The sequence below is a fragment of the Mesorhizobium sp. Cs1299R1N3 genome (genome assembly GCF_037179625.1).
Lineage (GTDB): Bacteria > Pseudomonadota > Alphaproteobacteria > Rhizobiales > Rhizobiaceae > Mesorhizobium > Mesorhizobium salmacidum.
The window spans coordinates 54107-108619 of sequence record NZ_JAPYKQ010000009.1; the positions used below are offsets into that span (position 1 = coordinate 54107).

Genomic DNA, 54513 nt, shown 5'->3' on the forward strand with positions numbered 1-54513 from the left:
CCAGGAACAGGATGTTGAGAAAGGCGCTCGCAGCCAGCGAGGCGACAGCGTAGCCGAACAGGATGACGGCGAAGCGCACGATATAGGCGACGAGACGGTTCATCGGGGATCACGGCCCGTGAGATGACCGGACTTGTGTCCAGCCAGAAGCCAGTAGACCCAGCCGGCGGCAATGCCGGCCGCGGCCAGAAAACCGAGGAAGCCCGGATTGAAAACGAAGCCGCCGGCGGAGCCTGGGACAAAAACACCGAAGACGATCGATGTGACCGCGCCCGTGACGGCAAAATAGAACCAACCTCGCAACGCCAGCCGTTCGGCGACGAAGATCGCCGGGCCGACGATCAACAGAGCGCAGATCGCCACGGTCAACACGGCGAGCGGGAAGGAGGCCAGCCAGTCGAATGTGAAAATGATCGACCAGTTGCCGTCCTCGATCCCGGCCAGGAGAACGATCAGCAGCACCGGCACCAGGATGGAGGTGAGCACAGCGGCGACGTAGCCGACTGTTATGATGGCGAAGCGCTTCGAGCGGGCGAGGAGGCGGGTCATGGTACGCTATTCGGAGATCGGAAGAAGTCGATTGGCGGCCGATCGGTAGACAATCCCGCATAGGCTGCCGGCAATGACCAGGGCAACCAACGTTTCGAGGCCAAGCGGATTTTGTATCAACGGATAGATGTGCATTTCGGCAAACATAAAGGCCCCGACCAGAGCGCCGCCTGCGATGAAACGTGTCCATCCTCGCTGCCGGGTCACTTCGGATAGCACGATAAGCGGTGCGGCGGGTAGTACACCGTAAATGGCTGCCACCCACGCGCCAAAGATCAACACCATTGCTCGATCCCATAGATCGAAAAAAACCATGCCACTGCGCCAGAAGAATAAAAGATCTTCGGTCAAAATGTACATGATGGACATCGCCAACGAGGCCGCTACATAGCCAAGAGTGGCGGCCGTCAGTCGCCGAAAAAAGCTCACACCTCGCCGTGCCCCGCGATCATCATGGCTTCGAGCGCCAGCCGGTCGACCTTGCGCATGCGTTCCGATTCCGACTTCAGCTGGCCGCAGGCGGCCAGGATGTCGCGGCCGCGCGGCGTGCGGATCGGCGAGGCGTAGCCGGCATTGTTGATGTAGTCGGCGAACTTCTCGATCGTCTCCCAGTCCGAGCACTGGTAGTTGGTGCCAGGCCATGGGTTGAACGGGATCAGGTTGATCTTGGCCGGAATGCCCTTGAGCAGCTTGATCAGGCCCTTGGCGTCCTCGATGGAATCATTGACGTCCTTCAGCATCACATATTCGAAGGTGATACGCCTGGCGTTGGAGAGGCCGGGGTAGGCGCGGCAGGCGGCGATCAGCTCCTTGAGCGGATACTTCTTGTTGATCGGCACCAGCAAGTCGCGCAGATCGTCATTGGTGGCATGCAGCGAGATCGCCAGCATGACGCCGATCTCCTCGCCGGTGCGGAAAATCTCGGGAACGACGCCGGAGGTCGACAGCGTGATGCGGCGCTTCGACAGGGAAAGACCGTCGCCATCGGAGGCGATCAGCAGCGCCTTCTTGACCGCCTCGAAATTATAGAGCGGCTCGCCCATGCCCATCATGACGACGTTGGACACTTTCCGGCCCTCGGCGGGCACGATGGCGCCATCCGGCGTGTCGCGGTCAGGGAAGTCGCCGAGCCGGTCGCGGGCGGTGAGCAACTGGGCGAGGATTTCCTCAGCCGTCAAATTGCGCACCAGCTTCTGCGTGCCGGTGTGGCAGAACGAGCAGGTCAGCGTGCAGCCGACCTGCGAGGAGATGCAGAGCGTGCCGCGGCCTTCCTCGGGGATATAGACGGTTTCGATCTCGACCGGCCGGCCGGCGCCGCGCGGCGGAAAGCGGAACAGCCACTTTCGTGTGCCGTCGGCGGAAATCTGCTCCTCTACAATCTCGGGCCGGGCGACGGTGAAATGCCTGTCGAGTTCGGCGCGCAGGTCCTTGGAGATGTTGAACATGCCGGCGAAGTCGGAAACGCCGCGTACATACATCCAGTGCCAGAGCTGCTGGGCGCGCATCTTTGCCTGACGCTCAGGCACGATGCCCGCAGCGACGAGGGCCTCGGCGAGCTCGGCCCGTGTCAGGCCAATCAGCGACGGTTTTTCGGCCGGCATGGCGCGGGTACGCAAGGCGTCACGGGCACCTTCGGCGGTGAGGTCGAGTGAAAGGGTCATGGTTGCACTGATATAAGCGGTTTACGGCCGATTTCATCCATCGTGCCTGATCTCAAGCGGGGCGCATAGCACAGCTTGGCGGCAGAGTCATGCCGCGGGCGATCGGGCAGCCTGTCCCGCCGCCTGGCCGTGGTGCTCCCCCGGTGCGCGATCGATCACATATTCGTGTCAGCGTAACGGCCGGCGCGCCATCCGCGAACCCTGAACGGGGCAACTGTGCCCCTGCACAATGGGAGTATGCGGAATGAAATCGATCAAGCTCGCCGTCATTGCCGGCCTCGCCGCTCTTTGCGCCTCGCAGGCGTTCGCCGAGGACACGATGGGCACCATGACCATGATGAAAGGTGGGCAAGTGACGGCGATCATGCCGGACGGGCACATGGGCACCATGATGCCGGACGCAAAGATGGGCGCCGATATGATGAAGATGGCCAAGCCGATCAAGCACTGCATGATGATAATGACCGACGCCAAGGGCAAAGCCTATATGATCGACACATCGACCAAGAAGGCCCAGGCCGAATGTGAAAAAATGGCCATGTGACGATCTCGCAACGATTGCCCGCCGGCGTGGAGGCCGGCGGGTCGCGCAGCTTTCACTTCGATTGAAGGAGGCGCTCTCTGGATCATGCTCGCGAGCGGACGCCCAACACCGCCGATCGTCAGACTCTTGCTTGATCGGTGTCATGCCTGTGTTAGGGCTGGGTTTTCCCCGCGAGGACAGACATGGCCGGTCAATCACGAAGACATCCCATGCTGCGGCGTTCGCGCGCCATGTGGGCCTCGCGCCGCGTCTGGCAGCCGCGCCTTGTGTTCTGGGCCGGTGCGATCTCGATCGGCCTGATCAGCGTGTTGTTTGCCGTGCTGGCCGACAAGGCACAGGCGCTGTTTCATGTGGTGATCGGCAATGATGGCGGCTGGCGCTTCTATCTGCCGCTGGCGATCACCCCGCTCGGCTTTGTCCTGTGCGCGTGGCTGGCGCACGCCTTCTTTCCGGGCTCGCAAGGCAGCGGCATTCCGCAGGCGATCGCCGCCCGGCATCTGCGCGACGACGACGACCGCAGCCATATCCTGTCGCTCCGGCTGGTGGCGGGCAAGATTGCCCTCACTCTTGTCGGCCTGTTCTGCGGCGCTTCCATCGGCCGCGAGGGGCCGACCGTGCAGGTCGGCGCGTCGCTGATGCTGCAGGCGGCGCGCTGGGGCGGCATGGCGCAGGCGCGCGGCCTGATCCTGGCGGGATCGGCCGCCGGCATCGCCGCCGCCTTCAACACGCCGCTTGCCGGCATCGTCTTTGCCATCGAGGAAATGGGCCGCACCTATGAGGCGCGCACCAACGGGCTGGTGCTGACGGCGGTCATCCTGGCCGGCCTCGCCTCGCTCGGCGTGCTCGGCAACTACACCTATTTCGGCGTGTCCAAGGAGACGATCTCGTTTGCCGTCGACTGGCCGCTGGTGATCGCCTGCGGCGTCATCGGCGGCGGCTTTGGCGCCTTGTTCTCGTTGCTGGCGTTGAAGGCGACGCGGCGTATCCGGCGCTGGAACGCACTGCAGCCGCTATGGCGCGCGCTGCTGGTGGCGGCGGTCTGCGGGCTGGCGGTAGCGGTGATCGGCATCGCGTCGGGCGGGCTGACCTTCGGCACCGGCTACGCGCAGGCGCGCAGCGCGGTCGAAGGCACGCCGCTGCCCTGGTTCTTCTTCGCCGAGAAATTCGCGGCCGGGCTGCTGTCGATGATTTCAGGGATACCCGGGGGAATCTTCGCACCCTCGCTGGCGGTGGGAGCGGGCATCGGCAGTTCGCTCGGCCTGGTGTTCGGCAGCGGCGCCGGCGTCGCGGCGCTGCTCGGCATGGCCGGCTATTTCGCCGGCGTGGTGCAGGCGCCAATGACGGCCTTCGTCATTATCCTCGAAATGACCGGCAATCACGACAATGTCATCGGCCTGATGCTGGCCTCGATGCTGGGTTACGGCACGGCACGCCTGATCTCGCACGAGCCGCTCTATCACGCCCTGTCGCGGGTGTTCATCGCCGAAGCGATCCGGCGGCGGCGGGCGGAAGCCGCACCGGAATCAGGCCACGGCTGAAAAAGCAAAAGGCCGGGGTTGCGGCCCGGCCTTTGGTTCAAAAACGAAGATAGCCTATTTGCACTTGGCGATCGAGGACAGCGCCGCCGAGATGCCCTTCAGCGAAAAGACATAATTCGTGGGATTGCCGCGGCCCGACTTCGCCGACACCTTCATGTCGGTGCCGGTCTTCATCGCCGCGATCAGCACCGGTTCCTCGGCGGCGTTCTCGACCCAGGCCGATTTTCCGCGCGTGAACATCGAGAAGCTCTTCTTGTCGATGGTGACGGTGGCCTTGGAGCCTTCCTGGAAATTGTAGCCGGCGATGAACTGCGGCTCATAGGATACCTGTTGGCCGGGCCGCTGGCTGACGAAGAAGAACATGTCGCCATGGTCGAGTGTCGGCGGCTGCTTGTCGGTCGGCACGGTCAGCAGGTAGCAGACCTTGCCGCCCGACGCCTGGTAACTGTACGTGCCCCAGGCATTGTGCTGGCCGATCTTGGTCGCCTGCTGCGCCAGCGCCGGCGCTGCCGAGGCCGCCAGGACCAGGCTCGAAACTAGTGCAATCAATCCGCGCATCGTTTTTCCCGTATTCCAAATGGTGCGGAGGCGGGGCCGCGTGGCGTCCTGCCGTCGCTTCATTTTGATTTAATCTGGGTTACCAAACGGTGAAGTTCCCAAGAGAAAAGGACCTTCACCCCAGGAAACCGCCGCCATTTCCGCGCCGCCGCCTTGTCAGCGGCCGGCACGGCGTCCCTTTGGCGACTTGGAGGCCACGAAAACGGCAAGAGTTTGACTTTTGACCCGCCGCTGAACGCTCCTGTCCAGGGGCCGAGTCGACGGGGCGGGATTTGGGCGACGGGACTTTAGCTCTTGTCGGCGATGGCGTCCTTGGCGGCCTGCCGGTGCGCCGGCGTGATATGGGCGCTGACGGCGGTGATCGCGGCGGTCAGCACGGCGATGTCGTCGGTGAAGCCGAGGCCGAAGATGAAGTCGGGGATGAGGTCGACCGGCAGGACGAAATAGCCGAGCGCGGCCACCAATATACCCTTGGCGCGCAGCGGCGTTTTCTTGTCCATGGCGCAGTAATAGGCGGCGACGACGTCTTCCATGAACGGAATCTGGCGCGCGGCCTTCTTGGCCGTGCGCCAGAACTTTTCGCGCACTTCGCCCTCGCCGCCCAGTCTGTCGCCAAAGCCGAAGAAGTCAAAACCGGATTCTTGCGCCATCAATCTCTCCTACCGGCTCCCATGCCCATACTGGCGCATGCCCGCGGATCAAAATGTGGTGAAAGCCGAACCCGGCTGCAAGATGCGGGCGCCGATTTGGGGGCCGCGCCCGCCCGTGAGCATGGCCAGTCCGCGTTCAGCCGCCGAAATAGCTGTTCATCTTCCTGGCGAGTTCGATATCGAGCGCCGTGACGCCGCCGGCGTCATGCGTGTTCAACGTCACGTCGACGGTCTTGTAGACATTCGACCAGTCGGGATGATGGTCCATCTTCTCGGCGGCCAGCGCGACACGGGTCATGAAGGCGAAGGCTTCGGAGAAATTCTTGAAGGTGAAGGTGCGGGCGATCGAGGCGCCGTCCTTTGCCAGCGTCCAGCCGTCAAGCGCCGTCAGTGCTGCTTCGGCGGCTTCCCTGCCCAGTTTCTCTCTCGTCATGTCCGCCTCCCGTGCTATTGCGCTGGAGTCGCCAGCATAGCGCCGGATCCATGATAGCGAAGCCCATAAATTCCATTCTTTTCGTCTGCCTCGGCAACATCTGTCGATCGCCGCTGGCGGAAGGCGTCCTTCGCGCCGTGCTTTCGGAGCGCGGATATGGCGGGGATATCGTGCTCGATTCGGCCGCGACCGGCGGCTGGGAGGTCGGCTCCGCTCCCGATCCGCGCTCGATTGCCGTCGCGTCGCGCCACGGCATCGACATCTCGCGGCAGCGTGCGCGCAAGATCGTGCCGGAGGATTTTCACCGCTTCGACCTGATCTTCGGCATGGACCGGCCCAACGTCCGCGACCTGAAGGCGCTGGCGCCGGCGGCAGTGCACGATCGCATCCACCTGTTCCTGGACTTCGCCGAGGGAAGGCCGCGCGATGTGCCGGATCCCTATTATGAGGACCGGGAAGCGTTCGCTTCGGTCTATCGCATGATCCGCGAGGCGTCGGAGGCGCTGGCGACACGGCTTGCGGCGCGCGTATCGACGCCGGACAGCGGCCAGGCTTCCTCGACGATATAGGGGCCGCCGCCGACCGAATCACGCGACGACATCAGGACGAAGCGGCCGATGCGGAACGGCAGCGTCGAGAAATTGCCGCGCGCCGACAGATATTGGGCGACGTCGAGCGGGCTCGAATTGCGCAGGCGCGCCAGCGTCACATGCGGCATGAACTTGCGCGGATCGGCGGGAATGCCGAGCCGTTGGCAGATGCGCTCGATCTCGGCCTGAAGGGCGGCCAGATCGGGCGAGGGGGAAGCGCCCGCCCATACCGCATGCGGCTTCTTCTGGCCGAAAGCGCCGACACCCGACAGTGCCAGCGAGAAGGACGGGCGCTGCACGCGGTCGAGCGCATTGGCGATCTCGTCGGCGACATGGCCTTCGACATCGCCGATGAAGCGCAGCGTCAGATGGTAATTTTCGACGTCGATCCAGCGGGCCCCGGGCAGGCCGCCCCGGAGCAGGGATAGCGAAAGGGCGGCATCACGCGGAATTTCGAGGGCGGTGAAAAGACGCGGCATGAAGAGCCTCCCTTCCTCGAATCGAACTGTCATCCCTAGCGAATCATCGATAATCAAATGGAGCAAGTGGTTTGTTGGTCGCAGGCCTTCGCTAAACGTTTCCCCAACGGAAAGCGGCTTTATCGGACATCATGAATCTCCCGGCACCGCCGCGATGGCCTTCTCCACCGTCGGCAGGATGCGCTCGACCATCTGATCGACCCCTCTGGCGTTCGGATGCAGGCCGTCTCCGAGTTGCAAACTGGACTGGCCGGCGACGCCGTCGAGAAAGAACGGATACAGCGTAACGCCGTATTTCGCGGCGAGTTCCGGAAAGACGGCGTCGAAGGCGCTCTGGTAGTCGGCGCCGAGATTGGGCGCGGCGCGCATGCCGGCCAGGAGCACGGCTATCTTGCGCCCTTTGAGCTTGCCCAGCATCGCGTCAAGGTTCTTCCGGGTGATGTCGGGTGAAACGCCGCGCAGCATGTCGTTGGCGCCGAGTTCGAGGATGACGAGCTGCGTCCCGTCCGGCACCGACCAGTCGAGCCGCGCCAGGCCGCCGCTGGAGGTATCGCCGGAGACGCCGGCGTCGGCGACGGCGACGTCATGGCCCCTGGCGCGAAGGGCGGCCTGCAATTTGTCGGTAAAGCCCTCGCCCGGCCCAAGGCCGAACCCCGCCATCAGGCTGTCACCGAAGCCGACGATCTTGAATGGCTCGGCGCGCACCGACGAAATGGCGCCGCAAATGGCGAGGAAAACGATCAGGCCTGCGGCAAAGCGGCGTTTGAAAGACATGCGGCAGGCCCCATATGACAGAGAATTCTTCCGGCGATGGCTTCCGACAGGCAGAGCCTCCCCTTCCATATAGGACGCTTTCATTTTGACAGAAGCCGTCATCGCGCTGAAAGACGTATCCCTGACACTCGGCGAAGGGGCCTCGTCCGTCCATGTGCTGAAGGGCGTCAGCCTCGAAGTGGCGCGCGGCGAGGCGACGGGCATCGTTGGTCCGTCGGGGTCCGGCAAGTCGACATTGCTGATGGTGCTGGCGGGGCTGGAACGCGTCGATTCGGGTACGGTCCGAATCGCCGGCGAGCTGCTCAACGGCAAAACCGAGGATCAGATCGCTTCGTTTCGTGGTCGAAACATCGGCATCGTGTTCCAGTCCTTCCACCTCATCCCCAACATGACCGCGCTCGAAAATGTCGCGGTGCCGCTGGAACTGGCCGGCCACGCCGACCCGTTTTCGGTGGCGGAGCGGGAACTGGCGGCCGTGGGCCTCAGTGACCGCGTCACCCACTATCCCGGTGAACTCTCGGGTGGCGAGCAGCAGCGCGTGGCGATCGCCCGGGCGCTGGCACCGTCGCCGCGCATCCTGATCGCCGACGAGCCGACCGGCAATCTCGACCAGGCGACGGGGCGGCAGGTCGCCGATCTTCTGTTCGCGAAGGCCGCCGAGCGCGGCATGACGCTGGTGCTGGTCACCCATGATCCGGCGCTCGCGGCGCGCTGCTCGCGCCAGGTGTCGATGCGCTCCGGGCGGATCGAAGCGCCGGCGCCGGTCAAGGTCACCGCCTGATGCCGCTGGCGCGGACCTTGAAGCTTGCCATCCGCTTCTCTGTGCGCGAGATGCGTGGCGGCCTGTCCGGCTTCCTTATCTTCCTCGCCTGCATCGCGCTCGGCGTGGCGGCGATCGGCGGCGTCAATTCGGTGGCCCGCTCCATTACCGCCGGTGTCGCCGATCAGGGCCAGACGCTGCTCGGCGGCGACCTTCGCTTCCAGATCAACCAGCGCGACGCCAACCAGGCTGAGCTTGGCTTTCTCGACGGGCTGGGCGTCGTTTCGCATACCGCAGGCATGCGATCGATGGCGCGCCTGGCCGACGGCTCCGACCAGGCGCTGGTCGAGGCCAAGGCGGTCGACGAGGCCTATCCGCTCTATGGCGCGCTGGAAACCGAACCGGCGCTGACGAAGCAGGAACTGTTCGGCGGGCAGTTCGGCGTTTTCGGCGCCGCTGCACCCGACCTTTTGTTCGAACGGCTGCATCTCAAGATCGGCGACCGGCTGAAACTCGGCACCGCCATCTTCGAACTGCGCGCCAGGCTGGTGAGCGAGCCCGACGCGGTTTCCGACGGGTTCGGCTTCGCGCCAAGGCTGATGATCTCGACCGAGGGCCTGGCGGCCACCGGGCTGATCCAGCCGGGCAGCCTGGTCGAGAACGCCTACAAGGTCCGGCTGCCCGCCGGTGCCGACGAGGCGCGGCTCAAGGCCATCCAGGACCAGGCGACCAAGGATTTCCCGGAGGCCGGCTGGTCGATCCGCACGCGCAGCAACGCAGCACCGGCGCTTTCTTCCAACATCGAACGCTTCTCGCAATTCCTGACGCTGGTCGGGCTCACCGCGCTGGTGGTCGGCGGCGTCGGCGTCGCCAATGCGGTGCGGGCCTATCTCGACGGCAAGCGCGGCGTCATCGCCACCTTCAAGAGCCTGGGGGCGTCCGGCGGCTTCGTCTTTGCCGTCTACCTCGTGCAGATCCTGATCATCGCCCTGCTCGGCATCGGCGCCGGCCTGGTGCTGGGCGCGCTGATGCCGTTTGTCGCAAGTGCCGCCCTACAGTCCGTCATTCCGGTGCCGGCGCAAGGCGGCTTCTATCCCGGCGCGCTCGCCATGGCGGCGCTGTTCGGCCTGCTGGTGACGCTCGCCTTCGCGCTGCTGCCGCTCGGCCGCGCCCGTGACGTGCCGGCGACCGCGCTGTTCCGGGAGATGGGGCTGGAAGGCCGCGGCCTGCCGCGCCCCGTCTATGTCGTTTGCGCGCTCGGCATCGCGCTGTTCCTGGCGGCGCTGGCGATCCTGTTTTCGGGCGACCAGCGCATCGCCTCGATCTTCGTCGGCGCCACGATTTTTGCTTTCCTGGTGCTGCGTCTCGTTGGCGGACTGGTGCAATGGGCAGCCAGGAAAAGCCCGCGCGTGCGCTTTGTCGCGCTCAGGCTCGCCGTCGCCAACATCCACCGGCCCGGCGCGCTGACGCCATCGGTGGTGCTGTCGCTGGGGCTTGGACTGACTCTCCTGGTGACGCTGGCGCTGATTGACGGGAATCTACGGCGCCAGATCTCCGGCAACCTGTCGGAGCGGGCGCCGAACTTCTTCTTCGTCGACATCCAGGGCAGCGAAGTCGATGCCTTCTCATCGCTGATCGCAAAGGAGGCGCCGCAGGGAACGCTGGCCAAGGTGCCGATGCTGCGCGGCCGGGTGATGGCGCTCAACGGCGTCGATGTCGACAAGGTCAAGGTGCCGGCCGAAGGCGCCTGGGTGCTGAAGGGAGATCGCGGCCTGACCTATGATGTCAGGCAGCCGGAAAACGCGACGCTGACCGAGGGCAAATGGTGGCCGGACAATTATGCCGGCGAGCCGCTGGTTTCGTTTTCCGACAAGGAGGGCAAGGAAATCGGGCTGAAGCTCGGCGACACCGTCACCGTCAATGTGCTCGGCCGCAACGTTACGGCGCGGATCGCCAATTTCCGCCAGGTCGAATGGGAGACGATGGGCATCAATTTCGTCATGGTGTTCTCGCCCAACACATTCGCGGGCGCCCCGCATGGCTGGATCGCGACGCTCACCGAAAAGAGTGCTTCGAGCGCCGAAGACGCGCGCGTCCTCAATGCCGTCACCCGCGCTTTCCCGGCGGTGACGACGGTCCGGGTCAAGGACGCGCTCGACATCGTCAACCGGTTGGTCGGCCAGCTCGGCACGGCGATCCGGGCGGCGGCCGGCGTGGCGCTGATCGCCTCGGTCCTGGTGCTTGCCGGCGCGCTTGCCGCCGGCAATCGGGCGCGCATCCACGACGCGGTGGTGCTGAAGACGCTGGGCGCGACGCGCACCACGCTGATAACGGCCTTCTCGCTGGAATACATGCTGATCGGGCTCGCCACCGCGATCTTCGCGCTCGCCGCAGGCAGCGCCGCAGCCTGGTTCGTCGTCGCGCGCATCATGACCTTGCCGTCGCATTTCATGCCGGAAGTCGCGGTCGCCACGATTGCCTTTTCGCTGGTGATCACGGTCGGCATCGGCCTTGCCGGCACCTGGCGGGTGCTTGGCCACAAAGCGGCGCCGGTGCTGCGAAACCTCTGATTCGCCGCCCTGCGCCGCCTGTCCGGGTTAAATCTTTGTAAGAATGCCGTCTAAAACGGCCGGCGAGGCGGCATTTTGGCCTGTCACGAACCGTTACAACAGGTTACGGTCTTGTTCTCGACGCGAATAACCATCATATTTCGGCGCAGGCATGCTGGAGCCCCGCCAGCGGCGCCTGGGTCCGCAAGAGGCCCGACACCGGACGGGGCAGAAGCAACAGAGGATTTCCAATGGCTGATCCCATTCGCAATTATCAGACGTCGGCGGTGCCCGGCGTCCGCGCCGACATCGACCAGGGTCTGCGCGCGTACATGATCAAGGTCTACAATCTGATGGGGCTTGGCTTGCTCATCACTGGCCTTGCCGCCATCGGCACCATCATGCTGGCCACCACCGCCGACCCGGCCTCGGCCGTCGCGACGCTGCCGAGCGGCGAGATGCTGACCTCGTTCGGCTATGCCATCTTCGGTTCGCCGCTGCGCTGGGTTGTCATGCTGGCGCCGCTGGCCGCCGTGTTCTTCCTGTCGTTCAGGATTCAGGCGATGAGCGTCGCCGCCGCGCAGACGACCTTCTGGGTCTATGCCGGCCTGGTCGGCCTGTCGCTGTCGTCGATCTTCCTGGTCTACACCACGGCAAGCATCTCGCAGACCTTTTTCGCCACCGCCGCCGCTTTCGGCGCGCTGTCGCTGTTCGGCTACACCACCAAGCGCGACCTGTCGGCGATGGGCTCGTTCCTGATCATGGGCGTGTTCGGCATCATCATCGCGTCGGTGATCAACATCTTCCTGCAGTCGTCGGCGCTGACCTTCGCCGTCTCGGCGATCGGCGTTCTGGTGTTCGCCGGCCTCACCGCTTACGACACGCAGAAGATCAAGGAGATGTATTTCGAGGGCGACGCATCCGATGTCGCCGGCCGCAAGGCCATCATGGGCGCGCTGTCGCTCTACCTCGACTTCATCAACCTGTTCATGTTCCTGCTCCAGTTTATGGGCGACCGCCGCTAAGCGGTATTGGACCATCAACTCCTGGAAGGGCGGCCCAATGGCCGCCCTTTTCTTTTGTGCGGGCCTCTGCTGTTGTCGACGGCACATAAGAGGGTTGCATAGAGAATGAACAATATCGTGATCAGGCCGGCAACCCCGGTCGACCTCGACATCATCACCGGAATCTATGCCAACGCGGTCACCAACGGTACGGCGAGCTATGAACTGGAGCCGCCCAGCCGAGCCGAGATGGGCGCGCGATTCGCCACGCTCGCTGCCGGCGGCTTTCCCTATCTGGTGGCCGAGAAGGACGACGCCGTGCTCGGCTATGCCTATGCCGGCCCCTTCCGGCCGCGCCCGGCCTATCGCTTCATCGTCGAGGATTCGGTCTATGTCGCGCCCGATGCCAAGGGCCAGGGCGTCGGCCTCAAGCTGATGCAAAGCCTGGTCGCGGCGGTGCAGGCGGCAGGCTTTCGCCAGATCGTCGCGGTGATCGGCGATGGCCACGCCGACAGCGCCTCGGTCAGGCTGCACGAGAAGCTCGGCTTTCGCCATTCCGGCCGCCTCGAAGGCTCCGGCTACAAGCACGGGCGCTGGCTGGACACGGTGTTCATGCAGCTATCGCTGAACGGCGGGGCGTCGGTCCCACCCGATCCGGATTCGTTGCCGGAGCGGAAATTCCGGAAGGGGGAATTGAAGAATTGAGGAACTGGGGAATTGAGGAATTGAGGAATTGAAGAACTGAAGAATGAAAGAAAAATGGCGCTTACGTCAGACGCCGAGTGTCTTATTCCTCAATTCCTCAATTCCTCAATTCCTCAATTCCTCAATTCCTCAATTCCTCAATTCCTCAATTCCTCAATTCCTCAATTCCTCAATTCCTCAATTCCTCAATTCCTCAATTCCTCAATTCCTCAATTCCCCAATTCCTCAATTCCCGGTTCAAACCTGAACCAGCTTCAGCTTGCTGTCGAAGACGCCAAGCACGCGGCCTAGCTCCTGGCCGCGTTTGAGGATGCGCCCGCCCGCCGCGATGACGGCGAAGGCGCCCTGCTTGCGCGCCAGTTTCGGATCCTTGACGATCTGGAACAGCGGCACTTCGCTGGCGCGACGAAAAACGGAAAAGACAGCGCGGTCGGTGAGATGATCGATGGCGTAGTCGCGCCATTCATTGGCGGCGACCATGCGTCCGTAGAGCCTCAGGATCTGGTCCAGTTCACGCCGGTCGAAGCGGACCGGCTGGTCGAGGCGTTCACGTCGCGCCTCGTGTAGCGGGATCAATATTGCGGATGCGTCTCCATCCCCCATCCCGCCGCCGTCATCAGTCATGCCTCGATCCTTCAAAATGAATCTTTGCCAACCAAAGTTGGCCCCTTCGCAAGCCAATTGCAAGAGCCGGCGAAGCGAAGCCGGCGGCTAGCCGTTTCCGTCGCGTCCAGTCACGTTTGTGAAACGCGTGTTGGAATTGGTGATGCTTCGCCACATTTCTGCCTTTTTTTATCCGCGCTCATGCCCCAATGTCCGACGAATTTACCGGCGTTGCCTGAGACGGTTCGGTCCGGCACCGGCTCGTAAACCCCAAGCCCCCCGCCCACGGGTCTGCGTCGGATCGAACCAACCTCGGCCTTTTCCATGGAAAAGCGCCAGGTGCGACGATCCCAAAACCTAAATGACCGACGTCAGAAGCAAGCTGACGTCGGTTTTTTCGTTTTTGCACCTTTTTTACGCAACTAAGGCGACCCATGGAACTCGGGCGTAGAGCCAGAGGCGGCCATATCGACTCAATTCCGCCGACGTGCTTGCCATTTGCCACCTCACTTAATAGGGTGTTAAGTGAAACGGAGACGGCAATGCCACGCGCATCGGACTCCACGGCAAAACAGGTGAATGGTGGGACGGTCGCGCCAGAGGCCGGCGGCGTCGGCCCTCGCATCAAGGCATTGCGCACGGCGCGGCGCGTCTCGCTGCGCCAGCTCGCCGACATGACCGGCACGACCGCGAGCTTCATCAGCCAGCTCGAGCGCAATCTGTGCGGCGCCAACACCGGCACGCTGCTCAAGATCGCCGCCGCTCTCGACCTCGGCATCAACGATCTGTTCGAGGACAATGCCCGCCCCCTGCACAAGGTGCTGCGGCGCGAGGAGCGGCCGGTCGTTCCGGTCGGCGTGCAAGGCCGCAAGATGCTCCTGTCGCGGCGGCCGATCCACCAGTTCGAGGTCTATGCCGGACATTTCGAGGTCGGCGGGTCGACCGGGGACGAGACCTATGTCCATAGCGGCGAACACGAAATGTTCATGGTGCTCAAGGGGACGGTGGAGCTGACGCTTGCCGACGAGCGCCATGTGATGCGCGAAGGCGACAGCGTCGAATACGCAACGTCGGTGCCGCATCGCACGGTCAATGTCGGCGACACGCCTGCGGAGGTGCTGTGGATCATCGCGCCGCCAACCGCCGGCGCGCTCGAACTCGATCAATACAGGCCCGGAAACCGCTCGCATCCGGGTGAATGAAAACAAATGCGAGTTCTGCAATGGGAGAGTTGATCATGAGACTGAGATTTGGACATGCGGCGTGCGTCGCCGTGCTTATGGCTGCTACCGCCGCGCTCGCACAATCCAAGCCGGTGGCGGGAGAGGTGGCTGAAGGCTCGCTGAAGGGCAAGACGCTGACCTTCGTATCCTATGGCGGAATCTACCAGGACGGCCAGGTGGCCGCGCTCAAGGAGTTCGTCGACAAATCCGGCGTCAAGCTGCTCAATGACGGCCCGACGGAGATCGCCAAACTGCAGGCGCAGGTCGAGTCCGGCAATGTTACCTGGGACGTCGTCGATACCGACGACTTGCCGCCCTATGTCTATTGCGGCAAGCTGTTCCAGAAGCTCGATCTGACGAAGCTCGACGTCTCGAAAATCCCGGAAGGTCAAGTCGGCGAATGCTCGGTGCCGGCGATGAACTACGGTGTCGTGCTGATGTACAACAAGGAAAAGTACGGGGATAATCCGCCCAAGAGCTGGGCCGACTTCTTCGATACCCAAAAATTCCCCGGCGTGCGTGGGATCGACGGCTCCGGCAGCCCGACCGGCGGCCTGCTGGAACAGGCGTTCAAGGTCGCCGGCGGCGACCCGAAGGCGATGACGGTGGCCGACATCGACAAGGCCATCGATGTGGTCCGCAAGCTCGGCCCCGACACCATTTTCTGGAAGACGGGCGCCGAATCGCAGCAGCTCGCCGAATCCGGCGAGGCCGACATGCTGATGATGTGGACGGGCCGCGCCATGACCGCGGTCAAGAACGGTGCCAAATATGCACCCGCCTGGCAGGACTGGCTGGTGGTGATGGACCAGATGACAATCCCGGTCGGCGTCAAGGATACGGATGCATCCTACGCGTTGCTCAATGCCTATCTCGGCAAGCATGCCCAGGAAATATTGGCGGAGAAGACCTCCTACACGCCGATCAACAACGACGCGCAGCCCAAGGTCGACGCTTCCGTGTCCGCCTACCTGACCAACACGCCTGAACGCCAGAAGCAGGGCTACAAACAGAATTTCAAGTTCTGGGTGCCGAACTTCGCGGTGGCGCAGGAGAAGTGGTCGGCGCTGATGGCCGGCAACTGACCGGCTGACGGGAACACAGACCGTGAGCGCGTCCAAGCCAACCATTCCTGCTGCCGAAAGGCGCTGGGCATGGCGGCCGTACGCGCTCGCGCTGCCGGCGCTGGTCCTGCTCCTGGCGGTGATCGGCTATCCGCTGCTCACCATCATCCTGCGCAGCCTGTCGGAGCCGGAGTGGGGCCTGCAGAACTATATCTGGTTCTTCAGCATGCCCATCAATCTCACCGTGCTCCAGCGGACCTTCGTCATTTCGACGTGGGTCACGCTGGTGTGCGTGGTCTCGGCCTATCCCTACGCCTATCTGATGACCGCGGTCGGGCCACGCGTTCGGCTGGCGCTGATGCTGTGTGTGCTGATCCCGTTTTGGGTGAGCGGCGTGGTGCGCACTTTATCCTGGGTGATCCTGCTCCAGGATTCGGGCGTCATCAACTCGATCCTGCGGTCGCTCGGGCTCGGCGGCGTCAGGCTGATCCGTACCCAGACGGGCGTGGTCATCGGCATGGCGCAGGTTCTTCTGCCCTTCATGATCCTGCCGCTCTATTCGGTCATGAAAGGCATCGATCTCAGGCTGATGCGCGCGGCGCAAAGTCTTGGCGCCCGACCGTCCCGCGCCTTCTTCACCATCTACCTGCCGCTGTCGCTGCCGGGCGTCTATGCCGGGGCGATCATCGTCTTCATCCTGGCGCTCGGCTTCTACATCACACCGGCTCTGCTCGGCGGTCCACGCTCGACCATGCTGTCCACCCTGGTGCAGACGCAGGTGCTCAGTCTGCTGCAATGGGGCAGGGGCGGCGCGATGGGCGTGGTGCTGCTGGTCACGACCTTCGTGCTGCTGGCGCTTGCCGCGCCGGTGATGCGATCCCGGTACCGGGAAGCGGAGCGACGCTGATGGAGATGAAGCCGCTCACGCGCGTCGTCCTGGGTCTTGTCTGCCTGCTGGTGGCCATATGGCTGGTGGCGCCGACGCTGGTCGTGGTGCCGATGTCGTTCAACGAGAACAAGTCGCTGGCGTTTCCGCCGCAGGGCTTCTCCTGGCAGTGGTACCAGAATTTTGTCACCAACCCGGATTGGTCGAACAGTTTCCTGAATTCGCTGAAGGTCGCCTCGATCGTCGCGGTGCTGGCAACGGTGCTCGGCACGCTTGCCGCCTTCGGCCTCGACCGCATGAAAGCGCGGCCGGCAAACCTGCTGCGCATGCTGATGTTGACACCGATGGTCGTGCCCGGCGTGGTGCTGGCCATCGGCATCTACGCGGTCTACCTCGATACGCGGCTCGTCGGCACGCTGCTCGGCTTCGTGCTCGCCCACACCATCCTTGCGCTGCCCTTCGTGCTGATTGCCGTCTCGGCCAATCTCGAAGTGTTCGACAGGCGCCTCGAGACAGCCGCGGCGAGCTTGGGCGCGAACGCGCTCACCACGTTCCGCACGGTGACGCTGCCGTTGATTGCGCCCGGCGTGCTGTCAGGGCTGCTGTTCGCCTTCGCCACCTCCTTCGACGAGATTGTCGTGTCGCTGTTCATCACCAATCCCTATCTCAGGACATTGCCGGTGCAGATCTTCGCTTCCATCACGCGCGACGCCGACCCCACGGTAGCGGCGGTCGGCACGATCCTGTTGTTTGCCACCACGATCCTGATCGGCAGCGGCATGCTTCTTCTTGGCCGTGAGCGGAAAGGACGCCAATGAATCCGGGGCAAGAGAGCAGGGGGAACCCGGGGCAAGAGAGCAGGGGCGCGGCGATCGATCTCAAGTCGATCAGCAAGGCGTATGGCAGCTTCAAGGCGCTGGACGGCGTATCGCTGCACATCAAGGCCGGCGAGTTCATGACGCTGCTCGGGCCGAGCGGCTCCGGCAAGACGACGACGCTCAATGTCGTTGCCGGTTTCACCGAGGCCAGTTCGGGCGCGCTGGAAGTGGGCGGCAAGAGCGTGGTCGGCGTGCCGGCGCACAGGCGCAACATCGGCGTGGTGTTCCAGCATTACGCGCTGTTCCCGCACATGACTGTGAGCTGCAACGTAGCCTATCCGCTCGCGCTGCGCGGTGTGGCCGGAGCCGAGCGCGAACGCCGCGTGCGCCAAGCGCTCGACATGGTCAAGATGGCGGATTTCGGTCACCGCTTTCCCAGCGAACTTTCGGGCGGCCAGCAGCAGCGCGTGGCGCTGGCGCGCGCCATCGTTTTCGATCCGCCGCTGCTGTTGATGGACGAGCCGCTCGGCGCGCTCGACAAGAAGCTGCGCGAATGGCTGCAGCTCGAAATCAAGCGCATCCACCGCGAACTCGGCACCACTTTCGTCTATGTGACGCACGACCAGGAAGAGGCCCTGGTTCTGTCGGACCGAATAGCCGTGTTCAACCGGGGCCGCATCGAACAGATCGGCACCGGGCGCGAGCTGTATGACGAGCCGGCGACGCTGTTCGTCGGCAAGTTCATCGGCGATTCCACCGTGCTGCGCGGGGCCGCCGCCACCTCCGGCGGGGAGACGGCGATCGACATTGCGGGCCAGAAGGTCGCGACAGCCAAGCGTCTCGCCAATGGCGGCAGGCCGGTCATGCTGCTGCGGCCCGAAAAGCTGGCGCTTGCCCGCCGTGGTGCCGGCGGCGATGGCCGCAACCGGCTCACGGGGCGCATAGGCGAAGCGATCTATCTCGGCTCCGGCTCCAAATACGAGGTCGATCTGGCCGACGGCTCCAAAGCCATCGTGCGCTCGACCCTGGAAGCAGACAGTTTTGCCATCGGAGACGAGGTCGACGTGCTGTTCGCCGGCGCCGACGTCAAGCTGCTCGCCGACGACGACAAGGCCGACCTGACGCTTACCTGAATTTCGGAACGGATTTCAAAAAATGCAAGCCAAGCATAATGGCGACGTGTCGTTCTGGTATGCCGATATCGGCGGCGTTCCCGCTTATCGGCCGCCCTTGCCCGGTGACATCGAGGCCGATGTCTGCGTCGTCGGCGCCGGCTACACCGGCCTGTGGACCGCCTATTATCTGAAGAAGGCGCAGCCTACGCTGCGCATCGCCATCGTCGAAAAGGAGTTCTCCGGCTTCGGCGCCTCGGGCCGCAATGGCGGCTGGCTGTCGGGCGGTTTCAGCTGGTCGCGCGAGAAATACGCAAAAACATCGTCGCGCGGCGCCGTGATCGACATGCAGCGCGCCATGTTCGGTACGGTGGATGAGGTGATCGCGGTGACGGAAGCCGAGGGCATCGATGCCGATATCCGCCGGGTCGACAACTTCACCGTCGCCACCAACGCCGCGCAATTGCAGCGCGCCAAGGCAGAATACGAGGAGCTGCTGGGCTGGGGAATGCCGCCGGAGCGGCTGGCCTTCCTCGACGCGCGGGAGGCGCGCCAGCGCATCGCCATTGACAAGGTACTGGGCGCCTTCGTTGTGCGCAACGTCGCGCGTGTACAGCCGGCCAAGCTGGTCCAGGGCTTGGCGGCCGCGGTCGCGCGGCTCGGCGTGCCGATCTACGAGCAGACGCAGGTGCTGGCGATCGAGAAGGGCAAGGTCACCACCACCAGAGGCATCGTGCGGGCGCAAAAGATCATCCGCGCCACCGAAGGCTTCACGGCTGGCATTCCCGGCTACGAGCGTCTCTGGCTGCCGCTGAACAGCGCCATCGTGGTGACCGAGAAGCTGCCGCAAGAACTCTGGGACGCGATCGGCTGGAACGGTTACGAGGTGCTGGGCGATGCCGCGCACACCTATTGCTACGCTCAGCGCACGCGCGAAGGCCGCATCGCCATGGGTGGTCGCGGTGTGCCATACCGCTTCGGCTCGCGCACCGATGTGCGCGGCCGGACCCAGCAGGCAACCATCGACCAGTTGCACGAGGTGCTGACCAGGCTGTTGCCGCAGACCAAAGGCGTGCGCCTCGACCATGCCTGGTGCGGCACGCTCGGTGTGCCGCGCGACTGGTGCACGACTTCGGGTTTCGACCGTGAGAGCGGCATCGGCTGGGCCGGCGGCTATGTCGGGCTCGGCGTGTCGAGTTCCAACCTGTCGGGCCGCACCTTGCGCGACCTGGTGCTCGGCCACGACACCGAACTGACCCGGCTGCCCTGGGTCAACCGCACGGTCAAGAAATGGGAACCGGAACCGCTGCGCTGGCTCGGCGTGCACACCATGTACCAGCTCTATCGCATCGCCGACCGGCGTGAAGCAAACGGCTTGGGCCGTACCTCACGCCTTGCGGCCTTTGCCGATCGCCTGACCGGACACTGAAACCATTCGAAGACGATGTGTAACGGTTTGCGTCTGGAATTGCGCCGAACCCGTGACGTTACAGGTTTCGATCGATGGAGGTCTCAGATCCGGGCTTGTGGATGAAAGCCGCACCCAGGATGGGACCCGGGAGGCCATCCTTGCCGACCGATTGCAAAAGCACGGCGCAGCCGCCCTTCTTGGTGATCTCGCTCAGCGGCAATTCGTAGCGCTGCGCCTTGCCGTGCCACATGCCGGCGGTCTGGATCCCGGTGACCGCGTTCCAATAGGTCATCTTGCGGCCGGAGTTCTCGCCCTGGCCGATCTTGACCGTCTGCGGTGCGTCGAAATAGACGATGACGACATGGGCGTCGTTCGGGCCGGTGCCGGCATCGCCGGTGTCGATGATCACACGGTCGCCGGCGCGGCTGACCTTGATGGGCACACGCATGCCTTCGCCGGCACGGGCCATGCGGGCAAGCGCGCCGTCGACCTCGGCGCGATTGGCGCCGTTGACATGCATGCGGCCGTTCAGGACGGCCTGCGGCGTATAGACGGAACGGCTGCTGAAATAGCGCATATAGTCATATTGCCGCTCGGTGTTTTCCTTGTGGCTCAGCGTGTCCTTCCAGCCGAGATAATCCCAGTAGTCGACGTGATAAGCGAGCGTGACAAGGTCTTGCCTGGTGGCGAGTTCGGCGAAGAACGCGTCCGCCGGAGGGCAGGAACTGCAGCCCTGGCTGGTGAACAGTTCGACCACGCCAAGCGGCCGGTCGGGCTGGGATTTTTCGGCCTGGACCGTTTCGGGCTCGCTGCCTTGGCCAGCACCGGCAAAAACCGAGAAGGCCAGCGCGAAGGCTGCCAGCCACAATGATCGTCGCGAGGCCATGACCATTCCAATTCCCGCCGGTGATGCCGGCTTTGTTCTGCTTTGCCGAAATATGTGGCAGAACGGGAAGTCAACGGGAAGTCACGTTGCGGTGAAATTTTATCGCTGCAATCGTGAGGTAAGGCCGCAATAGGAGAAGCCACTGCATTTCACGGTGTGGTTCGATCCGGCGGCGGCATCATCCCCATGTGGCAGGTTCTCCTCACCCCCGCCGATCTCTATTGCGAACGCACCGGGCCTGGACTTTGGTCCGGGCCGGTCAATGCTTTGACGAAGCGTGCCTTCATCGCTGCAGGACTGTAGGGGAGTAGGGGAGTAGGGGAGTAGGTTACCCGTTTCGGGCTTAGTATCCTTATTCCTACTCCCTTACTCCCTGCTTTCTACGCTGCCAGATCGCGCAGCACGTATTGCAGGATGCCGCCGTTCTTGAAGTAGTCGAGCTCATCAAGCGTATCGATGCGGCAGATGATCGGCACGTTCTTCACCGTGCCGTCGCCATAGGTGATCTTGGCGACCATCGTCTGGCGCGGCTTGATGGCGCTCAATCCGTCGATCTCGACCATCTCGTCGCCCTTGAGGTTGAGCGAAGCCCACGAGGTGCCGTCCTCGAAGACGAAGGGGATGACGCCCATGCCGACCAGGTTCGAGCGATGGATGCGTTCGAAGGACTGGGCGATGACGGCGCGGACACCCAAGAGGTTGGTGCCCTTGGCCGCCCAGTCGCGCGACGAGCCGTTGCCGTATTCGACGCCGGCGAAGATGACCAGCGGCACGCCTTCCTTCTTGTATTCCATCGCCGCATCGTAGATCGATTCCTCTTCCTTCGTGGGATAGTGGATGGTGTAGCCGCCCTCGCGGCCGTTCTCGCCCAGCATGTGGTTGCGGATGCGGATGTTGGCGAAGGTGCCGCGCATCATCACCTCATGGTTGCCGCGCCGGGTGCCGTACTGGTTGAAGTCGGCGACGCCGACGCCATGGTCGGTGAGGTATTTGCCGGCCGGCGAGGCAGCCTTGATCGAACCCGCCGGAGAGATGTGGTCGGTGGTGATCTTGTCGCCGAAGAGGCCGAGCACGCGGGCGCCCTTGATGTCGCCGATCTTGCCGAAACCTGATGTCATGCCGGCGAAGTAGGGCGGGTTCTGCACATAGGTCGAATCGTTGTCCCAGGCATAGGTCTGGCCTTCCGGCGCCTTGACGTTCTGCCAGTACTCGTCGCCCTTGAAAACGTCGGCATATTTGCGGGCGAACAGCTCGCGGGTGACGTTCTTCTCGATGAACTCCTGGATCTCGGCCGAGCTCGGCCAGATGTCCTTGAGATAGACCGGATTGCCGTTCCTGTCGTCGCCGAGCGGCTCCGTGGTCAGGTCCTTGGTCACTGTGCCGGCCAGCGCGTGCGCCACGACCAGAGGCGGCGACGCCAGGTAATTCGCCTGCACGTCGGGCGAGACGCGGCCCTCGAAGTTGCGGTTGCCGGAGAGTACCGCGGCAGCGATCAAACCTTTGTCGTTGATGGTCTTGGAGATCGGCGCCGGCAGCGGGCCGGAATTGCCGATGCAGGTGGTGCAGCCGAAGCCGACCAGGTTGAAGCCGATCTGGTCGAGCTCCTTCTGCAGACCCGACTTTTCCAGATATTCCGCCACCACCTGGCTGCCAGGTGCCAACGAGGTTTTTACCCACGGCTTCTGCTTCAGGCCGAGGCGGTTGGCGTTGCGGGCAAGCAAGCCGGCGCCGATCAGCACTGACGGGTTCGAGGTGTTGGTGCAAGAGGTGATGGCGGCGATGACAACGTCGCCATGGCCAAGGTCATGGTCGGTGCCTTCGACGGCGTAGCGCTTGGAGATTTCGGCTGATTTCTTGTACTCGGTCTCCATCGCCTTGGCGAAGCCGGCCGGAATGCCTTCGAGCGCGACGCGGCCTTCCGGACGCTTGGGGCCAGCCATCGACGGCACGACGCTGTCGAGTTCCAGTTCGAGCAGATCGGTGAAGACCGGGTCGGCGGAGCCGGCCTCGCGCCACATGCCCTGCGCCTTGGAATAGGCCTCGACCAGGGCGATGCGGTCCTCGCTGCGGCCGGACATTGTGAGATAGCGGATGGTTTCCGAATCGACCGGGAAGAAACCGCAGGTGGCGCCATATTCGGGCGCCATGTTGCCGATGGTGGCGCGGTCGGCAAGCGTCATGTTGGACAGACCTGGGCCGAAGAACTCGACGAACTTGCCGACGACGCCCTTCTTGCGCAGCATCTGGGTGACGGTGAGCACGAGGTCGGTGGCGGTTACGCCCTCCTTGAGCTTGCCGGTGAGGCGGAAGCCGATGACTTCGGGCAGCAGCATGGAAACCGGCTGGCCGAGCATGGCCGCCTCGGCCTCGATGCCGCCGACGCCCCAGCCGAGCACGCCAAGGCCGTTGATCATGGTTGTGTGCGAATCGGTGCCGACGCAGGTATCGGGATAGGCTGTCGTTTCGCCGTCCTCGGTGTTGGTCCACACGACTTGGCCGAGATATTCGAGGTTGACCTGATGGCAGATGCCGGTGCCGGGCGGCACGACGCGGAAGTTGCGGAACGCCTGCTGGCCCCATTTCAGGAACTTATAGCGCTCTTCGTTGCGCTCATATTCGAGCTCGACATTGCGGGCGAAAGCCATCGGCGTGCCGAACTCGTCGACGATGACGGAATGGTCGATGACGAGGTCGACCGGCACCAGCGGGTTGATCTTCTGCGGATCACCGCCGAGCGAGGCCATGGCGTCGCGCATGGCGGCAAGATCGACCACGGCCGGAACGCCGGTGAAATCCTGCATCAGCACGCGGGCCGGGCGATAGGCGATCTCGACGCCGGCGGTGCCCTTGTCGGTCAGCCAGCCGGCCACCGCCTGGATGCTCTCCTTGGTGACGGAGCGACCATCCTCGTTGCGCAGCAGGTTTTCCAGCAGCACCTTCATCGAATAGGGCAGCTGGGCAATGCCGGTGAGGCCGTTCTTCTCGGCCTCGACGAGGTCGAAATAGGCATACTCGGCGTCGCCCGCTTTCAGCGTGCGGCGGCAATTGAAACTGTCGAGGGATTTTGACACGTGCGATCCGTCCTTGTCTGTTCAGCCTGAAAGGGAACGGACGCCGATGGCATGCAATCACGCGCAAAGGTGCGGGTACGGCCATTTCCGCTGTCCGTTCCCAAGCAACCCGAGCCGTTCAAGGCGGCGCGTGCGCTGGTTCGGCGCTAATTCTGTTCCCGCGCCGACCGCTGGCACGGATGACCCGCATATAGAGAATTTTCTGGAATAGTTCTAGACAGTTGCAAAGCAAATTTGTGCGATGCGGCAGCGACCGTGCCGCTTCGTTCGAGAGACAGGTACGGGATGCGGCTGATCGCCGAAAATCTGGGCGGCGAGCGCGGTGGCGCGGCGGTGTTCTCCGGCATCGGGTTTGCGTTGGAGGCCGGGCAGGCGCTGATCGTCACCGGGCCGAACGGTTCGGGCAAATCGACCTTGCTCAGGGTGGTCGCCGGGCTGCTGCCGAAAGCCGAAGGTCGTGCGCTGCTCGAAGGCGGCGGCGACGAATTCCCCTCGATCGCCTCCGCCTGCCACTATCTCGGCCATCAGAATGCGATGAAGACGGCGCTGAGCGTGAGGGAGAATTTGCGTTTCTGGCGGGAGTTCCATGGCGAGGGCCGGCTCGATGTCGAGGAGGCGCTGGAAACAGTCGGGCTGGGCGGCATCGGCCATCTGCCGTTCGGCTATCTCTCGACCGGACAGCGACGACGCGCGGCGATCGCGAAACTTCTGGTCAGCCATAGGCCACTGTGGTTGCTGGATGAGCCGACGGCAGGGCTGGACAGGGCTTCGGAGGAGCGGTTCGCGGGACTGATGACGGCGCATTGCGCGGATGGCGGTATGATCGTGGCGGCAACGCATTTGCCGCTGGGATTGGAGGGGGCGAAGGCGTTGGCGATGGGGGAGGAGGGCGCAACAGAACGCCAGCCTCAGCAAGGGACCACATCGTAATGTGGTCTCTCCTCCTCCGCGACATCCGCCTCTCGATCCGCGCCGGCGGCGGCGCGCTGACCGGCGTCATCTTCTTCCTGGCCGTCATCGCCACCATCCCCTTCGGCGTCGGGCCTGACCTCAAGCTGTTGGCCCGCATCGGTCCGGCGATCCTGTGGATCGGCGCGCTGCTTGCTTGCCTGCTTGGCCTCGACCGGCTGTTCCAGGCCGACCGCGAGGACGGCTCGCTCGATCTGCTGGTGCTCGGCAACGACCGGCACATGCTGGCGCTGACGGTGCTGGTGAAATGCGTGGCGCACTGGGCGGGCAGCGTCTTGCCGCTGGTGGTCGCCGCACCCCTGCTCGGCCTGTTCATGAACATGGAGCCGTTGGCCACCGGCGCCACGGCGCTGACGCTTCTGGTCGGCACGCCGGCCATCACCTTCATCGGCGCCGTGGGTGCGGCGGTGGCGGTGGCGCTGCCGCGTGGCGGGCTCCTGATTTCGGTGCTGGTGCTGCCGCTGACCATCCCGGTGCTGATCTTCGGCGTTTCGGCGAGCTATGGCGCGACGGCCAATCCGGATCCGTTCCTGCAGCCCTTCCTCATTCTTGCCGCGCTGACCTTGTTTCTTGCGGTGCTGGGCCCCGTGGCCGCGGCGCTTGCATTGCGTCATGGCACGGATTGAGGTGGCCACGAGCGGCAGAGGCTGCGGCGTGGCGGCCGATTGCGCGGGCCATGGCGCGAGGTTAAGTGAAGGCATGATCGAGCGCAGCGAACGGACCGGGTTGGCGGGCGGCATGCCAAGGAGTCGGCCGGCATGAGCCCGCACGCCCTCTACGTCACCGCCGCCTATGCCATCACCGCAGTGGTGCTGGCCGGACTGATCGGCTGGATTCTCATCGACCAGCGGGCGCGCAAGCGCGAACTCGCCGAACTGGAGGCGGCTGGCGTGCGCCGTCGTTCCGACAAGACCGGGGGAAAGCCGTGAGCAGCGAAACCGAAACGCCGCCGCCGGCCCGTCGCCGCCTGTTTGTATTCTTGCCGTTGCTGGTCTTCCTCGGCCTGGCCGGACTGTTCCTGTCGCAGCTCTTGTCTGGACGCGATGTCTCGGAAGTGCCGTCGGCCTTGATCGGCCTGCCGGCACCGCAAACCAACCTGCCGCCCTTGGAGGGCAGCACTCTGCCGGGGCTCGATTCGAAGGCCTTCGCCGGCAAGGTCACGCTGGTCAACGTCTTTGCATCGTGGTGCGCCCCATGCCGGGAAGAGCACCCGGTGCTTCTGGCGTTGGCGCAGGACAAGCGGTTCGTGATGGCGGCGCTGAATTACAAGGACCGGCCGGAAAACGCCCGCCGCTTCCTCGGCGACCTCGGCAATCCGTTCCAGGCGATCGGCGTCGACGAAGCCGGCCGCACGGCGATCGATTGGGGCGTCTATGGCGTGCCGGAAACCTTCGTCATCGGCAAGGATGGCAAAATAGCCTACAAGCATGTCGGCCCGCTGACGGCGGAGTCCGCCAAGGAGCTTCTGCTGCCGCAGATCGACAAGGCGCTGGCGGCGCCCGGTTGATGCAGCGGCGCCCCCTCATCCGGCCGCTACGCGGCCACCTTCTCCCCGAGGGGAGAAGAGACAGGGGCGTTGATGCAAGTTAGCTCCTCTCCCCTTGGGGAGAGGTCGGATTGCCCGAATTGCTTTTGCAATTCGGTTTGGCAATCCGGGTGAGGGGGGCGGTGCCCGCCTCCGTCTGAAAAGCTCAGCCGTAGATCTGCTTGTGGATCTGGTAGAGCATTTCCGAGCGGTCGGCACGCATGTCGGCCAGATCGCGGCTGGAGAAGCTGTCGATTTCGGCGACGAGGCGGTTGTAGTGCTTGCGCTTGGCGATGCTGCTGCGAGCGCGGGTCATGAGGTCATTGAAGATCATAGCAAGGTTCCTTCTGTGCCGCATTCTCGCGGCTGGTTCTTCCTCCCTTGATCGATACGGAACATGACATAGTAATGGTGCATTGCAAAAAGAAGATGTTGCAATGCACCATTGCACGCAACGCATAGCCGGTTAATGGCGTCCTAAGGCACGTCCTGTCCGTTTTGTCTTACAAATTGCTGATAGCCCGTCTTGCCAGATCGGTCGCGGGCTGGCTTGATCCGGCGTCACGTGATGCCGGGAGGAAATGCATGGCGGCCGCAGACTATTACGAAATTCTCGATCCGCGTTTCGCGCGCCTGTTCAACGGCAGCGCGCAAGTGGAGAAACTGTTCACCGGCTGCCGCTGGGCGGAAGGGCCGGCCTGGTTCGCAGCCGGCCGCTATGTCGTGTGGTCGGACATTCCGAATAACCGCATGCTGCGCTTTGACGAAACCGATGGCAGCGTCAGCGTGTTCCGCCAGCCGTCCGGCAACTCCAACGGCAACACCGTCGACCGGCAGGGCCGGCTGGTCACCTGCGAGCATTCGGGCCGCCGCGTCAGCCGTACCGAGCACGACGGCTCGGTCACCACCGTCGCCGCCAAATGGAAGGGCAAAAGGCTGAACTCGCCCAACGATGCGGTGGTGAAGTCCGACGGCTCGATCTGGCTCACCGACCCGACCTACGGCATCGACACCGACTATGAGGGTGACAAGGCCGAGAGCGAGATCGGCGCCTGCCATGTCTACCGTGTCGATCCCGACAGTGGTGAGGTCGAAGCCGTGATCACCGATATGGTCAGGCCGAACGGGCTTGCCTTCTCGCTCGATGAAAGCCTGCTCTATGTCGTCGACACCGGCCGCACGCATGGCGCGCAGAATCCGGCGCATATGCGGGTGTTCAATGTCGGCAAGCACGGCAAGAAGGTTTCGGGCGGCAAGGTGTTCGCCGACTGCACCGCCGGCCTGTTCGACGGCTTTCGGCTCGATGCCGACGGGCGTATCTGGACCAGCGCCTTCGACGGCATCCATTGCTACGATCCGGACGGCACGCTGATCGGCAAGGTCAAGGTGCCGGAGGTGACCGCCAATTGCGTGTTCGGCGGCGCCAAGCTGAACTGCCTCTATATCGCCGGCACCACCTCGCTTTATTCGGTGCGGCTGATGGTGAATGGGGCCAAGACGTACTGATCAGGAATGAAGGGGAGGACGTCATGCCATTCGTCAACATCCGCATCGTCAAGGAAGTGATCGCCGCCGATCCGGCAGGCAAGAAGGCTGACATCGCCAGGAAAGTCACGGCGGCGATCATGGACGCCACCGGACTTGGCAATGACGATATCTGGGTGGTCTTCGAGGAAGTCAGCGCCCGCGACTGGTATGTCGGCAAGACCGATGTCGAGACATTGCGGGCGAAGGGCTAGGTCAAAGACGCGGCGACCGCCGCCAATTGCGCACGTTAGAAATTGGCCGAAGCCTCTCTCTTTCCTGGTGGTCGTCGCTCAACGCGAGCGAATGAAATCCGCGAAGGCAGCCAGCGCGTCGCGCATGGCCAGCACGTTCGCCGGCTCCGCCAGAATGCTCGCCACCTCCGGCGGCTTCTTGCCGAGCAGGGCAAGCTCCGGTCCGCCGTCATAAAGCGCGAACGACATGGTGCGCATGATCTCGGCCAAAGCCGCGCGGGCATAGAGCGAGCGGGGCGAGGCGTGCGCGAGCATGGCCGGCTTGGCCACGGCGGCGTCGCGCGAGACCAGCCAGTCGAGCGCGTTCTTCAGCCCGCCCGGCACGCCATGGGCATATTCGGGGCAGGAGACGATGATGCCGTCGGCGCCGGTGACGGCATCGATCAGCACGGAGGCTTCGCGCGGCGTCCGCTCGCCCTCGTCGTCGGGGTTGAAGATCGGCAGGCGGCCAAGTCCGTCATAGACGGTGACGCGACAGCCCTCGGGCGCGTTCAGCTCCAATGCCGCGACCAGGGCCGAATTGGTGGAGGCCGCCCGCAGGCTGCCTGAGATGGCAAGAAGATTGATCAAGATGGACAGGTCCGGGCGAATCGTGGGCCGAAAACCCTACCACATCGTCTGCTTGTACTCGTCGTCCAGCCAACGGTCGGTCGCCTCGGCCGAATCGGCCAATGCCAACTGGTCGCGCAGGATCTGGCCGAGCGTCGGCAGCGTCGCGCGGTCGTACCAGCTCTCCGGCTTCCATAGATCGGAACGCATGAAGGCCTTGGCGCAATGCATGTAGGCGGCCTTGACGGCGACCACGATGACACTTTGCGGCGCCTTGCCGTCGACCGCGAGGCGCTCGCGCAAAGTGGCATCCACGGTGATGCGGGCTTCGCCGTTGACGCGCAGCGTCTCGTTCATGCCCGGGATGAGGAAGAGCAGTCCGACCGAGGGATTGCGCAGGATGTTCTCCAGCGTATCCAGCCGGTTGTTGCCGGGCCGGTCGGGGATGGCGATGGTCTTCTCGTCGAGAATGGCGGCGAAGCCGGGCTTGTCGCCTTTCGGGGTGACGTCGGCATTGCCTTCGCCATCGGACGAGCCGATCAGCACGAACGGGCTCTTGCCGATGAAGGAGCGGCAATGGCCGTCGAGCGCCTTCAGTTCCTTGCGGATCGAGCCATCGGTCGGGCGCGGGGTCTTGTAGATCGTCCGCAGCTCTTCCCGGGTGGTGACGAATTCCATGGCTCTCCCCTTTAGTTCCTGCCTTATTTGCCGGCTTTCTCTTCCCCGCCGGCCTTGTCGTCGAGCGAATGGCGCAGGATCAGCGGCATCTGGCTGAAGGTGAACAGAAGCGTGATCGGCATGATGCCCCAGACCTTGAAGGTAACCCAGGCGTCGGTGGAAAAATTGCGCCAGACGACTTCGTTGACGACGGCCAGAAACAGGAAGAACAGGCCCCAGCGGAAGGTGAGCTTGCGCCAGCCTTCGGCATCGAGTTTGAAGGCGGACTCGAAGACATAGCCGAGCAGCGAGCGGCCGAAATACAAGCCGCCGAGCAGCACGCCGCCGAACAGCGTGTTGACGATGGTCGGCTTCATCTTGATAAAGATGTCGTCCTGCAGATAGAGCGTCAGCGCGCCGAAGATGAAGACGACGACGCCCGACACCATAGGCATGATCGGCAAGGTTCGGGTGAGCAGCCATGAGGCGATCAACGCGATCGCGGTCGCGGCCATGAACAGGCCGGTGGCGACGAAGATCGGGCCACCGAATTCAGCCAAAACGGGTAATTTCTGCGTCAGCCACTCGCCGCGCGCATTGGCGAAGAAGAACACCATCAAGGGCCCGAGCTCCAGCACCAGCTTGAGCACGGGATTGACGCCTTCCTTCTTCTCTTTCTGCGGGTCGGACGGATCGCGTTCGAGAATGGGTGGGTTCATGGTATCCTTCTAACGCACGATCCAATCCGGAAGCCTCACTTCCGGCATCATGCTTGTTCAAGCCACTCCAGCGATCGCCCTGGCGAATTCGCTTGCCGAGAAAGGTTCGAGGTCGTCGACCTGTTCGCCGACGCCGATGAAATAGACCGGCAATCTGTGCTTTGCCGCGATCGCCACCAGAATACCGCCGCGCGCCGTGCCGTCCAGCTTGGTCATCACCAGGCCGTTGACGCCGGCGACGTTGCGGAAGATCTCAACCTGGTTGAGCGCGTTCTGGCCGGTGGTGGCGTCGACGGTCTGCAGCACCGTGTGCGGCGCATCCGGATCGAGCTTGCCCAGCACACGGACGATCTTTTCCAGCTCCGCCATCAGTTCGGTCTTGTTCTGCAGCCGGCCGGCGGTGTCGATGATCAGCACGTCCGAACCTGCCTCCTTAGCCCTCTCGAAGGCGTCGTAGGCGAGACCGGCGGCATCGGCGCCGAGCTTTGAGGCAATGACGGGCGATTTCGTGCGTTCGCCCCAGATCTTCAGCTGTTCGATGGCGGCGGCGCGAAACGTGTCGCCGGCGGCCAGCATCACCGACAGGCCGCCATCGGTCAGCTTGGCGGCGAGCTTGCCGATCGTCGTGGTCTTGCCGGTGCCATTGACGCCGACGACCAGGATGACATGCGGCTTGTGCGAAAGGTCGAGCTCGAGCGGTTTCGCGACCGGGGCGAGCACCTTCTCCACCTCGGCCGCCATGACCGCGCGCACCTCGGTATCGGAGACGTCCTTGCCGTAGCGGCTGGAGGCCAGTGAATCAGTGACGCGCAGCGCCGTTTCCACGCCAAGATCGGCGCGGATCAGCACGTCCTCCAGGTCCTGCAGCGTCTCCTCGTCGAGTTTGCGCTTGGTGAAGACGCCGGCAATGTTGCCGGTCAGCTCGCGCGAGGACCGGGCAAGCCCGTCCCGCATGCGCTGGAACCAGGATCGCCTCGGCGCCGGCTCGGGCGCCTTCTGCGGCTCGGCCTTCTGCTCCACCTTCTTGGCAACCGTCACCTTGCCGGGCGCGGGTTTTGCCTCCGGGGCGAGTTGCGGAACCGATTGAGGCTCGGGCGCGATCTCGGCGATGACCGGTTGTGTTTCGACTGGCGCCGGCTGGCGGATGGGTGGCGCGATTTCCGCTGGTGGAATGCCTGGCTCGGTTTTGGCCGCTGGCGGTGGAAGAACCTCTTCCTTCTCTTCGTCACCATACGAGGAGAAGGTGCCGGCAGGCGGATGAGGGGCAGCGCCGGCCTCTGAAGCCGCCTGCTCGACGCCGGCCGACGGAGGCACTTCAACCGGCGCCGCCGGTGGCACCTCGACCGGTGCGGGCACCTCGGCCGGCACTTCCACGGGCGGCGTCGGCACTTCGACGGGCGCGGGTTCCGGTTGCCTCTCGGGACGCGAGGGAACGATCTCCGGCTCGGATGGCGCGGGCGGGGGCACCTCTTGCGGCTGCGGTTCGGGCGCTGGCTCCGGAACGGCGGGCCGCGCCGGAATTTCCTCGGGCGCAGGCGGCTCGGCAGGGGTTTCCGGAGCAGGCTTTGGAACTTCCGCGGGCTTGGGTTCAGGCAAAGGCTCCGGGGTCGACGGAACGATCGGCTCCGGCGCGGGCGGAATGGTCGGAGCAGGCTCCGGTGTTGGCTCCTCGGCGGGCGCTGGCCTTACCTCCTCCTCAACGGGAGGACGGGGCGCGGCCGCCGGCGCGGCTTCCGCCGCAGGCTCCTCGCGCTTCAAAAACTCCGGCAGGGACTGCTCGGCCGCCGGCTTCAGCGCGTCGAGCTGGTCCCATTTGATCGGCGGCAGCGGGGCGGTCTCGTCGATGCGCTCCTCGACGACCTCCTTCTTGCCGAACGAAAATATCTTCTTGAAAAAACCAGCCATGCTTTTGCGTTCTCAGGCGGCGTGGGCGGCAAGCGGCGTCGCCATCAGCCGAGCGCCATCGTGGCCGGTTATATCAGCTTCGACGATCTCTCCCGGCGCGCCGGTGCCGAGTGCGGCAAGCGTGAACCCTTCGGTGCGGCCAAGGCCGTCGCGCTCGATCAGGATCGACTGGCGGCTGCCGGCGAGCGAAGACAGATGCCTGACATAGGCCGCTTCGCCGGCGGCGCGCAGCCGGGCGGCGCGCTGCTTGACCAGCTCGCGGCGAACCTGCGGCATGCGCGCGGCGGGTGTGCCTTCGCGCGGCGAAAACGGAAAGACGTGGAGATGGGTCAGGCCGCATTCCTCGACGATCTCCAGCGAATTCTCGAACATGGCGTCGGTCTCGGTCGGGAAGCCCGCGATGATGTCGGCGCCGAAAACAATGCCGGGACGCAGCTTGCGCACATCCTCGCAAAAGCGGATCGACTGATCGCGCAGATGCCGGCGCTTCATGCGCTTCAGGATCATGTCGTCGCCCGACTGCAGCGACAGATGCAGATGCGGCATCAGCCGCGGCTCGGTGGCGATGGCGTCGAGCAAGTCCTCGTCGGCCTCGATCGAATCGATGGAGGACAGCCTGAGCCGCCTCACGTCGGGCACCTGCCTGAGGATGGTCTTCACAAGCTTGCCGAGCTTCGGCGCACCCGGCAGGTCGGCTCCGAAAGAAGTCATGTCGACGCCGGTCAGCACGATCTCGGCATAACCGTTGCCCGCCAGCCGCTTGACCTGCTCGACCACGGCGCCCATCGGCACCGAGCGCGAATTGCCGCGGCCATAGGGGATTATGCAGAAGGTGCAGCGATGGTCGCAGCCGTTCTGCACCTGCACGAAGGCACGTGCCCGGCCCTCGATGGCGTCGACCATGTGGCCGGCGGTCTCGCGCACCGAGAAGATGTCGTTGACTCGCGCCTTCTCGGTGTCGTTGACGCCGAAATCGGGCAGCGCGCGATAGGAATTCGCCTTGAGCTTCTCCTCATTGCCAAGCACGAGATCGACCTCGTCCATGGCGGCGAATTTTTCGGGCTCGGTCTGCGCGGCGCAGCCGGTGACGATGATGCGCGCGGCCGGGTTGTCGCGGCGCGCCTTGCGGATCGCCTGCCGGGCCTGGCGCACCGCTTCGCCAGTAACGGCGCAGGTGTTGAAGATCACGGCGCCACCTGCCAGCGCGGCGAGGCCCGCAGTTTCGGCCTCGCGCCGCATCACTTCGGACTCGTAGGTGTTGAGGCGGCAGCCGAAGGTCACCACGTCGATGCGGCCGGGCTGCTTCGCCACGTCGACGCCTTTGGCAAGAGCGGACATCAGGCCGCGCTTTCGGTATCGCGGGCCCATTGTCCGGTCGACGGATCGAAGCTGCCGGAAAATTCCCATTCGGCCGCGCCGGTCAGAATGACGTGGTCGTCATCGCGCCACTCGACATGCAGCGTGCCGCCGCCGGGGGTCAAAAGGTTGACGCTGCGGCCGGTGCGCCTGGTGCGGGCCGCTGCAACGACAGCCGCGCAGGAGGCGGTGCCGCAAGCCTTGGTCAGACCGGCGCCGCGCTCCCAGGTGCGGATGATCATGCTGTCGGGCGAGGTCACCTGCGCGATGGTTATGTTGGCGCGCTCGGGAAAGATCGGATGGTTTTCGAGCAGCGGGCCGAAACGGTCGAGTTCATAAGTCCAGACGTCGGCGTCGACCCAGAAGATGGCGTGCGGATTGCCCATCGAGACGGCGGAGGGCGAATGCAGCACCGGCGCGTCGATCGGGCCGACCTGCAATTCGATCATGCGGGTGTCGCGGAACTCCTCGGCCAGCGGAATATCCCGCCAGCCGAAGCGCGGCGTGCCCATGTCGACCGAAATCGAGCCGTCGGCATGTTCGCGGGCATTGAGGACGCCGGCCACGGTCTCGAAGGTGAAGGTCTTCTCGCCGGTCTCGGCGGCCAGTGCCTGGACGACGCAGCGCATGCCGTTGCCGCAAGCCTGCGCGCCGGACCCATCTGAATTCAGGATGTCGACGAAATAGGCGGTGCCCGGCGTCCTGGCGTCATGGATCGCCATGATTTGGTCGAACCGCGTCGCCGCGTCGGCGTTGAGCGCGATGGCAGCCGCGGCCGTCACCCGATCCGCACGGCCGCGCATGTCGGCAACGATGATCTCGTTGCCGATGCCGTTCATCTTGGCGAAAGGGGCCGTGCCTGCCATTGCTCCGAAAATTCCATGTCCGTTCGGCGCTATATGGCGGAAACGGGCAGGAATTACCAGTGCGCAGCCGCTTTCACGGCGAAGACGCCGGACCGCTTTCACGGCGAAGACGCCGGACCGCTTTCACGGCGAAGACGCCGGACCGCTTTCACGGCGAAGGCGCCGGATCACGGCGAATCCGGACTTACGTCACCGCGAAGACCCCGAACAAGATCAACAGGAAGATGATGAGCACGACGCCGATGAGAATACGCGCGCCGGTGGCGGCGGCGCCGGCCAGCGCCGGCATGCCGAGCAGGCTCGCCGCGGCGGCGATGATCAGGAGAATGATGATCCATCTAAGCATGGGAACGCCTCGCAAGCGGAACACATTGAAACCGGTTGAAAAACGCGGCTGTCGAGCTTGGGTTCCCGAGGCCATCAAATCCGGGGCACTTCCCAGACTTCGCCGGGCCGCAAGGCACGGAAATGCTCTCGCGGCAGGCCTTCGGCGTCCAGCGCTTCGACCAGTTTCCGGACCGGCTCGTCGAACGGCTCGTCGGTGAGCTGGAAGGTGCCCCAATGGCAGCCGGCGGCGAAGGCGGCGTTGCACAACAACATGCCCCGGACCGCTTCCTCGGGGTTCTGGTGCTGAGGCGCCATGAACCAGCGTGGCTCGTAGGCACCGATCGGCAGGATGGCGAAGCGGAACCCGCCATGTTTTTCCGCCATCAGCCGGTAGTTGATGCCATCGTGGAAGCCGGTATCGCCGGCAAAATAGATCTTTCCGCCCGGCGTCTCGATGACGAAGCCGGCCCACAATGCCATGCGCCGGTCGCGCGCCCCGCGCGCCGACCAGTGATGCGCGGGCTCGACGTGGATGGCGGTGCCTTCGCCGGCATCGACCCTGTCGCCCCAGTCATGCGCGGAAAGCCGCATGCCGGGCACGGCGGCGGCGATGATGGCATCGTTGCCGAGCGGCGTCACCACCAGCGGATCGTGCGTCTCCTTCAACTGCCTCAGCGTTGCAAGGTCGAGATGGTCGTAATGGTTGTGGCTGACCAGCACGAGGTCGATCGCCGGCAGCTCGCCAAAAGCGATACCCGGCGGATTGACGCGTCTGGGTCCCACAAAGGAGAACGGCGAGGTGCGTCGCGACCAGACCGGATCGGTGAGGATGTTCAGCCCGGCGGTCTGGATCAGCAAGGTGGCATGGCCGACCATGGTCACGGTCAGATCGGCGCCTTGAACCGTTGCGACCGGCTTTGCCTGCGCAAAGGGGCTCGGGCTGGCAGCCGGCCATTTCGCGCGTTGGCCGCCGAACTGCCATTTCAGCAGGTCCGTGAAGGGGCCGGGCATCCGGCCGCCGGGATTGAAGAACAGGGTGCCGTCGAAATGATCGCTGGGCGGGCCGCTGTAGTAGCGGTTGGCGGCTTTCTGTCTCGCGGCCAAGGTCTGCGCTCCAGCGGGTTTGGGTGAACTCTTTTTTCACGCACTCCCTGGGGAAAGCGCTACGCATTTTTCCCGGGAAAACCACTGCGCACTTTTCCTGGAACTGCTCTTAGACATAAGCCCCGCCGCGGCTGGCGCAAGCGTTTGCCGGCCGAAGGCCAAGGGCGGCGAAGCGGTCTCGGCTAGGATCAGATCAGGAGGAAGACGCCATGGCGATGAAGCGGACCAAGACGCCCTGGATGAAAGCCGAGGATTTCGGCCGTTCGCTGCCGCGCGGCATCGGCGTCAATCTGCTGGTATCGGATATGGCGGCGATGGAAGCCTTCTGCCGCGACGTGCTTGGCGCCCGCATCGTCTATGCTGACGAGGATTTCGCCGCGATCGAGCTTCTGGGGTCGGTGTTCATGCTGCATGCCGACCATTCCTATCTCGACAATCCGATGACGGGCTCCATCACCGGCGCCGAGACGCGCGGCGCCGGCATCGAACTGCGCCTTTATGGCGCCGATCCCGACGCGGTCGAGGCGGCGGCGCTGGACCATGGCCACATCGTGCTGGCCGGCGCGATCGACAAACCGCATGGTCTGCGCGAGTGCTTTATCGTTGGACCGGACGGATATGTGTTCGTGCCGAGCGCGCCGCTCGCCGGATGAGTGCGATAAATTTGCAACAATTCGTTCCGCAAACCCTATTTTAACCATATCGGGTTGAAATTTCGCCACCTTCTCCATCTTGGTGGAGGTGAGATTGCGCGGACGGCGTCCCCCCAGCCGAATCCGACGGAGGTTGTAATGAATTTTTCGAAAGGCGGCCTGGTGGCCGTATCCCTGGCGGCACTCGTTGCGAGCGGCTGCTCAACCTCACGCTTCTCGTCGATGGACGACCAGCAACCAGCACCGTTGCAGCCGGCGCCTGCCGGCCAGGTGAGCTCGAATCAGCTGCCGCCGCCGGCCTCGCCCGGCACCACCGACCCGTCGCAATTCCCGACCGCGCCGGCCAACACGCAGGTTGCCTCGCTGCCGCCGGATGGTGCGGCGCCGGCAGGCGCCGCGGATCTCAACGCGGCAAGCGTCGCCGGTGTCTGGAACGTCAGCGTCTCCGGCCAGAGCTGCAAGGTGGCGACGCCGCAGACCAAGTTCGGCGCCGGCTTCCGCGCCGGACCGCTGCATTGCCCGGCGCCGATCGATGGCATCAAGTCGTGGAACGTCGCCGGCAAGCAGCTGACGCTTTATGACGAGAACGGCGGCTCGCTGGCGCGGCTCTATTCGTCGGGCGGTTCGAAATTCGACGGCCAGACTTCCAACGGACAACCGATCTCGCTTACAAGATAGGCTGGGGTATGCTGATATTCAGGTGACGCCGGCTTGCGAATGGCGGCTCGGCCTGACCCGAATCCCAACATGCGCCCTCTCGCTCTCTCTTGGGCGTCCTGCTTTGAACAACGACGTGACCGATGCATCTGCGTGACGGCCTCCAGACCCATGCGACCGTCAGGCAACGCTACGATCATCTGGTGGAAACCGGCGCGATCGGACGCGATGCCGCGCAGGAAGGGATCGCCGCCGCGCTCGACCGGCTGACCGTGGAGATCTCGGCCAAGCGGCTGGCGCACAAGTCCAGTGCGCTCGGCTGGCTCTTTGCCCGCAAGCGCGAGACGCATGAGGCGGTCAAGGGCCTCTACATCCATGGCGGCGTCGGCCGCGGCAAGACCATGCTGATGGACATGTTCTTCGAGCTCTTGCCGGTCAGGCGCAAGCGCCGTGTCCATTTCAACGACTTCATGGCCGACGTTCAGGACCGCATCCAGAAGCACCGGCAGGCGCGCAAGGAGGGCACGGCCAGGGAAGACGATCCGATCCCGCCGGTGGCCAAGGCGCTCGCCGAGCAGGCCTGGGTGCTTTGCTTCGACGAGTTCTCGGTCACCGACATCGCCGACGCCATGATCCTGTCCAGACTGTTCTCGGCGCTGTTCGCCAATGGGGTGGTGCTGGTCGCCACCTCGAACGTGGCGCCGCAAAACCTTTACCGTGACGGGTTGAACCGCCAGCTTTTCCTGCCGTTCATCGCTATATTGGAACGCCACACGCAGGTGTTGTCGCTGGACAGCGACAAGGACTACAGGCTGGAAAAGCTCGCCCGCACGCCAGTCTATGTCACGCCTGCCGATGCGGCGGCCGACCAGGCGCTCGACGAGGCCTGGCAGGCGATGACGCGCGGGGCGGCGACAGCCGAGACGTCGCTGACGCTGAAGGGCCGCAAGGTCGCGGTGCCGGCCGCCGCCGGCGATGCCGCGCGTTTCTCCTTCGCCGATCTCTGCGAAAAGCCACTCGGCGCGCGCGATTATTTGGCCATCGCCGGCCGGTTTTCGACCGTCTTCATCGACCATGTGCCGGCGCTGGGTGAAGGCAAGCGCAACGAGGCAAAGCGCTTCATCCTGTTGATCGACACGCTCTACGACCATCATACGCGCCTTGTGGTGAGCGCCGAGGCGCCGCCGCACGAGCTTTATGTGGCCAAGCGCGGCGTCGAGGTGTTCGAATTCGAGCGCACGGCCTCACGGCTGATCGAGATGCAGAGCCGCGACTGGCTGGAGGATTGGGCGGAGCGGCGGAAGGCGAAGGCGGCCCCAGCGGAAGCGCGGGCGCAGGCCTGAAATATCCGGAAGCCGCGTTCCTTCGCGCCAGCTTAGAAAATCTACAGCCCGTACACATACATCACAAAGCTCTTCGCCTCGTCATGCGGTTCCTTGCGTGCTTCATAAAGCGCCCGGGCGGGCAGATTGTCCGGCTCGGTGCCGACCCAGGCCTCCTCGCAGCCGTGCTCGCGGCCGAGCGCGAACATGGCGTCCAGCATTTTGCGCGCGATGCCCCGGCGCTGAAAGGCCGGCGAGACCCCGACTTCGTCGATATAAAGTTCAGTCGGCTTGTCCGGGTGGCGGTGGATGACCGCCGCGCATTGGCCGACGACAACGTCCCCGGCCAGGGCGACGATCATGAAATGGCCTGATTGCGCGAGATAGCTGGCAAGGCGATCGAGCCGCACCGGCTCGTCGAACACATCGTCGGCAACCCGCATCACAAGGGTGTCATCGCCGGGATTGAGCCTTCTGATCTCGACCGCCATCGTGTAAATTCTCCCAAGTCGGCTTACAAATTTTGACGTTTACGTAAACCCCAAATACTCTAACCGATTGAAAATGCAGGGGTCGAAATAATCGTTTGAATTTATTTTGCACCGGAGCTATTGGGTGCGGCGAAATTCGCGGTCCCCGCAGCATTCCGGCCTCTTCCTCGACGCCGTGTTGGCGCGTCACAGACAAAGGGAAATCATCCTCACATGGCACGCAACAAGATAGCGCTTATCGGCTCTGGCATGATCGGCGGCACGCTCGCCCACATGATCGGCCTCAAGGATCTCGGCGACGTGGTCCTGTTCGATATCGCCGAGGGTATCCCGCAAGGCAAGGGGCTCGATATAGCGCAGTCGTCGCCGGTCGATGGCTTCGATTCCCGGCTGACCGGCGTCAATGACTATGCCGGCATCGAGGGTGCGGACGTGTGCATCGTCACCGCCGGCGTGCCGCGCAAGCCGGGCATGAGCCGCGACGACCTGCTGGGCATCAATTTGAAGGTCATGGAGCAGGTCGGCGCCGGGCTGAAGAAGTACGCGCCGAAGGCCTTCGTCATCTGCATCACCAACCCGCTCGACGCCATGGTGTGGGCGCTGCAGAAGTTTTCGGGCCTGCCCAAGACTCATGTGGTAGGCATGGCCGGCGTGCTCGACAGCGCGCGTTTCCGTTACTTCCTGGCCGAGGAATTCAAGGTCTCGGTCGAGGACGTCACCGCTTTCGTGCTCGGCGGCCACGGCGATTCCATGGTGCCGATGATCCGTTATTCGACGGTGTCGGGCATTCCGCTTCCCGACCTGATCAAGATGGGCTGGACTTCGAAGGAAAAGCTCGACCAGATCGTGCAGCGCACCCGCGACGGCGGAGCCGAGATCGTCGGCCTCTTGAAGACCGGCTCGGCCTACTACGCGCCGGCGGCTTCGGCGATCCAGATGGCCGAATCCTACCTCAAGGACAAGAAGCGCGTGCTGCCTTGCGCGGCGCACCTCTCGGGCCAATATGGCGTCAAGGGCACCTATGTCGGCGTGCCCGTGGTCATCGGCGCCGGCGGTGTCGAGCGCGTCATCGAGATCGACCTCAATAAGGCCGAGCAGAAGATGTTCGAGGCTTCGGTGGCGACCGTGCAGGGCCTGACCGAGGCCTGTGTCAAGATCGCGCCGCAGCTCGCCTCGAAGTAACCCGCCAAAACATCACCCCCGGCAAACGACCTGGAGATAGTTCCCGATGAACATCCATGAATATCAAGGCAAGGCGCTGCTGAAGAGCTTTGGCGCGCCGGTGGCCGAAGGCGTGCCGGTGTTCAAGGCGAGCGAGGCGGAAGCCGCGGCACAAGCGCTGCCCGGCCCGCTCTACGTGGTGAAGAGCCAGATCCATGCCGGCGGCCGCGGCAAGGGCAAATTCAAGGAGCTCGGCCCCGACGCCAAGGGCGGCGTGCGGCTGGCGAAGTCGGTCGCCGAGGTGGTGGCCAACGCCAACGAGATGCTCGGCCACACGCTGGTCACCAAGCAGACCGGCCCGGCCGGCAAGCAGGTCAATCGCCTCTATATCGAGGACGGTGCCGACATCGAGCGCGAGCTCTATCTCTCGATCCTGGTCGACCGCTCGGTCGGCCGCATCGCCTTCGTCGTCTCGACCGAGGGCGGCATGGACATCGAGGCGGTCGCGCACGACACGCCAGAAAAGATCATCACCGTCGCCATCGACCCGGAGAAGGGCGTTACGGCCGACGACGTGAAGGCGCTCAATGGCGCGCTGAAGCTCGACGGCGACGCGGCCAGGGATGGCGGCACGCTGTTCCCGATCCTCTACAAGGCCTTTGTCGAGAAGGACATGAGCCTGCTCGAGGTCAACCCGCTGATCGTGATGAAGAGCGGCCGCCTGCGCGTGCTCGACGCGAAAGTGTCGTTCGACAACAACGCGCTGTTCCGCCACCCCGATCTGATGGAACTGCGCGACACCACCGAAGAGGACGAGAAGGAGATCGAGGCGTCGAAATACGACCTCGCCTATGTCGCGCTCGACGGCAATATCGGCTGCATGGTCAACGGCGCCGGCCTTGCCATGGCGACGATGGACATCATCAAGCTCTATGGCGCCGAGCCCGCCAACTTCCTCGATGTAGGCGGTGGCGCTTCGAAGGAGAAGGTGACGGCGGCGTTCAAGATCATCACCAGGGACCCGGCCGTCAAAGGCATCCTGATCAACATCTTCGGCGGCATCATGAAGTGCGACATCATCGCCGAGGGCGTGATTGCAGCGGTCAAGGAAGTCGGGCTGAAGGTGCCGCTGGTCGTGCGCCTGGAAGGCACCAATGCCGATCTCGGCAAGAAGATCATCAACGACAGCGGTTTGAACGTCGTGTCCGCCGATGATCTTGATGACGCGGCCAAGAAGATCGTTGCGGCGGTGCAGGGCTGAGACGGTGCCTCCGCGCAAGATAAATCTGGTCGAGGCGGCGGATCAAAAGATCACCGGGGTCTTCGATCCGCATATCGCCGGCGACGTCAATGACAGCCAGGCCAAGGTCGCCAAGTTCGGCAAGGCCTTCGACTGGCACGCGCATGACAATGAGGACGAAGCCTTCTTCGTGCTGCGCGGCAGGATCGCCATCGATTTCCGCGATGGTCCGGTCGAGCTCGGCGAGGGCGATTTCATCGTCGTGCCGCGCGGTGTCGAGCACCGGCCACGCTCGCTCACCGCAGAGCCCGTGGTGCTGATGTTCGAGCCGGCGACGACGCTCAACACCGGCAATGCCAAGAGCGATCTCACCGTCACCGATCTGAAGCGGCTCTGATCCATGAACGCGGCATCCTTCTCTTCGCTCTCGGCCGACCACCAGCGCCTGCAGGCGCTGGTCGGTGCGTGGCGCGGCGAGGAAGAGGTGGCGGATACGCAATGGGCCGACGGCGGCACGGCGACCAGCGAAGTGCTGGCGGAAGCGGAGTTCGGCGGCCAGTTCGTGGTGCAGCGTTATCGTCAGCGCCGCGACGGCACGATCTCGTTTGGTTCGCACACCGTATTCGGCGTCGACCACCAGAACGGCGTCGTGACCATGCACCAGTTCGATTCGATGGGCTTCGTGCCGTTGTCGCCGGCCACGGGCACCTGGAACGGCAACGAGCTGGTGCTGGAGCGGTCGTCGCCGCGCGGCTCTGCGCGCGTGACCTATATTTTCGACGATGCCGACACCTACCGCATGCGATTGCATTTCAAACCTGCCGGCAACGATGACTGGCAAGACATGGTGAGTGGCGCCTACCGGCGCGTCTCACCTTCCTCGATCAACGGTTTTTAGAAAAGGGCTCCGATGTCCATTCTCGTCGACAAGAACACCAAGGTGCTGGTGCAGGGCCTGACCGGCAAGACCGGCACGTTCCACACAGAGCAGGCGCTGGCCTATCACGGGACAAAGATGGTCGGCGGCATCCACCCGAAGAAGGGCGGCGAGACCTGGACCGGCGCGAAGGGCGAGAGCCTGCCGATCTTTGCCACGGTCGCCGAAGGCAAGGAAAGGACAGGCGCCAACGCCTCCGTCATCTACGTGCCGCCGGCGGGCGCGGGCGAAGCCATCATCGAGGCGATCGAGGCGGAGATCCCGCTGATCGTCTGCATCACCGAAGGCATTCCGGTGATGGACATGGTCAAGGTCAAGGCGCGGCTCGACCGCTCTAAGTCGCGGCTGATCGGACCGAACTGTCCGGGTGTGCTCACCCCCGACGAATGCAAGATCGGCATCATGCCCGGAAACATCTTCCGCAAGGGTTCGGTCGGCGTTGTTTCGCGCTCGGGAACACTTACCTATGAGGCCGTGTTCCAGACCACCAATGTCGGCCTCGGCCAGACCACCGCCGTCGGTATCGGCGGCGATCCTGTCAAGGGCACCGAGTTCATCGACATGCTCGAGATGTTCCTCGCCGACGATGAGACCAAGTCGATCATCATGATCGGAGAGATCGGTGGTTCGGCCGAAGAAGACGCCGCGCAGTTCCTCAAGGACGAGGCCAAGCGCGGCCGCAGGAAACCGATGGCGGGCTTCATCGCCGGGCGCACCGCGCCGGCCGGCCGCACCATGGGTCATGCGGGCGCGGTCATCTCCGGCGGCAAGGGCGGCGCCGAAGACAAGATCGCGGCGATGGAATCGGCCGGCATCAAGGTTTCGCCCTCGCCGGCGCGGCTGGGCACGACCTTGGTCGAGGCGATCAAGGGTTAAGTGAGTAGTGAATAGCGAATAGGGGAAACAGAGTAACGGCGCGGCTCAGGGAAGATCCCTACTCGCTATTCGCTACTCCCTATTCGCTCCAAACAGGAGACGGAGCCAGGCTCCGCGGACAAAAATGGCACGACAAGATCAGGCCAACGATCAATTCTCGCTTACCTCTTTCCTCTATGGCGGCAATGCCGATTACATCGACGCGCTCTACGCGGCGTATGAGGACGATCCCGCCTCGGTCAATCCCGAGTGGCAGGAATTCTTCGCCGGACTGAAGGACGACGCCGGCGATGTGCGCAGGAACGCCAAGGGCGCCTCATGGGCCAAACCCTCCTGGCCGCTGCAGGCCAATGGCGAATTGGTGTCGGCGCTCGACGGCAATTGGGGCATCGTCGAAAAGCACCTCGAAAAGAAGGTCAAGGACAAGGCGGTCACCAACGGTGTCGTGCTGTCCGACGCCGATGTGCACCAGGCGACGCGCGACTCGGTGCGCGCCATCATGATGATCCGCGCCTTCCGCATGCGCGGCCATCTGCATGCCAATCTCGACCCGCTCGGCATTGCAAAGCTCGAAGACTATAACGAGCTGTCGCCGGAGAATTATGGCTTCACCGAAGCCGACTACGATCGGCCGATCTTCCTCGACAATGTGCTCGGGCTTGAATTCGGCAGCATCCGGCAGATGCTGGAAATCCTCAACCGCACCTATTGCTCGACGCTCGGCGTCGAGTTCATGCATATTTCCGATCCCGAGGAAAAGGCCTGGATCCAGGCGCGTATCGAGGGCGCCGACAAGGAGATTTCGTTCACCGCCACCGGCAAGAAGGCGATCCTGCAGAAGCTGGTCGAGGCGGAAGGCTTCGAGCAGTTCATCGACGTCAAGTACAAGGGCACCAAGCGCTTCGGTCTCGACGGCAGTGAATCGCTGATCCCGGCGCTGGAGCAGATCGTCAAGCGCGGCGGCCAGTTGGGCTTGAAGGAAATCGTACTCGGCATGGCCCATCGCGGCCGCCTCAACGTGCTTTCCCAAGTGATGGCCAAGCCGCACCGCGCCATCTTCCACGAGTTCAAGGGCGGCTCCGCAGCCCCCGACGAGGTCGAGGGCTCGGGCGACGTGAAGTACCATCTCGGCGCCTCTTCGGACCGCGAGTTCGACGGCAACAAGGTGCACCTGTCGCTGACCGCCAACCCCTCGCATCTGGAGATCGTCGATCCCGTGGTGATGGGCAAGGCGCGCGCCAAGCAGGATTCCCTGTTCGGCCGCGGCCGCGAGGAAATCGTGCCACTGGAAGAACGAGCCAAGGTGTTGCCGCTCTTGCTGCACGGCGACGCCGCCTTCGCCGGCCAGGGCGTGATCGCCGAAATCCTCGGCCTGTCGGGCCTGCGCGGCCACCGCGTCGCCGGCACGCTGCATTTCATCATCAACAACCAGATCGGCTTCACCACCAATCCGCGCTTCTCGCGCTCGTCGCCCTATCCGTCCGACGTCGCCAAGATGATCGAGGCGCCGATCTTCCACGTCAATGGCGACGACCCGGAAGCCGTGGTGCACGCCACCAAGGTGGCGATCGAGTTCCGCATGAAGTTCCACAAGCCGGTGGTCGTGGACATGTTCTGCTACCGCCGCTTCGGTCACAATGAGGGTGATGAACCAGCCTTCACCCAGCCGCTCATGTACCGCAACATCCGCACCCACAAGACGACGGTGCAGATCTATGGTGAGCGCCTGATCGCCGAAGGCCACATCACCCAGGCCGAGCTCGACCAGCTCAAGGCCGACTGGCGCGCGCATCTGGAAGCCGAATGGGAAGTCGGCCAGCATTACAAGCCCAACAAGGCCGACTGGCTCGACGGCGCCTGGTCGGGCCTGCGCACGGCCGACAACCAGGACGAGACAAGGCGCGGCAAGACCGCCGTGCCGGTCAAGACGCTGAAGGAAATCGGCAAGAAGCTGACCGAGGTGCCGAAGGATTTCGAGGCGCACAAGACGATCATCCGCTTCCTCGAGAACCGGCGCCAGGCGATCGAGTCCGGCGAAGGCATCGACTGGTCGACGGCGGAGGCACTGGCCTTCGGCGCGATCCTGCTCGACGGCAATCCGATCCGGCTGTCGGGGCAGGATTCCGAGCGCGGCACCTTCTCGCAGCGTCATTCCGTGCTTTACGACCAGCGCGACGAGACCCGCTACATCCCGCTCAACAATCTGTCGGCGGCGCAGGCCGGTTACGAAGTCATCAACTCGATGCTGTCGGAAGAGGCGGTGCTGGGCTTCGAATATGGCTACAGCCTTGCCGAGCCGAAGGCGCTGACCTTGTGGGAGGCGCAGTTCGGCGACTTCGCCAACGGCGCCCAGGTGGTGTTCGACCAGTTCATCTCGTCGGGCGAGCGCAAATGGCTCAGAATGTCGGGCCTCGTCTGCCTGCTGCCGCATGGCTATGAAGGCCAGGGCCCGGAACATTCTTCCGCCCGGCTCGAGCGCTTCCTGCAGCTTTGCGCCGAAGACAATATGCAGGTGGCCAACTGCACGACGCCGGCCAACTACTTTCACATCTTGCGCCGGCAGCTGAAGCGCGACTTCCGCAAGCCGCTGATCCTGATGACGCCGAAATCGCTGCTGCGCCACAAGCGGGCGGTGTCGACGCTGCCGGAAATCTCGGGTGAAAGCTCGTTCCACCGGCTGCTGTGGGACGACGCCCAGCTGTTGCCGAACCAGGCGATCAAGCTGACCAAGGATTCCAAGATCCGCCGCGTCGTGCTGTGCTCGGGCAAGGTCTATTACGACCTCTATGAGGAGCGCGAGAAGCGCGGCATCAACGACATCTACCTGCTGCGCGTCGAACAGCTCTACCCGTTCCCGGCCAAGGCGCTGATCACCGAGCTGTCACGCTTCCGCAACGCCGAGATGGTGTGGTGCCAGGAGGAGCCCAAGAACATGGGCGCCTGGTCGTTCATCGACCCGTATCTGGAATGGGTGCTGGCACATATCGACGCCAAGCATCAGCGGGTGCGCTACACCGGCCGGCCCGCGGCCGCGTCGCCGGCGACCGGGTTGATGTCGAAGCACCTTGCCCAGCTCGCCGCGTTGCTCGAAGACGCGCTCGGCGAATAAAGCAGAATTGGGCGAATAGAACTGAAGCGAAAGAACGGACAGGCACAATGGCTACCGAAATCCGCGTCCCCACCCTTGGCGAATCCGTCACCGAAGCGACCGTCGGCAAATGGTTCAAGAAGGTCGGCGATGCCATTGCCGCCGACGAGCCGCTGGTCGAGCTCGAGACCGACAAGGTGACGGTGGAGGTGCCTGCCGCCGCCGCCGGCACGCTCGGCGAAATCACTGTAAAAGAAGGCGAGACTGTCGGCGTCGGCGCGCTGCTCGGGTCGATTTCGGGCGGTGGGGCGGCTGCTCCCGCGACCAAGCCGCAAGCGGTGGCGCAGGCTTCGAGCCCCGACGCGGCGCAGACCATCAAGCAGGCCGCGGCAGAGACCGCCAAGGTTGCAGGCGACGCCGGCCCGGTCGAGCCGCGCACCATGCCGCCGGCGCCGGCGGCGGCAAAGCTGATCGCCGAGAACAATCTGTCGGTCGACCAGCTTTCCGGCTCGGGCAAGCGCGGCCAGGTGCTGAAGGGCGACGTGCTCGACGCCATCGCCAAGGGCGCGCCGTCGCAGCCGGCCGAAACGCCAAAAGCGGCGCCGGCCCCGGTTGCGGTTCGGGCGCCGTCGTCGGGCGACGATGCTTCGCGTGAAGAGCGCGTGCGCATGACCAAGCTGCGCCAGACCATCGCGCGCCGGCTGAAGGAAGCGCAGTCGACCGCAGCCATGCTGACCACCTTCAACGAGGTCGACATGTCGGCGGTGATGGCGCTCAGGACCAAATACAAGGACGTGTTCGAGAAGAAGCATGGCGTGAAGCTCGGCTTCATGGGCTTCTTCACCAAGGCCGTCACGCACGCGCTGAAGGAAATCCCTTCGGTCAATGCCGAGATCGACGGCACCGACATCATCTTCAAGAACTATGCCCATATCGGCGTCGCGGTCGGCACCGAAAAGGGTCTCGTAGTTCCGGTCGTGCGCGATGCCGACCAGATGTCCATCGCCGAGATCGAGAAGGATATCGGCCGGCTGGGCATTGCCGCACGTGACGGCAAGCTGTCGGTGGCGGATATGCAGGGCGGCACCTTCACCATCTCCAATGGCGGTGTCTACGGATCGCTGATGTCGACGCCGATCCTCAACGCGCCGCAATCTGGCATTCTCGGCATGCACAAGATCCAGGACCGGCCGGTCGTGGTCGGCGGCCAGATCGTGATCCGGCCGATGATGTACCTGGCGCTCAGCTACGATCACCGCATCGTCGACGGCAAGGAAGCCGTAACCTTCCTGGTGCGCGTCAAGGAAAGCCTGGAGGATCCCGAGCGGCTGGTACTCGATCTCTGAGGCGGTCGGATGGCGGGTTGCGGCAGGGCTGGCCAATGATGGCCCTTTTGCCTGGGCTCGCCGGACCGGTCGTGCTGGTGGCCGGCATTCTCGCGGCTGTTGCAAATGCCCATGCCGCCTGTCCAATCGAACTTGCCGTTTATGGCGAGGCCCAGAGCGGCGCGGAGATCGACTTCACCCCAACAGGCACGTCGGCCACCGTCACCAACAGGTTTCGCTTGGTCCTCGACAACAATGTCGTGCTGAACGGTATCGTCATGTGGACCCAGGGCGTGGCGCGGCCGAACGGCGCGCTGATGTACAAATGTCCGGAAGGCGACGTCACCGGCGAGGAACTTGCCGCCTGCACGCTGTGGAACGGCGTCATCTACACGTCCGACGACGAGGGCAATATCGGGCTTTTGCCGGCCGAGGGCGTCAAGGCGCCGAAGATGCTGATCCTGCCCGATCTCGGGCCGTTGCTGCGGCAATCCCGGGCCTATGGCGGCAGCAGTTTTTCGAAAGTGCCGTCGGATGTGTTCGCGATGAAGGGATGCCAGGAATGAGCGCGACGCAAAAAGTGCTGCTGGTCACCGGCGGCAGCCGTGGCATCGGCGCTGCCATCTGCCGGCTGGGTGCCAAGGCTGGCTATCGCGTCGCGGTCAATTACGCCTCCAGCAAGGCCGCGGCGGATGCGCTGGTTGCCGAGATCAAGGCCGGCGGCGGCGAAGCTGTTGCCGTCAGGGGCGATGTCGGCAAGGAAACCGATATCGTGGCCATGTTCGGCGCTGTCGACCACGCCTTTGGCCGGCTCGACGCCTTCGTCAACAATGCCGGAATTGTCGACGTCAAGGCGCGCGTCGACGAGATGGATGTGTCGCGGCTAGAACGCATGATGCGCATCAATGTGGTGGGCTCGTTCCTGTGCGCCCGCGAGGCCGTCAAGCGCATGTCGACGCGGCATGGCGGGTCGGGCGGATCGATCGTCAACATCTCGTCGGCGGCGGCGACGCTGGGCTCGCCGGGCGAATATGTCGACTATGCAGCCTCCAAGGGCGCCATCGACACCTTCACCATCGGCCTCGCCCTGGAGGTGGCGATGGAAGGCATTCGCGTCAATGCGGTGCGGCCGGGCATCATCGACACCGACATCCACGCCTCCGGCGGCCAGCCCGACCGGATAGAACGGTTTCGCGACCTGCTGCCGATGAAGAGAGCAGGCACTGCGGATGAAGTCGCCGGCGCGGTCCTCTATCTTTTATCCGATGCCGCGTCCTATACGACGGGCGCGATCCTGAATGTCAGCGGCGGCCGCTGAGCCCCAAGCAAAAGGGAAACAAACATGGCTTATGACGTGGTTATCATCGGCTCGGGACCGGGCGGCTATGTCTGCGCCATCAAAGCGGCGCAGCTCGGGCTGAAGGTCGCGGTGGTCGAGAAGAACGCGACCTTCGGGGGCACCTGCCTCAACATCGGCTGCATCCCGTCCAAGGCGCTGCTTCATGCCTCCGAGATGTTCGCCGAGGCCGGTCATTCCTTCGACACGCTCGGTGTCGAAATCCCGGCACCCAAGCTGAACCTGAAGAAGATGATGGCGCACAAGGACGCGACGGTGTTGTCCAACGTCAACGGCGTTGCCTTCCTGTTCAAGAAGAACAAGATCGACAGCTTCCGCGGCACCGGCAAGGTGGTCGCCGCCGGCAAGGTCTCGGTGATGGGCGAGGACGGCAAGGTCGAGGAGATCGAGACCAAAAACATCGTCATCGCCACTGGGTCCGACGTCGCCGGGATTCCCGGCGTCAAGGTCGACTTCGACGAGAAAATCATCGTGTCGTCGACTGGCGCGCTGTCGCTGGAGAAGGTGCCTGGCCATCTGGTGGTGGTCGGCGGCGGCGTCATCGGGCTCGAACTCGGCTCGGTCTGGGCACGGCTCGGCGCCAAGGTCACCGTGGTCGAGTTCCTCGACACCATTTTGGGCGGCATGGACGGCGAGGTGTCGAAACAGTTCCAGCGGCTGCTCTCCAAACAAGGTTTTGAGTTCAAGCTCGGCGCCAAGGTCACCGGTGTCGCCAAGGCCAAGAAGGGCGCGACCGTTACCTTCGAGCCGGTCAAGGGTGGTGCCGCCGAAACGATCGATGCCGACGTGGTGCTGATCTCGACCGGACGCCGCGCCTTTTCGGATAGCCTCGGTCTCAAGGACGCCGGCGTCGACGTCGACGAGCGCGGCCGGGTCAAGACCGACGGGCATCTCAGGACCAATGTTCCCGGCATCTATGCCATCGGCGATGTCATCGCCGGGCCGATGCTGGCGCACAAGGCCGAGGACGAGGGCGTGGCGGTGGCCGAGACCATTGCCGGCCAGGCCGGGCATGTGAACTATGAGGTCATTCCGAGCGTGGTCTACACCACTCCGGAGATCGCCTCGGTCGGCAAGACCGAGGAAGAGCTGAAGAAGGCCGGCATCGACTACAAGGTCGGCAAGTTTCCCTTCACCGCCAATGGCCGCGCGCGCGCCATGCTGCACACCGACGGGTTCGTGAAGATCCTGGCCGACAAGCAGAGCGACCGCGTGCTCGGCGTCCATATCGTCGGCTTCGGCGCCGGCGAGATGATCCACGAAGCGGCGGTGCTGATGGAGTTCGGCGGCTCGTCGGAAGACCTGGCCCGCACCTGCCACGCGCATCCGACGATGTCGGAAGCGGTGAAGGAAGCGGCGCTGGCCACCTTCTTCAAGCCGATCCACATTTAGGTTGCCTTGATATTCAGGTGATGCCGGCCTGCCAACGGCGGGTTCCTGCGCTCGCGCAGACAATGAATAATTCTGGAAGAGAGAACTGAGAGAACAGATTTGGAGTGCGTGGCGACGAAGACGCCGCGCACACCACATAGGGCCTTGCGTTCAGTTTGCCTTTTGCTGGACGAGGGGAAATTCCAATCTGCTGGCGAGCCGCCTCCGGAAGAATTCGACGAGAGGACGCTCCACCAGCATATGGAGAATGCAGCCACCGGCAACTGTGCCGACGAGCACGGATATATAAATGAGCTTGGGCGGCACCGGCATATGGGCCGACAGCCTGATCATAATCTTGGCCAATAGGCCAAGAAGGGCAATATGGGTCAGATAGATCGAATAGGATGCATCGCCGATCAGGTTGAGAAGCCGAGTGTTGGACGGCCATTGTCCATCGGACTCAAGAGCCGCGGCGCCGGAGATGATTAGCCCGAAAGCGACGGCGTAGGCGATCTGCAGATGACTGTAGAGCATGCCTCCAGCTTCAAGCCCATAAATAGCGATCAGCATCGCCAGACCAACCACGAACGCGCATTTGACGACATACGGTCTGCCATGCCTCCAGCCATAGAAGGCCAGCATGCCGGCGAGAAAATTGAGGTTGAGCGGCGAGAGATAGGTGGTTATCGGCGTCCAGTGGTCGTAGGCGGGATATTCGCGCAGCAGCAGGCAGGCAAGCATCCAAATGGTGAAGGCCGCCATGCCGAGGCGCCTGCTGACGATGAAAAGGGCGAAGACGAGATAGAAGGCAATTTCGTGGACGAGGGTCCAGGCGGGCGCAATGGGAAACACGAAACTGTCGAGGCGAATGAGGAATACGGTCGAAATCCAGTGGCCGGCCGTATCCGGCAGCGTGGCGCCCGTTCCAAAACCCGTTGCCAGCAATACGCAGAAGATGCCGACATAGACCCAGTAAACCGGGAACAGCCGCACGAAGCGGCGCATCAGGTAGTTGCGTAGGCGATCAGGGCGGTCGATATCGCTATCATGGGCGAAGGCGATGATGAAACCGGAAAGCACAAAGAAGAAATCGACACCCAGATTGCCGCGCCGGGTGAAGTCGGCAAAGATCTCCTGACCCAGATAGCGCGGCAGCGCCAGCGTTATCGAAAGATGGAAGGCGACGACGGCCATTGCCGCAAGACCCCTTGCCTGCTGCAATGAACACAGTTGCGTCTGGCCGCGCACTAATCATCCTTCTGTTTGCGCACCCATCCATCCGAAGAGAGAATTTAGATGAATTGCGGCTAAGTACCGCTTAACGTATGGGTCGCGACGTTCTCGTTCCGGCGTTGAAGTCGTCGGCAACGGCTACCATCGAACTCGTGCATGTTCAATTGCTGGTTGTTAATATTCGCTTATAGTGGCGCCAGTATAAGTTGCGGATCTCCTAAATTTCGTTACGCTAAATCTCCAAACTGGCGGGTTTCTGTTGCTCATAATTGTGTCCTCGCGATACTCCGAAATTTGGACACGCTGCGCATGTCGCTCGGATGGGCATGACCCTAGGTGCCTGTTCGAGGATGACGAATGGCGCCGTCCAAAACAAAACGGCCCGCCTTTCAGCGGGCCGTTCGTCTTTGACATCGAGCCGCTTACTGGGCCGGCGCAGGCGCTGGGGCAGGCGCGGGAGCTGGGGCTGGTGCCGGGGCCGGCGCTGGTGCGGGAGCCGGTTCGGCTGGCTTGGCCGGTTCGGCGGGCTTCATCGGTTCAGCCGGCGCGGGCGCCGGGGCCGGTGTGCTGGCCGCTGGCGGCTCGGCGGGTGCCGGGTGCTGGCCACTTCTTCCGAAAACGTAATACGCGACTATCGCCAGAATAACGACGACCAGCGCAATCAGCCAAGGGCTGCCGCCACCGCCGCTCGGCCGAGGGGCATTGGTGGACGAATTGTACGGATCGTTTGGGTTTGGTGTGTTCGCCATAAACGTGTCCTCCGGGAAAATGAAAATGGTCAATCAACATCCATCAACGCGCAACCGTTGATTGGGTTTCACGCTAGCGGAGGAAAACGCCGGAAACGCGGCGTTTGCGGGCCTCCGCTGCCATCCGACTCAATTGACGGCGGTGACAGTATAGCCGGCTTTGCGGAAATCCTCGACCAGTCCCTCTGGACCGGGGAGATGCAGCGCGCCGACCGCCATGAAGGCGTTGCCCTTGGCCAGGATCGGCCCGGCATGATCGACCATCACCTCGTTGCGGCTGGTGATCATGGTCTCCTCGAAGGCGGCATAGCCCGCGGGATCGTCCTGCTCGTCGGGCATGGCGGCGCGGAACAGCGGCCAGAACATGCCCGTGTCGCCACGCTGGTAGAGCACGATCATGGTCTCGTTGATATCGTTGACCTTGTCGCCCAGCTTCAGCGTGTCGACCAGACCCTTCATGTGGAAGGCGAGCGGCAGCGAGGCCATGGCGCGCAGCTGGCTCTCGGCCGTTTCCAATCCTTCCACCGGCTTGCCGGCCGCCTTGGCGCTCTCCGCCAGCTTGACGTCGAGCACCGGCGCTCCGCCGGCCTGGCGGGCGAGTTCGCAGGCTGGAAGCGCCATCATGGCCGACAGCATCCACGGCTTCATCTTGGCGACTGTTGCCGGCGGAATGCCGCGCGCATCGAGCGCGGCGTTCATGGCTGCCGCTTCGTCCGGCGACAGCAATGACGACAGCGTCGTGGAGTCGGTGAACATCATCAGGTCCGGCTCCTTCAGCATCGCCGCCATCATCTTCTGCTTGTCGAGTACGTCGGTGGTCTCGATGATGAGGGTGCCGGCGGCGTCAAAGGCCTTCTGCGCATAGGCCGGCAGCGTGGTCACGCGCGGATCGGTCATGTGCATGGTGCCGAACAGGTAGGATGGCTGTTCACCTGATTTTTCCAGCTTCCACAGCAGGCCCTTGCCATTGAGCGTGGCCGCCGCCTCGGCCTCGATCTTGTCGTAGGTGGCGGGGCTACCCTTCTGCAAGGCCGACAGCATGTCGGCGCCGGTACAGGTCGGGACTTCCGCGTGCGCCCTGCCGGCGGCGAACAGCAGCACGGCAAGGAAGGACAGGAAAAACAGCACGTTGAGCGCGACAAGCAGTTTCAGCGAGACGGAAGCTGCACGGTCGGCGATGGCGATGACGCGTTTCATGATCCCATTCCTAGGACCGAAAAGCGGCAAAACCGTTAATCGGCGTTACGAAATTGTCTTCGACCGCCTCTTGGCTTCCGACGCAGACGTTTGGCGGATCGTCTGTACTGATGGATGGAATGCCATAAGGGCTAACACAAACGGTCATCCCGTCGTCATACCAGGGTCTCCGCGACGCCGCTTCGCGGCTGCTACGCCCTGGTATGACGAAGTCGGGGAGGCCAATCGCGAGACTTGCAGCGGTACAGGGGTTCAGGCCCTGGGGTGGGCCGATTCGTAGATTTCCAGCAGTCTTGCGGTGTCGACACCGGTGTAGATCTGCGTCGTCGACAGGCTGGCGTGGCCCAGGAGTTCCTGGATGGTGCGCAGATCGCCGCCACGGCCGAGCAGATGGGTGGCGAAGGAATGGCGCAAGGCATGTGGCGTCGCGGTGTCGGGCAGGTTGAGCGCCGAGCGAAGTTTCGCCATGTCGCGCTGGATGATGGCCGGGTTGAGCGGGCCGCCGCGCGCGCCGCGAAACAAAAGACCCTTGGGATCGAGATGGTAGGGACAGAGCCTGCGATATTCGGCGATAGCCCTGAGCGCCACCGGCAGCACCGGCACCAGCCGCGTCTTGCCGCCCTTGCCGGTGACGCGCAGCACGGTGTCGGCCTCCGATGCCAGATCGGCCCCGGCCAGCCCAAGCGCTTCCGAAATGCGCAGGCCCGAGCCGTAGAGCAGCGTCAGCACGGCGGCGTTGCGGGCAGCGATCCAGGGTTCTTCGGCCAGCTGACCCTCGACGGAGACCACGTGCCTGGCATCGCTCGCCGTCAGTGGCTTGGGCAGCGATTTGGGCTGGCGCGGCGCGCGCAAGGCAGCCGCACCAGCCGCATTGGCCAGGCCTCGTCGTTCGAGGAACCGCAGCAGCGAACGGATGCCGGCCAATCCACGGCCAAGCGTGCGTGCGCCGGCACCGGCATTGCGGCGAGCGGCGAGGAAGCCGCGCAGATCGGCGGGGCGCAGGTCGGCGATATCGGAAATGCCGGGCGGTCCGCCGATATGGCCGGTGAGGAAGTGCAGGAACTGGCGTGAATCGCGCTCATACGCCTCGACGGTTTGCGGCGACAGCCGGCGTTCGCGCGCCAGCATCTTCAGCCAGCTTTCACGCGCCGCCTGGAGATCGGGTTTTGCCGGTATGAGGAATTCCTGCATCGCGGCATTTTCGGGTATTCGGGTTAGGAAGCGGTGAAG

Annotated in this window: 57 protein-coding genes and 1 pseudogene (1 of these 58 running past the window's edge); 33 read left to right on the forward strand and 25 right to left on the reverse strand. The window is 63.8% G+C overall.

Going from position 1 to position 54513, the window contains the following annotated elements; genetic code table 11:
- The 4 genes from O7B34_RS19705 to rlmN form a co-directional block, all read right to left on the reverse strand.
- Positions 1–103: the start of a hypothetical protein gene (locus O7B34_RS19705; protein ID WP_337147642.1), read on the reverse strand. Its footprint begins 380 nt before the window's first position; the window shows 103 of its 483 coding nt (coding positions 1–103); the start codon lies at positions 101–103; the stop codon falls past the left edge of the window.
- Positions 100–549 (reverse strand): hypothetical protein, encoded by a 450-nt coding sequence (locus tag O7B34_RS19710; RefSeq protein WP_337147643.1) that lies wholly within the window; start codon positions 547–549, stop codon positions 100–102. Before O7B34_RS19710 ends, O7B34_RS19705 begins: the two co-directional genes overlap by 4 nt.
- Positions 550–555: 6 nt before the next feature.
- On the reverse strand, positions 556–909 hold the full coding sequence (locus O7B34_RS19715; protein ID WP_337147645.1) for a hypothetical protein: 354 nt from the start codon (positions 907–909) through the stop codon (positions 556–558).
- A 65-nt stretch (positions 910–974) separates the two neighbouring features.
- Complete coding sequence (gene rlmN / locus O7B34_RS19720; protein ID WP_337141210.1) at positions 975–2210, reverse strand: 23S rRNA (adenine(2503)-C(2))-methyltransferase RlmN; 1236 nt, start codon at positions 2208–2210, stop codon at positions 975–977.
- Between the two features lie 244 nt (positions 2211–2454).
- Between rlmN and O7B34_RS19725 the strand changes: the two genes are divergently transcribed.
- Together O7B34_RS19725 and O7B34_RS19730 are read left to right on the forward strand one after the other, a co-directional pair.
- Positions 2455–2754, forward strand: a complete 300-nt coding sequence (locus tag O7B34_RS19725; RefSeq protein ID WP_140510494.1) for a hypothetical protein — start codon at positions 2455–2457, stop codon at positions 2752–2754.
- A 182-nt stretch (positions 2755–2936) separates the two neighbouring features.
- Positions 2937–4292 (forward strand): chloride channel protein, encoded by a 1356-nt coding sequence (locus tag O7B34_RS19730; RefSeq protein WP_337147646.1) that lies wholly within the window; start codon positions 2937–2939, stop codon positions 4290–4292.
- 54 nt (positions 4293–4346) lie between these two features.
- Here O7B34_RS19730 and O7B34_RS19735 read toward each other — a convergent pair whose 3' ends face one another.
- The 3 genes from O7B34_RS19735 to O7B34_RS19745 all read right to left on the reverse strand — a co-directional run bounded on the left by O7B34_RS19735 (position 4347) and on the right by O7B34_RS19745 (position 5933).
- Positions 4347–4850 carry an invasion associated locus B family protein gene (locus O7B34_RS19735; RefSeq protein ID WP_337147647.1) on the reverse strand — a complete coding sequence of 168 codons (504 nt, stop codon included), beginning with the start codon at positions 4848–4850 and terminating at the stop codon, positions 4347–4349.
- A gap of 287 nt (positions 4851–5137) precedes the next feature.
- On the reverse strand, positions 5138–5500 hold the full coding sequence (locus O7B34_RS19740; protein WP_337107665.1) for a YkvA family protein: 363 nt from the start codon (positions 5498–5500) through the stop codon (positions 5138–5140).
- A 136-nt stretch (positions 5501–5636) separates the two neighbouring features.
- Positions 5637–5933, reverse strand: a complete 297-nt coding sequence (locus O7B34_RS19745; protein WP_337147648.1) for a 4a-hydroxytetrahydrobiopterin dehydratase — start codon at positions 5931–5933, stop codon at positions 5637–5639.
- Positions 5934–5983: 50 nt separating this feature from the next.
- Between O7B34_RS19745 and O7B34_RS19750 the strand changes: the two genes are divergently transcribed.
- Positions 5984–6502 carry a low molecular weight protein-tyrosine-phosphatase gene (locus O7B34_RS19750; protein ID WP_337147649.1) on the forward strand — a complete coding sequence of 173 codons (519 nt, stop codon included), beginning with the start codon at positions 5984–5986 and terminating at the stop codon, positions 6500–6502.
- Here O7B34_RS19750 and thpR read toward each other — a convergent pair.
- Both thpR and O7B34_RS19760 read right to left on the reverse strand, forming a co-directional pair.
- Positions 6406–7002, reverse strand: coding sequence for an RNA 2',3'-cyclic phosphodiesterase (gene thpR / locus O7B34_RS19755; protein WP_337147650.1), 597 nt, complete (start codon positions 7000–7002; stop codon positions 6406–6408). The two genes, O7B34_RS19750 and thpR, sit on opposite strands and share 97 nt — an antisense overlap.
- Positions 7003–7131: 129 nt before the next feature.
- Positions 7132–7776, reverse strand: coding sequence for an arylesterase (locus O7B34_RS19760; RefSeq protein ID WP_337147651.1), 645 nt, complete (start codon positions 7774–7776; stop codon positions 7132–7134).
- Between the two features lie 85 nt (positions 7777–7861).
- Here O7B34_RS19760 and O7B34_RS19765 point away from each other — a divergent pair, with 85 nt between their 5' ends.
- The 4 genes from O7B34_RS19765 to O7B34_RS19780 all read left to right on the forward strand — a co-directional run bounded on the left by O7B34_RS19765 (position 7862) and on the right by O7B34_RS19780 (position 12794).
- On the forward strand, positions 7862–8557 hold the full coding sequence (locus O7B34_RS19765; protein WP_337147652.1) for an ABC transporter ATP-binding protein: 696 nt from the start codon (positions 7862–7864) through the stop codon (positions 8555–8557).
- Entirely contained in the window at positions 8557–11106 is a 2550-nt protein-coding gene (locus O7B34_RS19770) for an ABC transporter permease (RefSeq protein WP_337147653.1), read from the forward strand. The genes O7B34_RS19765 and O7B34_RS19770 overlap by 1 nt, the downstream gene beginning before the upstream one ends.
- 230 nt (positions 11107–11336) lie before the next feature.
- On the forward strand, positions 11337–12110 hold the full coding sequence (locus O7B34_RS19775) for a Bax inhibitor-1/YccA family protein (protein ID WP_337147655.1): 774 nt from the start codon (positions 11337–11339) through the stop codon (positions 12108–12110).
- A gap of 105 nt (positions 12111–12215) precedes the next feature.
- Complete coding sequence (locus tag O7B34_RS19780) at positions 12216–12794, forward strand: GNAT family N-acetyltransferase (protein WP_337147656.1); 579 nt, start codon at positions 12216–12218, stop codon at positions 12792–12794.
- A 237-nt stretch (positions 12795–13031) separates the two neighbouring features.
- Here O7B34_RS19780 and O7B34_RS19785 read toward each other — a convergent pair whose 3' ends face one another.
- Complete coding sequence (locus tag O7B34_RS19785) at positions 13032–13418, reverse strand: DUF2794 domain-containing protein (protein ID WP_027146198.1); 387 nt, start codon at positions 13416–13418, stop codon at positions 13032–13034.
- A gap of 521 nt (positions 13419–13939) precedes the next feature.
- Here O7B34_RS19785 and O7B34_RS19790 point away from each other — a divergent pair.
- The 6 genes from O7B34_RS19790 to O7B34_RS19815 are packed head-to-tail and all read left to right on the forward strand — an operon-like array spanning position 13940 to position 19929.
- On the forward strand, positions 13940–14599 hold the full coding sequence (locus O7B34_RS19790; protein ID WP_337147657.1) for a helix-turn-helix domain-containing protein: 660 nt from the start codon (positions 13940–13942) through the stop codon (positions 14597–14599).
- Positions 14600–14634: 35 nt separating this feature from the next.
- The gene (locus O7B34_RS19795) at positions 14635–15705 is read left to right on the forward strand and encodes an extracellular solute-binding protein (protein WP_027146196.1); all 1071 of its coding nucleotides are present in this window, start codon (positions 14635–14637) and stop codon (positions 15703–15705) included.
- Between the two features lie 22 nt (positions 15706–15727).
- Complete coding sequence (locus O7B34_RS19800; RefSeq protein WP_337147658.1) at positions 15728–16591, forward strand: ABC transporter permease; 864 nt, start codon at positions 15728–15730, stop codon at positions 16589–16591.
- Positions 16591–17388 carry an ABC transporter permease gene (locus tag O7B34_RS19805; RefSeq protein WP_337147659.1) on the forward strand — a complete coding sequence of 266 codons (798 nt, stop codon included), beginning with the start codon at positions 16591–16593 and terminating at the stop codon, positions 17386–17388. Before O7B34_RS19800 ends, O7B34_RS19805 begins: the two co-directional genes overlap by 1 nt.
- Positions 17385–18521, forward strand: coding sequence for an ABC transporter ATP-binding protein (locus O7B34_RS19810; protein WP_337147660.1), 1137 nt, complete (start codon positions 17385–17387; stop codon positions 18519–18521). The genes O7B34_RS19805 and O7B34_RS19810 overlap by 4 nt, the downstream gene beginning before the upstream one ends.
- Positions 18522–18543: 22 nt before the next feature.
- The gene (locus O7B34_RS19815; protein WP_337147661.1) at positions 18544–19929 is read left to right on the forward strand and encodes an NAD(P)/FAD-dependent oxidoreductase; all 1386 of its coding nucleotides are present in this window, start codon (positions 18544–18546) and stop codon (positions 19927–19929) included.
- Between the two features lie 58 nt (positions 19930–19987).
- Here O7B34_RS19815 and O7B34_RS19820 read toward each other — a convergent pair whose 3' ends face one another.
- Positions 19988–20803 carry a DUF1223 domain-containing protein gene (locus O7B34_RS19820; protein WP_337147662.1) on the reverse strand — a complete coding sequence of 272 codons (816 nt, stop codon included), beginning with the start codon at positions 20801–20803 and terminating at the stop codon, positions 19988–19990.
- Positions 20804–20983: 180 nt separating this feature from the next.
- On the opposite strand from O7B34_RS19820, the pseudogene O7B34_RS32205 reads away from it, so the two are divergent.
- Positions 20984–21097: pseudogene (locus O7B34_RS32205) on the forward strand (ceramidase domain-containing protein); the annotation flags it as partial.
- 80 nt (positions 21098–21177) lie between these two features.
- Here the strand turns inward: O7B34_RS32205 and acnA are convergent.
- A complete protein-coding gene (gene acnA / locus O7B34_RS19825; RefSeq protein ID WP_337147663.1) occupies positions 21178–23868 on the reverse strand; it encodes an aconitate hydratase AcnA in 2691 nt (896 codons plus the stop codon).
- A 285-nt stretch (positions 23869–24153) separates the two neighbouring features.
- On the opposite strand from acnA, the gene ccmA reads away from it, so the two are divergent.
- The 4 genes from ccmA (at position 24154) to O7B34_RS19845 (ending at position 26344) form a co-directional block, all read left to right on the forward strand.
- Positions 24154–24798 (forward strand): heme ABC exporter ATP-binding protein CcmA, encoded by a 645-nt coding sequence (gene ccmA / locus O7B34_RS19830; RefSeq protein WP_337147664.1) that lies wholly within the window; start codon positions 24154–24156, stop codon positions 24796–24798.
- Positions 24798–25463, forward strand: a complete 666-nt coding sequence (gene ccmB, locus O7B34_RS19835) for a heme exporter protein CcmB (RefSeq protein WP_337147665.1) — start codon at positions 24798–24800, stop codon at positions 25461–25463. Before ccmA ends, ccmB begins: the two co-directional genes overlap by 1 nt.
- 132 nt (positions 25464–25595) lie before the next feature.
- The gene (gene ccmD, locus O7B34_RS19840; RefSeq protein ID WP_337147666.1) at positions 25596–25766 is read left to right on the forward strand and encodes a heme exporter protein CcmD; all 171 of its coding nucleotides are present in this window, start codon (positions 25596–25598) and stop codon (positions 25764–25766) included.
- A complete protein-coding gene (locus tag O7B34_RS19845; protein ID WP_337147667.1) occupies positions 25763–26344 on the forward strand; it encodes a DsbE family thiol:disulfide interchange protein in 582 nt (193 codons plus the stop codon). Before ccmD ends, O7B34_RS19845 begins: the two co-directional genes overlap by 4 nt.
- A gap of 184 nt (positions 26345–26528) precedes the next feature.
- Here O7B34_RS19845 and O7B34_RS19850 read toward each other — a convergent pair whose 3' ends face one another.
- On the reverse strand, positions 26529–26696 hold the full coding sequence (locus tag O7B34_RS19850) for a hypothetical protein (protein WP_023774506.1): 168 nt from the start codon (positions 26694–26696) through the stop codon (positions 26529–26531).
- Positions 26697–26947: 251 nt separating this feature from the next.
- On the opposite strand from O7B34_RS19850, the gene O7B34_RS19855 reads away from it, so the two are divergent.
- Positions 26948–27868 (forward strand): SMP-30/gluconolactonase/LRE family protein, encoded by a 921-nt coding sequence (locus tag O7B34_RS19855; RefSeq protein WP_337147668.1) that lies wholly within the window; start codon positions 26948–26950, stop codon positions 27866–27868.
- A gap of 23 nt (positions 27869–27891) precedes the next feature.
- Entirely contained in the window at positions 27892–28101 is a 210-nt protein-coding gene (locus tag O7B34_RS19860) for a tautomerase family protein (RefSeq protein ID WP_337147669.1), read from the forward strand.
- Between the two features lie 78 nt (positions 28102–28179).
- Here O7B34_RS19860 and O7B34_RS19865 read toward each other — a convergent pair whose 3' ends face one another.
- From O7B34_RS19865 to O7B34_RS19900, 8 genes are all read right to left on the reverse strand, one after another.
- Positions 28180–28710, reverse strand: coding sequence for an NADPH-dependent FMN reductase (locus O7B34_RS19865; protein WP_337147670.1), 531 nt, complete (start codon positions 28708–28710; stop codon positions 28180–28182).
- A gap of 36 nt (positions 28711–28746) precedes the next feature.
- Positions 28747–29367 carry a pyridoxamine 5'-phosphate oxidase family protein gene (locus O7B34_RS19870; protein WP_337147671.1) on the reverse strand — a complete coding sequence of 207 codons (621 nt, stop codon included), beginning with the start codon at positions 29365–29367 and terminating at the stop codon, positions 28747–28749.
- A gap of 23 nt (positions 29368–29390) precedes the next feature.
- Positions 29391–30065 carry a septation protein A gene (locus tag O7B34_RS19875; RefSeq protein WP_140510351.1) on the reverse strand — a complete coding sequence of 225 codons (675 nt, stop codon included), beginning with the start codon at positions 30063–30065 and terminating at the stop codon, positions 29391–29393.
- A 57-nt stretch (positions 30066–30122) separates the two neighbouring features.
- Complete coding sequence (gene ftsY, locus O7B34_RS19880; RefSeq protein ID WP_337147673.1) at positions 30123–31970, reverse strand: signal recognition particle-docking protein FtsY; 1848 nt, start codon at positions 31968–31970, stop codon at positions 30123–30125.
- A gap of 12 nt (positions 31971–31982) precedes the next feature.
- On the reverse strand, positions 31983–33308 hold the full coding sequence (gene mtaB, locus O7B34_RS19885; RefSeq protein ID WP_140510347.1) for a tRNA (N(6)-L-threonylcarbamoyladenosine(37)-C(2))-methylthiotransferase MtaB: 1326 nt from the start codon (positions 33306–33308) through the stop codon (positions 31983–31985).
- Positions 33308–34192 carry a diaminopimelate epimerase gene (gene dapF / locus O7B34_RS19890; protein ID WP_337147674.1) on the reverse strand — a complete coding sequence of 295 codons (885 nt, stop codon included), beginning with the start codon at positions 34190–34192 and terminating at the stop codon, positions 33308–33310. The genes mtaB and dapF overlap by 1 nt, the downstream gene beginning before the upstream one ends.
- Positions 34193–34376: 184 nt before the next feature.
- The gene (locus tag O7B34_RS19895) at positions 34377–34538 is read right to left on the reverse strand and encodes a DUF1328 family protein (protein WP_027145564.1); all 162 of its coding nucleotides are present in this window, start codon (positions 34536–34538) and stop codon (positions 34377–34379) included.
- A 74-nt stretch (positions 34539–34612) separates the two neighbouring features.
- Entirely contained in the window at positions 34613–35623 is a 1011-nt protein-coding gene (locus O7B34_RS19900) for an MBL fold metallo-hydrolase (protein WP_337147675.1), read from the reverse strand.
- A 209-nt stretch (positions 35624–35832) separates the two neighbouring features.
- Here O7B34_RS19900 and O7B34_RS19905 point away from each other — a divergent pair, with 209 nt between their 5' ends.
- The 3 genes from O7B34_RS19905 to zapE all read left to right on the forward strand — a co-directional run bounded on the left by O7B34_RS19905 (position 35833) and on the right by zapE (position 38276).
- A complete protein-coding gene (locus tag O7B34_RS19905; RefSeq protein WP_027145561.1) occupies positions 35833–36276 on the forward strand; it encodes a VOC family protein in 444 nt (147 codons plus the stop codon).
- A gap of 138 nt (positions 36277–36414) precedes the next feature.
- Positions 36415–36954, forward strand: a complete 540-nt coding sequence (locus O7B34_RS19910) for a protease inhibitor Inh/omp19 family protein (RefSeq protein WP_140510339.1) — start codon at positions 36415–36417, stop codon at positions 36952–36954.
- 122 nt (positions 36955–37076) lie between these two features.
- Positions 37077–38276: a cell division protein ZapE gene (zapE, locus tag O7B34_RS19915; protein ID WP_337147676.1), complete on the forward strand. Its 1200-nt coding sequence runs from the start codon at positions 37077–37079 to the stop codon at positions 38274–38276.
- A 41-nt stretch (positions 38277–38317) separates the two neighbouring features.
- Here the strand turns inward: zapE and O7B34_RS19920 are convergent, their stop codons facing one another.
- On the reverse strand, positions 38318–38746 hold the full coding sequence (locus O7B34_RS19920) for a GNAT family N-acetyltransferase (RefSeq protein WP_337147677.1): 429 nt from the start codon (positions 38744–38746) through the stop codon (positions 38318–38320).
- 213 nt (positions 38747–38959) lie between these two features.
- Between O7B34_RS19920 and mdh the strand changes: the two genes are divergently transcribed.
- From mdh to lpdA, 10 genes are all read left to right on the forward strand, one after another.
- Positions 38960–39928: a malate dehydrogenase gene (gene mdh, locus O7B34_RS19925; protein WP_015315009.1), complete on the forward strand. Its 969-nt coding sequence runs from the start codon at positions 38960–38962 to the stop codon at positions 39926–39928.
- 46 nt (positions 39929–39974) lie between these two features.
- Positions 39975–41168, forward strand: coding sequence for an ADP-forming succinate--CoA ligase subunit beta (gene sucC, locus O7B34_RS19930; protein ID WP_337147678.1), 1194 nt, complete (start codon positions 39975–39977; stop codon positions 41166–41168).
- 4 nt (positions 41169–41172) lie between these two features.
- Positions 41173–41544 (forward strand): cupin domain-containing protein, encoded by a 372-nt coding sequence (locus O7B34_RS19935; RefSeq protein WP_337147679.1) that lies wholly within the window; start codon positions 41173–41175, stop codon positions 41542–41544.
- Between the two features lie 3 nt (positions 41545–41547).
- Positions 41548–42045, forward strand: a complete 498-nt coding sequence (locus tag O7B34_RS19940; protein ID WP_027145555.1) for a DUF1579 family protein — start codon at positions 41548–41550, stop codon at positions 42043–42045.
- Positions 42046–42057: 12 nt separating this feature from the next.
- Positions 42058–42960 carry a succinate--CoA ligase subunit alpha gene (gene sucD, locus O7B34_RS19945; RefSeq protein ID WP_337147681.1) on the forward strand — a complete coding sequence of 301 codons (903 nt, stop codon included), beginning with the start codon at positions 42058–42060 and terminating at the stop codon, positions 42958–42960.
- A gap of 124 nt (positions 42961–43084) precedes the next feature.
- On the forward strand, positions 43085–46069 hold the full coding sequence (locus O7B34_RS19950) for a 2-oxoglutarate dehydrogenase E1 component (RefSeq protein WP_337147682.1): 2985 nt from the start codon (positions 43085–43087) through the stop codon (positions 46067–46069).
- 47 nt (positions 46070–46116) lie between these two features.
- The gene (odhB, locus tag O7B34_RS19955; protein ID WP_337147683.1) at positions 46117–47394 is read left to right on the forward strand and encodes a 2-oxoglutarate dehydrogenase complex dihydrolipoyllysine-residue succinyltransferase; all 1278 of its coding nucleotides are present in this window, start codon (positions 46117–46119) and stop codon (positions 47392–47394) included.
- A gap of 38 nt (positions 47395–47432) precedes the next feature.
- Positions 47433–47939, forward strand: coding sequence for a hypothetical protein (locus tag O7B34_RS19960; protein WP_442920982.1), 507 nt, complete (start codon positions 47433–47435; stop codon positions 47937–47939).
- The gene (locus tag O7B34_RS19965; protein WP_337147686.1) at positions 47936–48691 is read left to right on the forward strand and encodes an SDR family oxidoreductase; all 756 of its coding nucleotides are present in this window, start codon (positions 47936–47938) and stop codon (positions 48689–48691) included. Before O7B34_RS19960 ends, O7B34_RS19965 begins: the two co-directional genes overlap by 4 nt.
- A gap of 24 nt (positions 48692–48715) precedes the next feature.
- Positions 48716–50122, forward strand: coding sequence for a dihydrolipoyl dehydrogenase (gene lpdA / locus O7B34_RS19970; protein ID WP_337147687.1), 1407 nt, complete (start codon positions 48716–48718; stop codon positions 50120–50122).
- Positions 50123–50272: 150 nt separating this feature from the next.
- On the opposite strand, the gene O7B34_RS19975 is transcribed toward lpdA, so the two are convergent.
- From O7B34_RS19975 to O7B34_RS19985, 3 genes are all read right to left on the reverse strand, one after another.
- The gene (locus O7B34_RS19975) at positions 50273–51352 is read right to left on the reverse strand and encodes an acyltransferase family protein (protein WP_337147688.1); all 1080 of its coding nucleotides are present in this window, start codon (positions 51350–51352) and stop codon (positions 50273–50275) included.
- A gap of 863 nt (positions 51353–52215) precedes the next feature.
- Positions 52216–53283 carry a TraB/GumN family protein gene (locus O7B34_RS19980; RefSeq protein WP_337147689.1) on the reverse strand — a complete coding sequence of 356 codons (1068 nt, stop codon included), beginning with the start codon at positions 53281–53283 and terminating at the stop codon, positions 52216–52218.
- A 252-nt stretch (positions 53284–53535) separates the two neighbouring features.
- The gene (locus O7B34_RS19985; RefSeq protein ID WP_337147691.1) at positions 53536–54474 is read right to left on the reverse strand and encodes a tyrosine recombinase XerC; all 939 of its coding nucleotides are present in this window, start codon (positions 54472–54474) and stop codon (positions 53536–53538) included.
- Positions 54475–54513 lie beyond the last annotated feature (39 nt).

What these genes read in the sequence shown, in the direction of transcription:
- O7B34_RS19710 (WP_337147643.1), bottom strand. Translation starts at nt 549, where the DNA reads ATGACCCGCCTCCTCGCCCGCTCGAAGCGCTTCGCCATCATAACAGTC.
- O7B34_RS19715 (WP_337147645.1), bottom strand. Translation starts at nt 909, where the DNA reads ATGTACATTTTGACCGAAGATCTTTTATTCTTCTGGCGCAGTGGCATG.
- rlmN (WP_337141210.1), bottom strand. Translation starts at nt 2,210, where the DNA reads ATGACCCTTTCACTCGACCTCACCGCCGAAGGTGCCCGTGACGCCTTG.
- O7B34_RS19725 (WP_140510494.1), top strand. Translation starts at nt 2,455, where the DNA reads ATGAAATCGATCAAGCTCGCCGTCATTGCCGGCCTCGCCGCTCTTTGC.
- O7B34_RS19730 (WP_337147646.1), top strand. Translation starts at nt 2,937, where the DNA reads ATGGCCGGTCAATCACGAAGACATCCCATGCTGCGGCGTTCGCGCGCC.
- O7B34_RS19735 (WP_337147647.1), bottom strand. Translation starts at nt 4,850, where the DNA reads ATGCGCGGATTGATTGCACTAGTTTCGAGCCTGGTCCTGGCGGCCTCG.
- O7B34_RS19740 (WP_337107665.1), bottom strand. Translation starts at nt 5,500, where the DNA reads ATGGCGCAAGAATCCGGTTTTGACTTCTTCGGCTTTGGCGACAGACTG.
- O7B34_RS19745 (WP_337147648.1), bottom strand. Translation starts at nt 5,933, where the DNA reads ATGACGAGAGAGAAACTGGGCAGGGAAGCCGCCGAAGCAGCACTGACG.
- O7B34_RS19750 (WP_337147649.1), top strand. Translation starts at nt 5,984, where the DNA reads ATGATAGCGAAGCCCATAAATTCCATTCTTTTCGTCTGCCTCGGCAAC.
- thpR (WP_337147650.1), bottom strand. Translation starts at nt 7,002, where the DNA reads ATGCCGCGTCTTTTCACCGCCCTCGAAATTCCGCGTGATGCCGCCCTT.
- O7B34_RS19760 (WP_337147651.1), bottom strand. Translation starts at nt 7,776, where the DNA reads ATGTCTTTCAAACGCCGCTTTGCCGCAGGCCTGATCGTTTTCCTCGCC.
- O7B34_RS19770 (WP_337147653.1), top strand. Translation starts at nt 8,557, where the DNA reads ATGCCGCTGGCGCGGACCTTGAAGCTTGCCATCCGCTTCTCTGTGCGC.
- O7B34_RS19775 (WP_337147655.1), top strand. Translation starts at nt 11,337, where the DNA reads ATGGCTGATCCCATTCGCAATTATCAGACGTCGGCGGTGCCCGGCGTC.
- O7B34_RS19780 (WP_337147656.1), top strand. Translation starts at nt 12,216, where the DNA reads ATGAACAATATCGTGATCAGGCCGGCAACCCCGGTCGACCTCGACATC.
- O7B34_RS19785 (WP_027146198.1), bottom strand. Translation starts at nt 13,418, where the DNA reads ATGACTGATGACGGCGGCGGGATGGGGGATGGAGACGCATCCGCAATA.
- O7B34_RS19790 (WP_337147657.1), top strand. Translation starts at nt 13,940, where the DNA reads ATGCCACGCGCATCGGACTCCACGGCAAAACAGGTGAATGGTGGGACG.
- O7B34_RS19795 (WP_027146196.1), top strand. Translation starts at nt 14,635, where the DNA reads ATGAGACTGAGATTTGGACATGCGGCGTGCGTCGCCGTGCTTATGGCT.
- O7B34_RS19805 (WP_337147659.1), top strand. Translation starts at nt 16,591, where the DNA reads ATGGAGATGAAGCCGCTCACGCGCGTCGTCCTGGGTCTTGTCTGCCTG.
- O7B34_RS19810 (WP_337147660.1), top strand. Translation starts at nt 17,385, where the DNA reads ATGAATCCGGGGCAAGAGAGCAGGGGGAACCCGGGGCAAGAGAGCAGG.
- O7B34_RS19815 (WP_337147661.1), top strand. Translation starts at nt 18,544, where the DNA reads ATGCAAGCCAAGCATAATGGCGACGTGTCGTTCTGGTATGCCGATATC.
- O7B34_RS19820 (WP_337147662.1), bottom strand. Translation starts at nt 20,803, where the DNA reads ATGGTCATGGCCTCGCGACGATCATTGTGGCTGGCAGCCTTCGCGCTG.
- ccmA (WP_337147664.1), top strand. Translation starts at nt 24,154, where the DNA reads ATGCGGCTGATCGCCGAAAATCTGGGCGGCGAGCGCGGTGGCGCGGCG.
- ccmB (WP_337147665.1), top strand. Translation starts at nt 24,798, where the DNA reads ATGTGGTCTCTCCTCCTCCGCGACATCCGCCTCTCGATCCGCGCCGGC.
- ccmD (WP_337147666.1), top strand. Translation starts at nt 25,596, where the DNA reads ATGAGCCCGCACGCCCTCTACGTCACCGCCGCCTATGCCATCACCGCA.
- O7B34_RS19850 (WP_023774506.1), bottom strand. Translation starts at nt 26,696, where the DNA reads ATGATCTTCAATGACCTCATGACCCGCGCTCGCAGCAGCATCGCCAAG.
- O7B34_RS19855 (WP_337147668.1), top strand. Translation starts at nt 26,948, where the DNA reads ATGGCGGCCGCAGACTATTACGAAATTCTCGATCCGCGTTTCGCGCGC.
- O7B34_RS19860 (WP_337147669.1), top strand. Translation starts at nt 27,892, where the DNA reads ATGCCATTCGTCAACATCCGCATCGTCAAGGAAGTGATCGCCGCCGAT.
- O7B34_RS19870 (WP_337147671.1), bottom strand. Translation starts at nt 29,367, where the DNA reads ATGGAATTCGTCACCACCCGGGAAGAGCTGCGGACGATCTACAAGACC.
- O7B34_RS19875 (WP_140510351.1), bottom strand. Translation starts at nt 30,065, where the DNA reads ATGAACCCACCCATTCTCGAACGCGATCCGTCCGACCCGCAGAAAGAG.
- ftsY (WP_337147673.1), bottom strand. Translation starts at nt 31,970, where the DNA reads ATGGCTGGTTTTTTCAAGAAGATATTTTCGTTCGGCAAGAAGGAGGTC.
- mtaB (WP_140510347.1), bottom strand. Translation starts at nt 33,308, where the DNA reads ATGTCCGCTCTTGCCAAAGGCGTCGACGTGGCGAAGCAGCCCGGCCGC.
- dapF (WP_337147674.1), bottom strand. Translation starts at nt 34,192, where the DNA reads ATGGCAGGCACGGCCCCTTTCGCCAAGATGAACGGCATCGGCAACGAG.
- O7B34_RS19895 (WP_027145564.1), bottom strand. Translation starts at nt 34,538, where the DNA reads ATGCTTAGATGGATCATCATTCTCCTGATCATCGCCGCCGCGGCGAGC.
- O7B34_RS19905 (WP_027145561.1), top strand. Translation starts at nt 35,833, where the DNA reads ATGGCGATGAAGCGGACCAAGACGCCCTGGATGAAAGCCGAGGATTTC.
- O7B34_RS19910 (WP_140510339.1), top strand. Translation starts at nt 36,415, where the DNA reads ATGAATTTTTCGAAAGGCGGCCTGGTGGCCGTATCCCTGGCGGCACTC.
- zapE (WP_337147676.1), top strand. Translation starts at nt 37,077, where the DNA reads ATGCATCTGCGTGACGGCCTCCAGACCCATGCGACCGTCAGGCAACGC.
- O7B34_RS19920 (WP_337147677.1), bottom strand. Translation starts at nt 38,746, where the DNA reads ATGGCGGTCGAGATCAGAAGGCTCAATCCCGGCGATGACACCCTTGTG.
- mdh (WP_015315009.1), top strand. Translation starts at nt 38,960, where the DNA reads ATGGCACGCAACAAGATAGCGCTTATCGGCTCTGGCATGATCGGCGGC.
- sucC (WP_337147678.1), top strand. Translation starts at nt 39,975, where the DNA reads ATGAACATCCATGAATATCAAGGCAAGGCGCTGCTGAAGAGCTTTGGC.
- O7B34_RS19940 (WP_027145555.1), top strand. Translation starts at nt 41,548, where the DNA reads ATGAACGCGGCATCCTTCTCTTCGCTCTCGGCCGACCACCAGCGCCTG.
- sucD (WP_337147681.1), top strand. Translation starts at nt 42,058, where the DNA reads ATGTCCATTCTCGTCGACAAGAACACCAAGGTGCTGGTGCAGGGCCTG.
- O7B34_RS19950 (WP_337147682.1), top strand. Translation starts at nt 43,085, where the DNA reads ATGGCACGACAAGATCAGGCCAACGATCAATTCTCGCTTACCTCTTTC.
- odhB (WP_337147683.1), top strand. Translation starts at nt 46,117, where the DNA reads ATGGCTACCGAAATCCGCGTCCCCACCCTTGGCGAATCCGTCACCGAA.
- O7B34_RS19960 (WP_442920982.1), top strand. Translation starts at nt 47,433, where the DNA reads ATGGCCCTTTTGCCTGGGCTCGCCGGACCGGTCGTGCTGGTGGCCGGC.
- O7B34_RS19965 (WP_337147686.1), top strand. Translation starts at nt 47,936, where the DNA reads ATGAGCGCGACGCAAAAAGTGCTGCTGGTCACCGGCGGCAGCCGTGGC.
- lpdA (WP_337147687.1), top strand. Translation starts at nt 48,716, where the DNA reads ATGGCTTATGACGTGGTTATCATCGGCTCGGGACCGGGCGGCTATGTC.
- O7B34_RS19980 (WP_337147689.1), bottom strand. Translation starts at nt 53,283, where the DNA reads ATGAAACGCGTCATCGCCATCGCCGACCGTGCAGCTTCCGTCTCGCTG.
- O7B34_RS19985 (WP_337147691.1), bottom strand. Translation starts at nt 54,474, where the DNA reads ATGCAGGAATTCCTCATACCGGCAAAACCCGATCTCCAGGCGGCGCGT.